Below are 57,157 nucleotides of genomic sequence, written 5' to 3'. Positions count from 1 at the left end.
ACGTCGTGAAGCGTGCGCGCATTTTAGCACGCACCGTTGATGAATATCAAGGTTGCAGGCTCAATTGAAAAAAGCCATGCGGGTCAGGTAGGTGTGACCGCCTTCGATCAGCATCAACGCGACCAGTACCAGCAAGGCCAGCGGCGGCACAATGATGGTGTAAATCAGCGTCAGCCGCTCCCATTTCAAGTGCATGAAGAATGCGACGATCAAGCCTGCTTTCAACATCATCAATAAAAGGATCAAGGTCCAGCGCAGATAGCTTTGCACGTGGAAGTAATCAACCAGATATGAAAACGTGCTGAGCACAAACAGCCAGCCCCAAATCTTGAAGTAGACGCCGATCGGGTGCTGGGCATGGACAGTATCGTTAGCCATGGCGCCTCCTACCACAGGTAAAACAGTGCAAAGATGAACACCCACACCAGGTCCACGAAGTGCCAGTACAACCCTGCAATCTCGACAATGTCGTACTTGCCGCCATGGTCATAGTGCCCCGTGGCCAGGCGCCGCGCCACGATCAGCAAATACATCACGCCGGCCGACACGTGCATGCCATGGAATCCCGTGATCATGAAAAAGCACGAGCCGAATTGCGCGGCGCCCATGGGGTTGGCCCACGGCCGCACGCCTTCATGGATTAGCTTGCTCCATTCAAATGCCTGCATGCAGACAAACAGTGCGCCAAACAGCGCCGTCACCACCATCAGCCGCGCTGCCACTTTGCGGTCGCCACGGTAGGCATAATTGACCGCCATCGCCATCGTGCCGCTGCTGGTGATCAGCACGAAGGTCATAATGGCAATCAAGATCAGCGGCAATGTATGGCCCGCAATGGTCAGCGCGAAGACCTCGCTGGGATTTGGCCACGCTTGCGTCGCGCCCAGCCGCACCGTCATGTAGCCAGTCAGGAAGCTGCCGAAAATGAATGTATCACTGAGCAGGAAGATCCACATCATCAACTTGCCCCATGGGACGCGGTACGCCTCTTTATCTCCCGACAAATCGCCCACCACGCTTTGCCAGCCGCCTTGTGTATTGGTTTGTGTATCCATGGCTCACCTCGATTGCGGCGGACGCAGCCCGACACTGTCACACACGGCCTGCACGACATCCGGCGTGACCCAAAACAGCAACGCAAACAGCACCAGCCACAAGCCCAGCAAGTAATGCCAGTACTGCGCACACAGCGCAATGGTGCCCGCCAGCCGGTAGCGCGCCAGCCCACCCATGGCCTCGCCCTGCACCAGCGCTCTCGCCGCCAGCGCGGCCGCCAGCAAGCCGCCCATCACGTGCAAGCCGTGCAAGCCCGTCAGCATGAAAAAGAAGCTATCAGCAGGATTGCCGTCGACGCGGTATTGCATATCCATCATGGCTTGCCATGACCACCACTGCGCACAAAGGAAAGCCACCGATAGCACGCACCCCGCAACACCGGCGCGCCGCCCGCCCGCATCGTGAGCGTGGCGCCGCGCCGTTTCCCACGCAATACAGGCGGCAGCCAGCAATCCTGTGCTGAGCCACAGTTGCCACGGTACGTAGCGCAACGGCTGCCAGTCCGCAGCCGCCATGCGCATCACATAGGCAACGCCAAACAGCAGGAACAGCGACGTGACCACACCAAGAAACACCCACAGCCCCGCGCGCCGCGCCGCATAAGTCGCGGCCGGCAACACCGCGCTACCGGCAGCATGGACAAGTGTATTCATGCGGGCTTCCCTTCGCTTAAACCGGGAACCACGGCTGGCCGCGCAGCGTGGCCATCACCGTCATCCGGTCCCGTCGTTTGCGGCAAATAATCCGTGCCCTCACCCGGATGCCCATAGTCATAGGCGCCGCGGTATACCACTGGCAATTCCGCTCCCCAGTTGCCATGCACGGGCGGCGTTTGCGGCGTGAACCATTCGAGGCTGGCTGCGCGCCACGGGTTTCCGCCGGCAGGCTGGCCACGGAAGGTGCTGTAGATAAAATTAAACACAAACACCAGTTGCGTCACGCCGACGATCAGTGCGGCCACAGTAATGAATTCATTCATCACTTGCGCGGAGGGTGGAATGAAACTGTAATTTTCATAGGCATAGTAGCGGCGCGGCATGCCTAGGATGCCCAGGTAGTGCATGGGGAAGAAAATCGCATAGGCGCCAATGAACGTGACCCAGAAATGCAGCTTGCCCAGCGCTTCGTTGAACATGCGTCCGCTCATTTTCGGGAACCAGTGATACAGCCCGCCAAACACGGCCAGCACAGGCGAGACGCCCATCACCATATGGAAGTGCGCAACGACAAAGTACGTATTCGATAAGGGAATATCGACGCTGACATTACCAAGGAATAAGCCCGTAACGCCGCCCAGCACGAACGTACTGATAAAGCCCAGCGCAAACAGCATGGGTACCGTCAAGTGGATATCGCCGCGCCACAGCGTCAATGTCCAGTTATAGACTTTCAGCGCCGTGGGCACGGCAATGATCAGCGTCGTCGTGGCAAAGAAGAACCCAAACCACGGATGCATGCCGCTGACATACATATGGTGCGCCCACACGACAAAACTCAGCCCGCCGATCATGACGATCGCCCACACCATCATGCGGTAGCCAAAGATGCACTTGCGCGCATGTACGCTGACGAGGTCGGAAATGATGCCAAACGCCGGCAGCGCCACGATATACACTTCCGGATGCCCGAAGAACCAGAACAAGTGCTGGAACAGCAGCGGACTGCCGCCCTTATGGGCGAGGTGCTGGCCCATTGACACGACAGCCGGCATGAAGAAGCTGGAACCCAGCGCCTTATCGAACAGCATCATGACGCCGCTGACAAACAGCGCGGGAAAAGCCAGCAGCGCAAGGATGGTGGCGATGAAAATACCCCACACCGTCAGCGGCATGCGCATCAGCGTCATGCCGCGCGTGCGGGCCTGCAAGATGGTCGTCACGTAATTGAGCCCGCCCATGGTGGCTGCCGCAATGAACACCACCAGTGAAATCAGCATGGCGACGATGCCCCAGTCGACGCCAGGCGTACCCGGCAAAATGGCCTGCGGCGGATACAGGGTCCAGCCGGCGCCGGTCGGCCCGCCCGGCACAAAGAAACTGCCCAGCAAAATCAGCACGGACGCCAGGTAAAACCAGTAGCTCAGCATATTCAGGAAGGGGAACACCATGTCCCGCGCGCCCACCATCAACGGAATCAGGTAATTGCCAAAACCGCCGAGGAACAAGGCGGTCAGCAGATACACGACCATGATCATGCCGTGCATGGTGATGAACTGGTAATAGCGCTGCGCATCGATGAATGCAAACTTGCCCGGATAGCCCAGCTGCAGGCGCATCAAGTCCGACAGTACCAGCGCCACCAGGCCGACAAAGACCGCTGTCACCGTATATTGGACGGCAATGACCTTATGGTCCTGGCTCCACACATATTTCGTGACCCAGCTTTGCGGCCCATGATCGTGGCCATGCGCGTGTTCGCGCTCTTGTCCGTCATCCGCCATCGCCGCCTCCCCTTACTTCAAGGTCTTGATGTAGCCCACCAGCGCCGCCAGCGCCGCGTCCGTCAGCGGCTGCTGCGGCATTACGGGCGGATAGCCCTTGACGATGCTGGCTTTAGGATCGGCAATCGATTGCTTCAGATAAGCATCGTCCGCCACCACCGTACTGCCGTTGTCCAGCGTTTCACGCCTGCCGTACAAGCCTTTCCACGAAGGCCCTACGCCCGGCGCACCATCGGTTGAGTGGCAGGCTGCGCAGCCCCGCGCCTGCGCCAGCAATTTGCCTTGCGCGCCCACGTCGGCGCCGGTATCACCGCCCGTACCGGCGACGCCAGTACCTGCTGCGGCCGCCCCGGCGGCGCCCGCCTTTTTCGCGGCAAACGTGGGCTGTGCCGCCAGCCATGCCGCATAGGCCGGCGCTTCATCGACAATGACCCAGCTGCGCATATTGGCGTGCCCCACGCCGCACAGCTGCGCGCACAGCACTTCAAATTTCCCGGTTTGGGTGGGCGTGAACCAGAATGACGTCACCATGCCCGGCACCATGTTCATGCGGGTGCGGAATTGCGGGACATAAAAGTCGTGCAGCACATCTTGCGACCGCAGCATGACTTTCACGGGGCGCCCTACGGGAATATGGATTTCCTGGCTGTCGACCAGTACGTCATCCTGCCCGTTCGGGTCTTGCTCGCTGAGGCCGAACGGATTTTCCGGACTGATGTGGCTGATGTCGGTTTTACCCAGCTTGCCATCGCGGCCCGGCAAGCGGTAATGCCACTGCCACTGCTGGCCCATGACTTCGAATTGCATGGCGTCGGCTGGTGCATTGATGAGTTTGGCGTACACGTCGAGGCCGGGCGCCAGCATGATGACGATGCCCAGGCTGGTGACGCCGATCAGCCACCATTCGAGTTTCTTGTTATGGCTTTCGCGCGATGCCCGCACGCCGTCGCGGTGGCGGAACCTGATGATGGCGTAAGCCACGAACAGGTTGATGATGATGAAGATGGCCGCCGTGATATACAGCGTCAGCATCAGCGCGTCATCCATTTGCTGCCAGTTCGATGCCAGCGGCGTCAGCCACCAGGGACTGGCGAAGTGGAACGCCACTGTGCCGATCACAATCAGGATCAATGCCAATGCAAGCGCCATATGCAGCCTCTTTGCAGCCCCTATGCTGCCCCGCCACTCAGTGCTCAACCATGATGCTTCGCTCTGACGGGAGTGCTACGTGGCGACGCGCAGCGGCGCCGCGCCTGTTATGGCAACTCCCCGGCCCTGCCTTACTTGTCCAGCTTCAACGGCTACGGATTTTCCATCTTGCGATATATGTAGGCGCTCGACATCCCAAAGATGGCATGGCCGATGGCAGTCGGCCAGCCGCGCAATTCGGCAAACCACGAGAATGCGCCCACCATGCCGTAGAAGTTCAGCACGTACAGCACCAGCCCGAACACGGCGCCCGTAAACAGCACCATCGGCGTGGACGAGTCCAGCTGGAATGGCGCAATAATGGCAGCCAGCATGATGCCGAAGGCGACGCCGAGAATGTAATGCACGGCCAGCGCGGCAATCACGACGCCGAGGCTGTAGCCGGTGGTTTGCAGCACATCCCAGCCCATGACCATGGCAGCGATCATGCGCGTGGCCAGCCACGGGTCGCCTTGCGCAGCGAAGGCGGTCCACGCCAATTCCAGGACCATCAGAATACCGCCGGCGCCAAAGCCGGCGACGGCAGCGGCGGCCCAGTCAGGCTGGCGCGCCACCCAGCGGTGCGAGTGTAGATGCAGTTCCATGACCGTCTCCCGGTATGTCCGGCAACTTCGAACGGCTGCCCTGGACCTCGTTCAGTTTAGGTCAGTTTCGTCAACATGCAATCGCAACAAGATTGACTGGCGCAATAGGGAAAGCGGGAACTTTTTAAGATTGCACAGACGAAAAAAAACCGCCCACGGCGGCTGATTTTCTATGGCGTCCCCACGGGGATTCGAACCCCGGTACTCACCGTGAAAGGGTGATGTCCTAGGCCTCTAGACGATGGGGACCTTGGAACTTCCGAAACAATGATTCTGCGCTGTTGGTGGAGGTAAGCGGGATCGAACCGCTGACCTCTTGCATGCCATGCAAGCGCTCTCCCAGCTGAGCTATACCCCCTCTGGCGCAGAACTGACGATTACCTGATATGTTGTTGCCCGGCCTGAAGGCCCGGCACGCAATCTATCGGATTTTGGCGTCCCCACGGGGATTCGAACCCCGGTACTCACCGTGAAAGGGTGATGTCCTAGGCCTCTAGACGATGGGGACCTTGAACTTTCCGGCACTACACAATTCCGCGCTGTTGGTGGAGGTAAGCGGGATCGAACCGCTGACCTCTTGCATGCCATGCAAGCGCTCTCCCAGCTGAGCTATACCCCCCGGGCGCAGAATTGAACTACTTTTACTGCCACTACAAAATCTTGGCGTCCCCACGGGGATTCGAACCCCGGTACTCACCGTGAAAGGGTGATGTCCTAGGCCTCTAGACGATGGGGACCCGGACGGTGCTGCACACTACTCATGCCTGCGCTGTTGGTGGAGGTAAGCGGGATCGAACCGCTGACCTCTTGCATGCCATGCAAGCGCTCTCCCAGCTGAGCTATACCCCCGCTGGCGCAGGCAAAATAAAAGCCGCCCAGGGCGACTTTGTTACCACTGATGCATTTTCAGGAAAAACCCGAACCACAACAACCGGTACAACAATGCCACTTTGGCGTCCCCACGGGGATTCGAACCCCGGTACTCACCGTGAAAGGGTGATGTCCTAGGCCTCTAGACGATGGGGACCCTGGAACAACTTATTTGCTACAACTACTGCAACTTTCTTCTCAAACTGGTGGAGGTAAGCGGGATCGAACCGCTGACCTCTTGCATGCCATGCAAGCGCTCTCCCAGCTGAGCTATACCCCCGTTTGCGAAGAAGACAGGAGTATAGCAGACGATCTGAAGAATGCAAATACCTGTATGCAATCTTGGAAAAAAATTACAGGAATTTTGCGATGCGGGCCGCCACAGTGTCGCGTCCAAACAATTGCAGCACAGCATCGATGGCCGGCGTCTGCAACTGGCCGCACACAAACAGGCGCAATGGCATTGCCAGCTGCGGCATTTTCAAGCCATGGGCCGCCAGCACTTCCTTGATCATGGCGGCAATGGCTTCCTTGCTCCATTCCACAGTGGCAATACGTTCAGCAAACGCGGCCAGCGCAGGCTTCACGGCATCCGTCACGTGCTGGGACAGCAGGGCTGCATCCGGCTGCGGTGCGCGGTAGAACAGCATGGCGGCGTCGGCCAGTTCATTGGTGGTGTTGGTACGGTCCTTCAACAGCGCCAATACCGGCGGCAATGCCGGTGCGCCGTCGAACACGGCGCCGGCCGCCAGCATGCGCGGCTTCACCAGTTCCGCCAGGCGCGTATTGTCGGCCTGCTTGATCCAGTGATTATTCAGCCATGCCAGCTTTTCATTGTTGAATTGCGCAGCCGATGGCGTCAGGCTTTCCAGGTTGAACCACTCGGCGAATTGTTCCATCGAGAAGATTTCATCGTCGCCGTGGCTCCAGCCCAGGCGCGCCAGGTAATTCAGCATGGCTTCAGGCAGGAAGCCCTGTGCCGGATATTCCATCACGGACACGGCGCCGTGGCGCTTCGACAGCTTTTGTCCATCCGGGCCCAGGATCATCGGCAAGTGCCCATATTCCGGCAATTTGGCGCCAATCGCGCGCAAGATATTGATCTGGCGCGGCGTATTGTTGACGTGGTCATCGCCGCGCAGCACGTGGGTGATTTGCATGTCCCAGTCATCGACTGCCACGCAGAAGTTATAGGTCGGCGTACCGTCCGGACGGGCAATCACCAGGTCGTCCAACTCTTTGTTGGCAATGGTGATGGTGCCTTTGACGACGTCATTCCACGTGACTTCGCCATCCAGCGGATTTTTGAAGCGCACGACCGGCTTGCGGCCGGCTGGCACCGGCGGCAGCACTTTGCCTTCTTCCGGGCGCCACGTGCCGTCATAGCGCGGCTTTTCACCGGCCGCCGTGGCGCGGTCGCGCATGGCCTGCACTTCTTCCGGCGACGAATAGCAGTGGTAAGCGGTACCCGCCTCCAGCATTTGCGCCACGACTTCGCGGTAGCGGTCCATGCGCTGCATCTGGTAGAACGGGCCTTCGTCATGGTCCAGGCCCAGCCATTTCATGCCATCCAAAATGGCTTGCACCGCTTCCGGCGTCGAACGCTCCACGTCCGTGTCTTCAATACGCAGCACAAAGGTGCCGCCGAAATGGCGTGCATAGGCCCAGGAATACAGCGCGGTGCGGGCGCCGCCCAGGTGCAGGAAGCCGGTCGGGCTGGGAGCGAAACGGGTACGGACTGGAGTGGTGGTCATGGAGTCAGTGCGAATAAGGTAAAACCGCTATTTTACCCGCACCGGCACGGGGCGGACTACCGCCCGCCCCTGCCCCAGCATTACTTGACGGTGATATTGATCGTCTTGCTCAGCGGCGCACCATATGACTGGTGCGCGCCGTTGGCGAATTGCATGGTCAGCTTGTACTGGCCTGGCGGCAACTTCAATTCCGCTTCCGTTTGGCCTTTGCCGAAGTGCATGTGCTTTTCATCGAATGGAATCGATTCACCGGCTTTCAGGCTGTCGCCGTTGATGATCAAGTGATGGTGGCCGGTCTTCTCGGACATGTCGCCGGCAGGTTTGACTTCCATGCCGGACACATTGAATTTGACTTTGAACGGGCTGGTAACGGTGGCGCCATCCGCCGGTTCGGCAAACGACACGGATTGCGCGGAGGCGCCGGCGGCTGTCAGCGCCAGGAAAGCTGCCATCAGGGTACGTTTCATGCTGTTTTCTCCTATGGAATTAACAAAACAGCATTATGCACGCAGTGGACCGCTTTGGATCAATCGTTTTTGATGACAATCGACGGGAATTTACTCGTCATGTCCTTGGCCTTTTCCGCCACCTTGATGGCAACCTTGCGGGCAATCTCTTTATAGATGGCAGCCGTCGCGCCATCCGGATCGGCCACCACAGTTGGCTTGCCGGAATCCGTCTGCTCGCGGATTGCCAGTTGCAGCGGCAGCGCGCCCAGGTAATCGACGCCGAAGTCGCCGCACATTTTCGCGCCGCCACCCTGGCCAAAGATATGTTCGTGGTGGCCGCAATTGCTGCAAATATGCAGGCTCATGTTTTCCACCACGCCAAGGATAGGTATGCCGACTTTCTCGAACATTTTCAAGCCCTTACGGGCATCGAGCAGCGCGATATCCTGCGGCGTCGTGACAATCACGGCGCCCGTGACCGGCACTTTTTGCGACAGGGTCAGCTGGATGTCGCCCGTGCCCGGCGGCATATCGACCACCAGGTAATCGAGGTCGCGCCAATTGGTTTGCTCCAGCAATTGCTGCAGCGCTTGCGTCACCATCGGGCCGCGCCATACCATTGGTTCATCCGGATCGATCAGGAAACCAATTGACGACACTTGCACGCCATGGTTTTCCAGCGGTTCCATGGTTTTGCCATCCTTGGTTTCCGGACGGCCGGACACGCCCAGCATCATCGGCTGCGACGGGCCATAAATGTCGGCATCCAACATACCGACCGACGCGCCTTCCGCCGCCAGCGCCAGCGCCAGGTTCACGGCGGTCGTGGATTTGCCCACGCCGCCCTTGCCGGACGCCACGGCAATGATGTTTTTCACGTTCGGCATCAGCTTCAAGCCGCGCTGCACCGAGTGCGAAATGATCTTGCTGTATACATTAGCGGACACCGTCGCCACGCCCGGCAGCGCCTGCACCGCGCCGGTGACCAATGCGCGAATGGAATCAAACTGGCTCTTGGCTGGATAGCCCAGCTCGATATCGAAAGAAACGTCGCCGCCCTCGACTTTCAGGTTGCGCACGCATTTGGAAGCGCAGAAATCCTTGCCGGTATTCGGGTCCACCACGTGGGACAGGGCTGCTTTGACGTCGTCGGTTGTAATGCTCATAAGTTCTCCGTAGAAGATGCGGAAGTCTAGCGCAAAATAGCCGGTGTATGGCCTTCCGGCTGCGCATCCGACCCTAGCACTGGTAAAATGGCCGTTTTTCCACCAATAAAGCGCATTACTATGACCCGCAAGCTGTTCGTCACTACTGCCCTGCCTTACGCAAACGCTGCCTTCCACATCGGCCACATGATGGAATATATCCAGGCCGACATCTGGGTCCGTTTCCAGCGAATGCAGCGCGAAGGCAATGGCTTGCGCGAAGTGCATTTTGTTGGCGCCGACGACACGCATGGCACGCCGATCATGATTGCCGCGGAGAAAGAAGGCATCACGCCGCAAGAATTCGTGGCGAAAATTGCCGCCGGGCGCGCGCAATACCTGGATGGCTTCCACATCGCCTTCGATAACTGGTATTCGACGGATTCGCCGGAAAACGTGGAATTGTCGCAAGGTATCTACCGCAAACTGCGCGATGCCGGCCTGATTCAAACCAAGACCGTGGACCGTTTCTATGACCCGGTCAAAGGCATGTTCCTGGCGGACCGCAACATCAAGGGCGAGTGCCCGAAATGCGGCGCCAAAGACCAGTATGGCGACAACTGCGAAGTGTGCGGCGCCGCGTACCAGCCGACCGAGCTGGTCAATCCGTTCTCCGTGTTCACCAATGCCACGCCGGTGTTGAAGCCGTCCGAACAGTACTTCTTTAAACTGTCCGACCCGCGCTGCTATACCTTCCTGCGCGACTGGCTGAATACGCCAGGCCGTTTGCAGCCTGAAATGGTCAATAAAGTGTCCGAATGGCTGGGCGAAGCGGGTGAAAAGCTGGCCGACTGGGACATTTCGCGCGATGCGCCCTACTTCGGCATCCCGATTCCCGATGCGCCGGGCAAATACTTCTACGTGTGGCTGGACGCGCCGGTCGGCTACCTGGCCAGCCTGAAGAATTACTGCGGCAAGAAAGGGATCGATTACGACGCGCTGCTGGCCGACCCTGGCACGGAGCAAATCCACTTCATCGGCAAAGATATCGTGTCGTTCCACCTGCTGTTCTGGCCGGCGATGCTGCAATTTGCCGGCCACCCGACCATTGAACGCATGAAAGTTGCCGTACACGGCCACTTGACCGTGAACAATGAAAAAATGTCGAAGTCGCGCGGCACCGGCATTTCGCCGCTGCGCTACCTGAACCTGGGCATGAACCCGGAATGGCTGCGCTATTACATCGCGTTCAAGCTGAATTCCCGCGTGGAAGACCTGGACTTCACGGGTGAAGATTTCGTCGCCCGCGTGAACTCGGACTTGATTGGCAAGTATGTCAACATTGCCAGCCGCTGCGCCGGCTTTATTGCGAAGAAATTCGACGGCAAACTGGCCGCCACCTTGTCCGACAACGCAATGGCCTGGATCAAGCGCGCGCTGACCACGGAAAATGGCGCCGAGCGCCAGGCCCATATCGCTGCCAACTTCGACCAGCGCGAATTCGGCAAAGCCTTGCGTGAGATCATGGAAGTGGCCGACATCATCAACCAGTACGTGGATGACAACAAGCCATGGGTGCTGGCCAAGGATGACACCAAGACGGCGGAACTGCACGACGTGTGCACGACGGCGCTGATTCTGTTCCGTCAATTGACCGTACTGCTGTCGCCGGTCTTGCCAGGTGTGGCAGCCAATGTAGCGAAATTCCTTAACGACGAGCGCTACACGTGGGCCGATACCGAATTGTCGACCGGCGCTGTCTATCAATCCATGCTGGGCCGCACCATCGGCGCCTATACGCACTTGATGACGCGCGTGGACGCAAAAATGATTGAAGACTTGTTTGACGCGCAAAACCAGATTGCAGCAAGCGGCAATGCTCCCGCCGTGAAAGCTGAAAAACCTGCTAAAGCGGAAAAACCGGCGCCATTGGCGCCGCTGGCGCCAAATGAAGGCATTGAACCACTGGACGCGGAAATTAAAATCGATGACTTCATGAAAATCGATTTGCGTATCGCAAAAATCGTCAATTGCGAACACGTGGAAGGCTCCGATAAATTGCTGCGTTTGACGCTGGATGCCGGTGAAAACCGCCATCGCAATGTCTTCTCCGGCATTAAATCGATGTACCAGCCAGAGGATTTGATTGGCAAATTAACGGTTTTGGTGGCCAACCTGGCGCCGCGTAAAATGAAATTCGGCATTTCCGAAGGCATGGTGATGGCGGCATCCAGCGCGGATGAAAGTAAAAACCCAGGTATTTACATCCTGAATCCGTGGCCAGGTGCGGAACCGGGCATGCGCATCCGTTAATTCATGATGAACATCGTTGTTCGGCAAGCCACGGATTCCGATGCGAAATTAATTGCCGAGCTCACGCGTGCTGCGTGGGCCGGTAAAGTCAGCGTCACTTCCAGTGGACACCGGGAAACCGCCGTTCGCGTTTCGCAGGATTTGCGGGACGGCGGCGGTTTTATTTTATTGGTCGATGATTTGCCGGTCGGCTCCATCCGCTGGCTGCCCCTGGAGGGCGAAACCGATGTATGGGAAATCTTGCGGATGGGTGTATTGCCAACGCACCGGGGCGCGAATATCTCGCAGCATTTAATTGAAGCCGTCATCCACCATGGGCTGGAAACCGGCATCAGCGAATTGCGCCTGGCAGTCCGCAGCGACCAGCCGGAATTAATCGGCTTTTATTCGGCGTTTGAATTTGAATTGGCGCCAGAGCTGGAATACACGCACGCCAATCCCCTGGAGCCTGCGCCATTTGTCATGCGGCGCATACTCCGCGATTAAGTTCCTTGTTACATCTGGAACATTACCGCCACTTTAGGCTTTAACGGATCAATCGGCTTATCATGGCAGCCCGCTGCCAATACCGCCACAGCGGCCAGCGCCCATATGAATTTGCGCATGGCATTCTCCTTCTCGGCTGCCCCAGCATAACAAACCCGGAAAAAACGCAGCGCACGCGTGGCGCTGTTTTTTTGCGGGTTTTATGCCATATTCTGGCTTGATTAAGCCAGTTATTGGCATAAAAAGCCCGCAAAGGCCCCTGATTAACCCGATCAGACGCGCCGCGACGACACGACAATGCCGCCGACTATCAATAAAAAGGCAGCGCCGTGATATAGGCGGGGTAACTCACCAAGGAAGGCCGACGACATCAGCGCGGCAAATAGCGGCGTCAAGTTACTGAAAAAGGCGGCGACGCTGGGACCAGCCCGCTGCACGCCGGCGCCCCAGCAGCGGAATGCAATTACTGCCGGGCCGATCGCCACATACATTAACGCGGCAAACAATGGCCAGCCCCAGTGAATTTGCTGCGGCGCCAGCAGCCATTCGCCGCCGGCAAATAATCCAGACCAGATAGCGCCAAATGCCACTTGCGCCAATAAAAAACTGGCCCAATTGGCGCGCAATTCCACTGGCTCGGTGGAGCGGGTCAATAGCCAGCTATACAACGACCACGCAATCGTCGCCAAAATCATGAACATATCGCCCGCAACCAGCCGCAATTCCAGCAAGTGGTTTAATTCACCGCGTGCCAATACCAGCACTACGCCGCTGATGGATAATATGGCCCCGCATATCTGGCGGCGTGAAATCCGGGCGCCAAAAAACATCCACCCAGTCAACATCATCCAGACCGGCATCCCTGCCGCCACCAAAGTCACATTAATCGGCGTAGAACTTTGCAATGCCAGGTATTGCAATGCGTTATACATGCCGATACCCAATAAACCCAGCAAAGCAAACCGGCGCCAATGGCGCCATAAACTACTATCCCGATGAAATATGGGGCCGGCCAATGGCAGCAAGATAACCAATGCGATAGCCCAGCGCAGGAAATTCAGCGTAATTGGCGGCACCAATTCGTGGACCATGCGGCCGACAATGGCATTACCGGCCCACAGCAGTGGCGCCAGCGTCAGGAATAATATCGTGGAGGGATTCATGCACAACGATTTTACGCAATTCAATAAATCTGTGCAGGCAGACAAAAAAATGGCGCCCCCGAAGAGGCGCCCAAGAAAGACAGGCTGAAGATTCCCGTCCTTGGAGAAAGTCAGTGTGTATCAATGAAAGGGCCAGCCGCATGCCGCACCACCAGCAATACTTAGGCGATTCTTTCCGATACCCGCGACCGAGATGAAGAATAAAGGACAGTACCGGCGGAATGATCAGCCTGTGCGTATAGCTGTGCTAGCGCGATTCATAGCTCAACGCCCTTTGTGGATTTGTGACAACGGCAGTTTCAGGCAATGAATCCATAAACTTGCAAACAGGAATGCCGGGCGTACAATGAACCGACAGATTGCCGTGTATACAACTTAATATTAAAAAGGGGATAACACATGCAACGCTTTTCTCGTACTGCCATCGCGGCCGCCATCCTGTCTTCACTCAGTTCCGCCGCCCTGGCCCAGGCCACGAATGTCCAACTGTATGGCCTGGTCGACATGTACGTGGCCCGTTCGCAAATGAGCGGCACGCCGTCGACTACCGTCGTCAACAGCGGTGGCATGACGACGTCGTACTGGGGCATCGGCGGTACGGAAAACCTGGGCGGTGGTAACTCGGCAGTGTTCGCCATTGAAGGTTTCATGCGCGCCGACACGGGCGAGGCAGGCCGTACGCCCGGCGAAGCCATGCTGACCCGGGCCGCCTACGTTGGTTTGAATGGCGACATGGGCCAGTTCAAGATCGGCCGTCTGCCGACGCCGTTGTTCCAGTTGTCCGGCAACTTGAACCCGTTCGGCTTTTCCACCCGCTTTTCGCCATTGATGACGCAGCTGTGGATTGCCGGCTATGGCGTAGCAGTCATGGGCGATTCCGGCTGGAATAATGCCGTGCATTACACGTCGCCAACCTTTGGCGGCGGCTTCAGCGTGGTGGGCCAGGTCAACCTGGGCGAGCGGAGCGGCACAGCGGTCGGCAACGACACGTCCGCCGTGCTGCGCTACAGCTCCGGGCCGCTGATGGTGGCGGTGGCCGCGCAGGAAGTGAAAAACGGCTTGAACCAATCCGCAGCCGCCCCCAGCCAGCGCACAGTTTTTGCCGGGGGATCCTATGACTTTACTGCCGCGAAAGTATTTGCCACCTACGACCGCAACAAGACTGAGTTGACGGGCCGCCGTACGCGCATGGCGCACGTGGGCGTGGCTGTACCGCAAGGCGCAGGTAAATGGATGGTGGGCTGGGCCCGCGCCAATGAGCGTACGAATGTCCGTGCCCCGTACCACCGCGATACCATCAGCGCCGGCTATGACTACAATTTGTCCGTGCGCACCGATATTTACGCGATGGGCGTCTACGACAAGATCAGCACGTCTGCCAGCGGCACCACGTACGCAACCGGCATCCGCCACAAGTTCTGAGTGACGCCTGTGCACTTTTAGATCGCGCTCCCCATATCCTTGCTTGCTGCATCGCGGTAAAATAACTGTTGGACATTTTTTCGCACTCTCACGATATGAAATTCTCTAAACAGTTCAGCATGTACGAGTCGGACCACACCAAGTTCATCAACTCGCTGCGTCAGCAAAAGCCAGGCCTGGAAGAGCGCCAGCGCCAGGGCCGTTCCCTGCTGTGGGACAAGGAACCGACCCCGCTGTCCGAACAGGAACGCATCAAGGCATCGACCGTTAAACAGCAGGCTTACGTTTACCAAAACAAGGTCTAAGCCGGACTGAAGCATGTCGCAGCACGGACAGGCGGACATGCCGTCGGGAGAAGGCGCTCCGGTCACGGATACGCCGGTGCAGGATGCGGACACGACACCGGCGGCCGGCAGCGCGGACAGCGCTGAGGCCGCCGAAGTCGTTGGGCATGCGCGCCTGTACGGCGAACCACTGCTGAAACTCCCCACCGACCTGTACATCCCGCCCGACGCGCTGGAAATCTTCCTGGAAGCATTCGAAGGCCCGCTGGACTTGCTGCTGTACCTGATCCGCAAGCAAAACTTCAACATCCTCGACATCCCGATGGCGCAAGTCACGCTGCAATATTTGCAGTACGTGGAGCAAATCCGCCTGTCGAACCTGGAACTGGCTGCCGAATACCTGTTAATGGCAGCCATGCTGATTGAAATTAAATCACGCATGCTGCTGCCGCAGCGGGCGCCGGAACTGGAAGCGGAATTTGACGATCCGCGCGCGGAACTGGTGCGGCGCTTGCTGGAATATGAACAAATCAAGCTGGCGGCATGGGATTTGAATGCACAGCCGCAAGTTGGCCGCGATTTTGTCCGCACGCAGGTGTATATCGAACAAAGCTTGCAACCGGTGTTTCCAAACGTGACGCCGGAAGATTTACAGGCGGCGTGGGCTGGCTTGCTGCGCAAGGCGCGGCTGGTGCAGCACCATAAGATCAGCCGCGAAGAATTGTCCGTGCGCGAGCACATGACCATTATCTTGCGCAAGCTGCAATCAGCCCGCTTCGTGGAATTCGCGGATTTGTTTGACGTGTCCGGCGGCCCGCCTGTCGTGGTCGTGAATTTTGTCGCCCTGCTGGAACTGGCAAAAGAAACCTTGATTGAAATTACCCAGGCCGAGCCGTTTGCGCCTATTTATGTACGGCTGGCATATTCGCCGGCCTGATCCCGAGAGCTCATTATGAAAATCATTTCCTCCATCGATGAATTGCGCGACCAGCTCAGCGGCCAGTTGCGCACGGCCTTCGTGCCAACCATGGGTAACCTGCACGAAGGCCACCTGTCGCTGATGCGCCTGGCGCGCAAGCACGGCGACCCGGTGGTGGCCTCGATCTTCGTCAACCGCTTGCAATTCGGCCCGAACGAAGACTTCGACAAATATCCGCGCACGTTCCAGGCGGACGTGGAAAAGCTGGAAAAAGAAGGCGTGTACGTGCTGTTTGCGCCAACCGAGAAAGATATGTATCCGGAACCGCAGGAATACCGCGTGACGCCGCCGGACGGCCTCGGTAATGCACTGGAAGGGGAATTCCGCCCTGGCTTCTTTACGGGCGTGTGCACGGTCGTTGCCAAGCTGTTCAACTGCGTGCAGCCGAAAGTCGCCGTGTTTGGCAAGAAGGATTACCAGCAGCTGATGATCGTCCGCAACATGGCGCGCCAGATGGGCATGCCGACCAATATCGTGGCAGCCGAAACGTACCGCGCGGAAGACGGGCTGGCGCTGTCGTCGCGCAATATGTATTTGTCGGAGACGGAACGGGCGGAAGCGCCGGCGCTGTTCCAAACCTTGAATTTCGTGGCGGAAGAAATGCGTGCGGGCCACCTGGATATCTTCCAGCTGGAACACAAAGCCATGGACGACCTGGCCAAGCGCGGCTGGAAACCGGATTACATTTCCATTCGTAAGCGCGCTGATTTGCAAGTGCCGTCAGCCGGCGACCTGGCGCAGGGTACACCGCTGGTGGTGCTGGCTGCGGCCAAGCTGGGTACGACGCGCTTGATCGATAACCTGGAAATCTGACCACCGGCAAGTCATTCCCGCGCAGGGCCCGGCGCCCCCGCAGGCATCCATGGGTAGCCAGCCTCGGACGCGCAGCATGGATCCCCGCCTTCGCGGGGATGACGATTCAGCGCTTACGACGTCGTCACCGACTGCGTCCACGCCAGCGCTTCCAGGTGCGCCTTATTGACTTCCGCCGGGCTCAAATTCAGCGTCGAAGCCAGCGACGCCACCAGATCGCTGTTCAACTCGCACGCCTCGGCCAGCGCCAGGTAAGGCCCATACTTGCCGGAGCGCGACATCAGCGCCGCCACCACGTCATCCGACAGCTGGATCCCCGCCAGCACTTCTTGCATCGGCATCCCCAGCAACCGGTCCAGCAGTGAAAACATGCCGGCCACGAAAATGTTTTCCGCGTCAGCCTTGCCCAGCGCTTTCAAGCCCAGCAATTCCGCCAGGCGGCCCCGCACCACGGCGGTTTCCAGCAAGACGGGCGAATAGCCATTGGTGCTGGCCGTGGCCAGCAGCAAGGTCAGCCAGCGGTATAGCGGTTCATAGCCCAGCATGGTGATGGCCTGGCGCAGCGACGTGATTTCCCGCCCTGCACCAAAGCCTGCGGAATTAATGTAGCGCATCAGCTGGTACGACAGCGCGGCATCGCGCCGCAACACGTCTTCCAGGTTTTTCACGTCGGCATTGGCGCTGACCATTTGCATCAATTGCATGATCAGCGTTTGCGCCGGATTCATGCCTTGCACGGAAGTGCCAGGACGGGGCGTCAAGTGCAGCTTGCCGACAAATGCATCGAGTCCCAGCGCCGCGCATGCATCGAAATCATTCCACGTGGCGACAGGACGCCCGATCATGCGCAAATTCGATGCCTTCAATGCCGCATAGGCGCGCGCCTGCGACGCCACGTCGGCGCCCGTGAATTTGACTTCGACAAAGGATGCGATCGTGCCCAGGCGCGAACCCACGCGCGCCAGGTCGGCATCGCGCAGCAAGATGCCGACGCCGCCGGCGCGCAAGCCTTGCACGGCCGCCAGCGTATCGGCATTGGCCAGCATGGGCGCGCGGATCGACAGCACCGTATGCTCAGGCGGCATGTTGTACAGCGCGTCGGTCGACAGCATTTCCGGCACGGCTTGCAGGAACAGCATTTTGTCCCGCAACAGCCAGCCCTGCCCGTCGTCATTGACTTCGCCAGCCACGAAGCCCACCAGGTCTTCCAGCTGCGCCCGCGTAGGCGGCGTGCTGCCTTGCTGTTGCCACGTCAATTCGTAGCCGACCACTTTCTGCGCCGGGTCCAGCAACGGCTCGCGAACAAGGAAATTGGTTTGATGCATAGTGTGGTCGCCTGAAAAAACTAAGGCCGGCGCAAGGCCAGCCCGGGTGATACTAAGGCGCAATGCCGGCGCGCGACCGCGCCCAAGGCATTGCACCGGCCGCAGCCATGACACAGAGGTGGCGCGCCTGTTGCGCCGCGTGTCCGCTCAGGCGCGCTGCGCCACGGCTGCTGCGCCATCCGCGACCTGTCAGGCGCCCAGCTTTTCGAAAATCTTGTTCAGCTTTTCATCCAGGGTGGCGGCAGTGAAAGGCTTCACCACATAACCGTTAGCGCCGGCCTGGGCCGCCGCAATGATGTTTTCTTTTTTGGCTTCTGCCGTCACCATCAGCACAGGCAGCTTGGCCAGCGCGGGATCGGCACGAATGTTTTGCAGCATGGTCAGGCCGTCCATGTTCGGCATGTTCCAGTCCGACACGACGAAATCGAACGGTTCCGCGCGCAGCTTCGCCAGCGCCATGACACCGTCTTCGGCTTCGTCCACATTGGCATAACCCAGTTCTTTCAACAGATTCCGGACAATGCGGCGCATCGTCGAAAAATCGTCAACAACTAAAAATTTCATCTTTGGATCAGCCATGAATTACTCCGTTGATTCTCTTACGCGGTTGTTAATAGTGTTTATAAGCACCACCTCTTTGTAGGATAGCATTTTCATTGCGTTAAGGCGAACAAAGTGGCGGTAAAACGTCACAGCTTACACTGATAAATACAGATATGTGGATGCCCGGCCTAAAGGCGCCTGCACCCAGTTGTTAAACGCGCAGTGCACGCGAGCCGTGCTTGGCCAGATAGCCCAGCACCATGCCCGGCAAGTCTTGCAATGCACCGACTTCATGCGTGCCACCCACTGCAATGGCTTCACGCGGCATACCAAACACAACGCAGCTGGCTTCATCTTGCGCGAAATTATACGCGCCGGCATTTTTCATCTCCAGCATGCCGGCCGCGCCATCTTTCCCCATGCCCGTCAAGATGACGCCCACGGCGTTCTTACCGGCAAACTGGGCGGCGGAACGGAACAGCACGTCCACCGACGGGCGGTGGCGGTTGACCGGTTCGCTCTGGTCAATCTTGGTCATGTAGTTGGCGCCGGAACGGGTCAGGGTCAAATGCGAATGGCCTGGCGCGATATACGCATGGCCCGGCAGCACGCGTTCATTGCCCTGCGATTCAATGACGGCAATCTTGCACAGCGAATCAAGCCGCTTGGCAAACGAACGGGTAAAGCCTTCCGGCATGTGCTGGGTAATCAAAATGCCCGGGCAATCAGACGGCATTTGCATGAGGAATTCGCGGATTGCTTCCGTCCCGCCGGTGGACGCGCCGACGATGATCAGTTTTTCAGAAGACATCAGCGGGTTGCGTAATTGCGGCAGCGGCGCCTGGCCTTCCGCACCGGCCTGCGGCAGCGTGCGGGCGCGCACGCGGGCACGCGATGCGGCACGGATTTTATCGGTAATCAGTTCGGCATATTCGCGCATGCCGGCCTGGATGGAGATTTTAGGCTTGGTAACGAAATCCACGGCGCCCAGTTCCAGCGCGCGCATCGTGATTTCCGAACCACGCTCCGTCAGCGACGACACCATCACGACCGGCATCGGGCGCAGGCGCATGAGTTTTTCCAGGAAATCGAGGCCATCCATTTTTGGCATTTCGACGTCCAACGTCAGCACATCCGGATTGGTTTGCTTGATCAGCTCGCGCGCGACCAACGGATCAGGCGCCACGCCCACCACTTCCATGTCGGACTGGCTATTGATAATTTCCGTCATGACGCTGCGGATCAGCGCGGAGTCGTCGACGATCAGGACTTTGATCTTCATGATGTTATATCTCTTCTAGTCATGCACCACCGGCACGTCAGGGTCAGAACAGCTCGACCTCGCCCGCCACTGGCTGTTTCTTGAGCCGGCTCGCATATTCGCTTTCGCGTTTGGCCAGCGTATCGTTATGGGTTTGCATCAATTTTTTCACCAGCACTTTGCCCGTGCGGGGAAAAAAATACACTTTGCGGGGATAAATATCGTTCAAGTCTTCCGCAACAATGCGGATCCGTTCATTTTTCAGGAAAGTCTGGACAAACGCGGCATTGCGCTCGCCCACGTTAATGGCGGTAAAACCTTTCAGCACTGCGCCGCCGCCAAATACCTTGGCTTCCATATTTTCCCGCTTGGCGCCGGCTTTCAGCAAATCATTGATGAGAATTTCCATCGCATAGCTGCCATAGCGTGCCGAAGCCGACACGGGACTGCCATCGCCGCCGCCATCGGGCAGCATGAAGTGGTTCATGCCGCCCAGGCCCGTCACGCGGTCACGGATGCACGCCGATACGCACGAACCGAGCACCGTGACAATCAGCATGTCTTTGTTGGTGAAGTAATACTCGCCCGGCAGGATCTTCGCTGCGTCGCAGTCAAACGTCCGGTCGTAATAGACGTTCGTGGCAAATTGTTCCAAGTCCATAGGTCCCCGCCTTCCTTTACGACGACACTCTCAGGCTTGCGCCGCGGCGATCGTCCAGCTCGTACACAGTTTTACCGCGCAATTTCAATTGATCGGACACATACAGGAAATTCTCCGAATGGCCGGCAAACAGCAGTGCGTCGGGCTTCATCAATGGGACAAAGCGCGACAGTATTTTACGCTGAGTCGCCTTATCGAAATAAATCATCACATTGCGGCAGAAAATCACGTCGAACGGACCTTGCACAGGCCACTGGTCCGCCAGCAAATTCAACTGCTTGAACGTGATCAGGTTGCGCAATTCAGGACGCACGCGCACGTAGCCTTCCTTGTCGCCCTTCCCTTTCAGGAAAAAGCGGCGCTGGCGCTCGGGCGACATCTTGTCCAGGCGGTCCAGCGTATAGACGCCGTTGGCGCCGTGGGCCAGCACATTGGTGTCGATGTCGGTGGCAACGATGGTGGCCGGCGGCGTCAACGTATTGAACGCTTCGCACAAGGTCATCGCGATGGAATACGGCTCTTCGCCGGTGGAACTGGCGGAACACCAGATCGTGATGTCGCGCTTGTTTTTGACGTGCTCCGCCAGCAAGGGGAAGTGGTGGGCTTCGCGGAAGAACGACGTCAGGTTGGTGGTCAGCGCATTGGTGAACGATTCCCACTCATCGCCCAGGCGGCCTGCTTCCAGGTCGTCCAGGTATTTAACAAACGAATTGATGCCGCAGGCGCGCAGGCGGCGCGCCAGACGGCTGTACACCATCTCTTGCTTACTGTCAGCCAGTGAAATACCGGCTTTTTTGTAAATCAGCGCGCGCACCCGCTCAAAATCGCGCGCGTTGAAATCAAACTCTTTGACGGTGTCTTTGGATTGCGGCATGTATCTACTTTCTCAAACGTGTCACCAGCGCGCCGCACGCATCGTCAAATGCGCGCGGCGCTTGCGCCGCCTGGTCCGGGACCGGGGTCAATCAGAACTCTTCCCACTCGCCATCTTGCGTATTGGCCGTCGCCAGTTTCTTGGGCGGCGCCTTCGGCGTGGCGGCACGTGGCACCACCGCGGTGCGGGTGACGGCCTTCGGTGCTGCTTTTGGCGCTGCAGCGCGCTGCGCCGTATAGGCGTCACCGGCCAGCTTGAAGATGGCGACGGCGGCAGCCAGGTTCTGCGCCTGTTCCTGCATGCTTTCCGCCGCTGCGGCAGCCTCTTCCACCAGCGCGGCATTTTGCTGCGTCATTTCATCCATCTGCGTGATGGCCTGGTTGACTTCTTCAATGCCGTTGCTTTGTTCCTGGGTTGCCGCTGTAATTTCACCCATGATGTCGGCCACCTGCTTGATCGACGTCACGATCAGGCCCATGGTCTGGCCGGCTTCATCGACGAGGCGCGAACCGGCATCGACTTTGTCCACGGAGTCGCCAATCAATTCCTTGATTTCCTTGGCGGCGGCAGCGGAACGCTGCGCCAGCGAACGCACCTCGGAGGCCACCACGGCAAAGCCGCGGCCCTGCTCCCCTGCGCGGGCCGCTTCCACGGCCGCATTCAGCGCCAGGATGTTGGTCTGGAACGCGATGCCATCGATGACGCCAATGATGTCCACCACTTTGGACGACGATTCCTTGATCGAGCCCATGGTTTCCACCACTTGCGATACCACGGTGCCGCCTTTTTCCGCCACCGACGACGCCGACACAGCCAGCTGGTTGGCCTGGCGCGCGTTATCGGCATTTTGCTTCACGGTGGACGTCAGCTGCTCCATCGACGACGCGGTTTCTTCCAGCGAGCTGGCCTGCGCTTCCGTGCGCGACGACAGGTCGGCATTGCCGGACGCGATTTCCTGCGATGCCACGGTGATGGTTTCCGTGGACGAGCGCACTTCGCTGACCGTGCGCACCAGGCTGTCGTTCATTTCGCGCAGCGCTTGCAGCAGTTCGCTGGTTTCATCCTTGCCTTCGACCGTCACTTGCGACGTCAGTTCGCCTCCGGCCACGCGCTTGGCCACTTCCACGGCGCCGTACAGCGGCCCCGTGATGGAGCGGGTAATGATCAGCGCCGCCACCACGCCCAGCGCGATGGCGATCGCGCCCAGGCCGAACAGGATCATCATCAGGCGGCTGTCGGCGGCAATCGAGCCTTCCAGCACGGCGGCCGACGCTTTTTGCTGCATGTCCACCAGCGTATTGAGCGCCGACAGGGTTTGCTGGTTCAGCGGATCGATACGGCTGGCGATGACTTTCGCGGCGCCTTCCGAGTTAAACGCCAGCACCTGGCCGATGGCTTCCTTGAACGCGGCGTCGACGTCCTTGTCCAGTGCTGCGATATCCGACAGCACCTTCTTTTCCGCGTCATTCAAGCCTAAGCTTTGCAGCTTGTCGCGCGCCGCGTCATAGCGTTTGCGCTGTTCCTTGACCTTGCCCTCTTCCTTCTGCATCAGGCTGACGTCCGATTGCAGGCCGATGTTGCGCATGGCAATACCGGTTTCCAGCATCGCGCTCTTCATCGCAGACGCTTGCAGGTTTTTTGCGTTGGCCGTTTCCAGGCCGCCCCGTAATTCCGATTTATTGCGGTAGTTCAGCACATTGGTCAACAAGACCATGGCAGCGAGAATCAGCAAGATGCTGCCGAAACCAATGCTCAACCTGGTGCCGATTTTAAAGTCGCGTAAATTCATCATCGTCTCCCTTCGTTGCTGTCTTTCAGGCGGCGCGTTCCCTTTTGGGTACAGCCCCGGCGCCATCCAGGGTTTCTGCGCGCATTCTTGTTTTAATACGCCCGCCATCGTTGCGGCAGGCTATCTTTTATTAATAAGGTTTTTTAAGCAGCCATCTGGTCGTTCAGCCCCATGTCCGGGCTGGACATCAGGCGGTCGATATCGACCAGGATCAGCATACGCTCATCGATGGTGCCCAGGCCGATGATGTATTCGGTCGAGAATGCGGTGCCCATTTCCGGCGGCGGCTTCACCTGGTCTTGCGTCAGGGTGGTGACGTCGGACACGGAATCGACCACCATGCCCACCACGCGGCCATTGATGTTGAGGATGATGACCACGGTGAACTGGTCATACACGGCCTCGCCCAGCTGGAACTTGATGCGCATGTCCACCACGGGAATGATGATGCCGCGCAGGTTGATGACACCCTTGATGAATTCCGGCGCGGAAGCAATGCGGGTCACCGCTTCATAGCCGCGGATTTCCTGCACCTTCAGGATATCGATCCCGTACTCTTCTTTACCCAGCTTAAACGCAAGGAATTCGCGGCCGGCGATATCCTCTGCGTTTGCTGCCAGATTTGCGTCTGCCATATGATTACCCTCTAGCTCTTATTGAGAAAAAATGGATTCGTCAGCCAACTGGCGGGACGAGCGGATCAATGCGGCCACATCAAGAATCAGCGAGACGCCGCCATCCCCCAGAATAGTGGCGCCTGAAATGCCCGCCACCTTGCGATAATTCGATTCGAGGTTTTTCACCACCACTTGCTGCTGGCCTACGAGTTCGTCGATGAACAGCGCCGCCTTGCGGCCATCGGTTTCCAGGATCACGATGATGCCTTCGCATGGATTCGTGAAGCGCGGCGTGATGTCGAACATCTGGTACAACGGAATCAGCGGCAGGTATTCGCCGCGCACCTTGATGACTTTGCCCTTGCCGGTGATTTCCTTGACGTCTTCCGGCACCGGCTGCAGCGATTCAATAACGAAGCCCAGCGGCAAGATGTAAATTTCATCGCCGACGCGGATCGTCATGCCATCCAAAATCGCCAGAGTCAATGGCAACGAAATGGAAATCGTCGTACCAAACCCTTTGGCGGAACGGATATCGACATTGCCGCCCATGGCAGTAATGTTGCGTTTGACGACATCCATGCCGACGCCGCGGCCCGACACGTCGGTAACAGTTTCCGCCGTCGAGAAGCCCGGCGCGAAAATCAATTGCCACACGTCGGCATCGGCCATGTTGTCCGATACGGGCAAGCCATTCTGGCGCGCCTTGGCGAGGATTTTTTCGCGGTTCAAGCCGCCGCCATCGTCCGCCACTTCAATGATGATGTTGCCGCCCTGGTGGCTGGCGGACAGCAGCAGGCGGCCCGCATCGCTCTTGCCGGCGGCGCGGCGCACGTCCGGCATTTCAATGCCGTGGTCGATACTGTTGCGCACCAGGTGCGTCAGCGGATCGACGATACGCTCGATCAAGCCCTTGTCCAGTTCCGTGGCGGCGCCATTGGTAATGAAGTCGACTTTCTTGCCCAGCTTGGCGGCCAGGTCGCGCACCATGCGCGGGAAGCGCGAAAACACGAAGTCCATCGGCATCATGCGGATCGACATCACGGCTTCCTGCAAGTCGCGCGTATTGCGCGTGAGCTGGCTCACTGAGGAGAGCAGGCGTTCATGCACCATCGGGTCCAGCGTATCGACGCGCTGTTCGATCATCGCTTGCGTGATCACCAGTTCGCCCACCAGGTTGATCAGCTGGTCGACTTTTTCAATCGACACGCGGATCGACGACGATTCGCCGCCACCGCTGGCGGCAGGCTTGTCGTCCTTCTTCGCGGCGGCTTTCTTGTCCGGTTCCGGCGTCGGCGCCGCGGTCGGCTCCTCCTTGATGCCGGCGCGCGCGCGGATGGTTTCTACCGGTTCGAAGAAGCCATATCCTTTGTTGTCGTCTGCCGCTTGCGCCGCATCGGCGCGGATCTGGTCCAGCGGCTGGAAGAAGCCATACCCAGGATCGCCCTGCTGCGCCGGCGCGGCCGGCGCAGCCGATGGTTCAACCGGGTCAAAGAAACCATAGCCTTGCGCTGCTTCGATGCGGTTGCGCTCCGCATGTTCACGGGCTTGCTGGGTCGGCGTCAGCGCCGGCAATTCCGTGATCTTCAAATCGTCCGGATTTAAAATGAACGAACAAATCGAAATGATGTCGTCCAGGCTTTCATGGGTGGTCACCACCAGTGCAGTGCGGCCGCCTTCAAGCGGCGTCGTCGATACCAGGCCCAGCAAGCCTACTTCCGCCGACAGCGCAGCCACTTCGCGCTGGTTCATTTGCGGCAATTCCAAACGGTAGCGGCGGCCATCGCTGTGATCGACCTTGTCATCGTCCGCCGCACTGTTGAAGGCGGGCGCCATGTGCGTCAAGTCCGCCACCACCACGTCTTGCGCCAGCGATTGCAGCATCATGCGCACGTTGCCCACGGCATCCTGGTCAACGGCTGCACCGCCACGGTGGCCATCGAGTTGCATTTTCAAGATGTCTTTGGCGGCCAGGAAGGCATCCACGTGCTCTGCCGTCAATGCCATCTCGCCCTTGCGGATACGGTCCAGCAGGGTTTCCAGCACGTGCGTGATTTCCGTCATGTCGTTCAGGCCGAACGTCCCCGCGCCCCCTTTCACGGAGTGGGCGGTACGGAAAATCGCATTCAAGTCTTCTTCCGTGGGCGCGGCAATGTCGACACCCAGCAGCAAGCGCTCCATTTCGGCCAGCAGTTCCTCGGCTTCATCAAAGAAGACCTGGTAGAACTGGCTAATGTCGATGGTCATGGCGCGACTCCATCAAGTACTGGATACATGGGAAGTCCTCAGCCGATGACTTTCTTGACTACCTCGATAAGACGCTGCGGATCAAATGGTTTGACCAGCCAGCCATTGGCGCCAGCCGCGCGGCCCTTGGCTTTCATCTCGTCGGACGATTCTGTGGTCAGCATCAGGATAGGCACCTTCTGGTAGCTTTGCAGTTCGCGCAAATGCTTGATCAATTGCAAACCATCCATGCGCGGCATGTTCTGGTCGGTCAACACCAGGTCTACCGTCGTGCCTTTGGCTTTTTCCAGACCGTCCTGGCCGTCAACCGCTTCCACCACCTGGTAACCGGCCGCCTTCAGGCTGAAGGCCACCATCTGTCGCAGCGAGCTGGAATCGTCAACTGCAAGAATTGTTTTCGCCATTTTGTTTTATCTCACTATCTGCTTCGTTATTCAATCAACCGTCAAAACAACTCGATGTCGCCGCTTTCCAGGTGCTTCTGGCTGACGGCCTTGCGCAGCACGCTGCGCAATTCGAGACTCTGGATGGCCAGCGCCATGCTGACCTTGCCGAGCAATTCGACGATTTCATCATTGTCGCTTTCCGGCACCATTTCCGCACCGTGGGCGCCCAGGGTACCAAGGAATTCGCGCAAGCCGGTCACGCGCTTCAACGTGCGGTCGATCAGCTGGCTCGTCATGTCCTGGAACTGCATGCTGGTGACAGCCGCATTCACATACTCGCCTACCTGCGACGACAGCGCGCCCAATTGTTCCTTTTGCTCGGCGCTGGGGGTAGCCCCTGCTAACAAGGCATCAATGGCGGCTTGCTGCGCGCTGACCGTCTCGTGGATGGCCATGAAGTTGCGCGACAATTTTTCAATCGCTTCTTCCAGCAGGAGGTTGGTCTGGATTAAATCCGTCTCCACTTCCGTCAAATGCCGGCGCCCATGGTCAGACACGCCGGACAGCAGGCGCTTCACATGGGAGCCAAGGATTTTTTTTCTCGTCATATCAGTCTCGTTTCAAAGCCTGCAGTGCGCATTTCGCCTGCGTTACTTCTTCGGTGCTGCGGTCCCGCCCGGGACGGCTGCCCTGGTCGCCTCGGTCTCGGTCCCTACATCCATTTTCTGCGAACCTTCTTTCAACAAGCCTTCTTCCGTCTTCTTGTTCATCACGATGATGCTGATGCGGCGGTTGATCGGATTGAATGGATCCTTGCGGTCCAGGTGGACCGCGGAGCCCAGCCCCACCACGCGCATGATCTTGTTTTCCTGCAGGCCGCCGGCAACCAGCGCACGGCGCGATGCATTGGCGCGGTCGGCCGACAATTCCCAGTTGCTGTAGCCGGCATCGGTAAAGTACGGCGTGGAATCGGTGTGGCCGGACAAGCCGATGCGGTTCGGCACTTCATTCAACACCACGCCGATTTCATGCAAGATATCCTTCGTATAAGGCTGCAAGGTGGCCGACGCCAGCGCAAACATCGGACGGTTCTGTTCATCGACGATCTGGATACGCAAGCCTTCCGCCGTGAAGTCCAGCAACAGCTGGTCCTTGTACTTCTTCAGCAGCGCATTGTTTTCAATCTTTTCTTCGATCTTTTCCTTCAGCATTTGCAGGCGCAAGGTTTCCTGGCGCTCCATTTCCGCTTTCGCGGCCGTCAGGTTGTACGATTTTTTCGTCACTGCCGGGTCATCGGCCTGCTTGACCTGGCCTTCCTTGCGCGTCAAATCCTTGCCGCCGCCGGGAATGACCGATGAGCTGTCGCCCGACCCGGAACCGCCCTGCATTGCGACTTTCAGCGGTGTTTTAAAGTATTCGGAAATCCCGTTCAAATCGCCCTTGGTGGTGGAGCCCAGCAGCCACATCAGCAGGAAAAACGCCATCATGGCAGTGACGAAGTCGGCATACGCAATTTTCCAGGCGCCGCCGTGATGGCCATGGCCGCCCTTTTTAATGCGTTTGACGATGATAGGCCGCATTCCTTCGTCAGCCATATCGATTCCTTAAAATTGCCATAGTGTAATGATACGCGAAGGCCCGGATTACTTGGACTTCGATTTCTTGATATGTTCCTCTAGTTCGGAGAAGGTCGGACGTTCCGTTGAATACAGCACTTTACGGCCGAACTCCACTGCCAGCGCCGGCGCATAGCCATTGAGGCTGGCCAGCAGCGTGACTTTCACGCACTGGAACATCTTGGTCGACTCTTCGAGCTTTTGCTCGTGCAGAGTGGCCAGCGGGCCAACGAAGCCATACGCTAGCAAAATACCGAGGAAGGTACCGACCAGTGCTTTTGCAATCAGCAAGCCCAGTTCGGACGGCGGGATCCCCACCGATTCCATCGTGTGCACCACGCCCATCACGCAAGCGACAATGCCGAATGCCGGCATGCCGTCGCCCAGCTTGGCCAGCGCACCGGCCGGCACCATGCCTTCGTGGTGGTGGGTTTCAATCTCGTTATCCATGAGGTTTTCAATCTGGAACGCATCCATATTCCCGGAAACCATCAAGCGCAGGTAATCGCTCATGAATTCGACGATATGGTGGTCTTCCAGCACCATCGGATACTTGGAAAACAGCGGGCTTTCGTTGGGCGAGTCAATATCGCCTTCAATCGACATCAAGCCTTCTTTCCTGACTTTGGACAGGATGTCGAACAACAGCGACATCAGCTCCATGTACAGTTCCTTCGTATAGCGGGAACCGGCAAACAGTTTGGGGATGGCTGCCGCCGTGGCCTTGATCGCCTTCATGTTATTGCCGACGAAGAAGGCCCCGATGGCGGCGCCGCCAATCTGCACTAATTCGACGGGTTGAAACAAGGATGCCAGGTGGCCGCCGGCATAAGCGAAGCCGCCGAACACGCACGCAAGGACGGTGAAATAGCCAATTAAAACAAACAAGAGAACACGCTCCGCAGAGTGAAAAATGGGTAAATTTACACGTGGAACTACAATAGCGTGAGACAGGGGGTACCGGCAAGCGAAAGCGGCTCAAAAACGCCAAACATAGAGTGCAGGACCGTGCTCTGTGGTAACTATGGTCTTGTTAGGAGGACAATCAGCAATTTCAAACTCATAACTGATTAACAAGCTTCCAGCATGCATTTCACGTGACGCCTTGGCCCACAATCCCGGCATCGCGGCGGGCGACAGGTAGGCAAACACCATGTCGTAACGGCTGAAATCCAGGGTTTCATAATCGCCACGAATGAAGCTGGCGCGGCTTCCCGAGAATTTGGCCCGCAGCCGCGAAACCAGCCATGGCAACGGGGCCAGCTCGATTCCCGTCACCTGCGCATCGGGGCGGACCCGCGCCAGGTGCAGCGCCATGCCGCCCACGCCGCTGCCGATATCGATCAGCCGCAAGCCCGCACGCCGGGGCAATTCCTGCTCCACGGCTTGCCACACGGCGGAACCCGAGTTATACAGGGGCACCTGGGTGCGGTACGTCGACCAGTACACCCCCAGCAGTACGGCAAACACAATTAAATACAGTACTGGCGGCAATTTCAGCGCCAGCGCCAGCAGTATGGCAATGGGAAACAGGAATTGAATCACGCGCCACCATGGCGCCATGCCCAGCTTCCACGTAAAGAACAGGGCGACGCAGCCCTGCACCAGCGCAAACACGGCAAACGTCACGGGAACGTGCGCGGTATCAAGCGCACTGAGCAGAAAATAAGACGTGGGGACCGCCGCAGCCTGGACCAGCGCGGCCTGGACCGCCGGAATGGAAAAGAAGCGGCCCCAGTTCAAGTGGCGCTCCGGCAAGGTGCGCGGTTCAGATTCACGCGGCTTGCGACTCCGATTCTTTTGCCTTCTTGGTCTTGCCAGCCCGCGACGGCATATGGCACAGGCCGCAAACGTAGCCGCCATTCAAATCCATGGCATCGACCACGAACTTGCCTTGGCACTTGTGGCAAGGCACCAGCTTCAGCATGTCGCTGTTGAAGAAGCGCACCAGCGTCCACGCGCGGGTCAGCGACAGCACCGGCTCTTCGCCCGGCGCCGGAGGCATTTGCTCCAGGTACAGCTGGTACGCCTTCATGACTGCCTGGATGCCAGTGGCGCCGGCATGGGTCACGAGGAAGTTATGAATATTAACAAACAGCGACGAATGGATATTCGGCTGCCACGTCAGGAACCAGTCGGTCGAGAACGGCAGCATGCCTTTCGGCGGCGACACGCCCTTCAATTCCTTGTACAGCTTGAGCAAGCGTTCACGGGACAGCGACACTTCCGTTTCCAGCAACTGCAGGCGGGCGCCCAGGTTGATCAGCTCGATGGCCAACTGGATTTCCTGCGCTTCGGATACGACGCTTTTCTTGCTCATGGCAATCTCCAGGATTTAAGCGATCTCTTCAACTGGCTGGCCGGCCATCAGGATGGCGGCATGCGATTGTGCCAGCGAGCGGTCTTTATTGTAATTGGTCAGCATGCCCAGGATGGCGCTGTCATCGAAGCGGAAGCGGGCCAGCATCATGTTGCCGCCTGCCAGTTTCAAGATTTGCGCATTGCTCATGCTTTCGATCAGGTCGGCGATGTCAGCCGAGATACCCAGGCGGAAGATCGCGGTGACTTTGTCAGCGCGGATCATTTGCTGCGCCAGCATCAGGTAGCTCAGGTTTGCATCGCGGATCTCAGCCATCATGTCGTTTGCAGTCATTTTCCATCTCCTCGGTTGGTTTCAACGCATTTGCGTTTCCGTTGAGATACATTCTGCTGGAGCAAGTTGATGCAGAGAAGTGGACAACTGCTGTATTTTGGGTCCGGCAATGACGGACACGCCCTGTCAGCCTTTGTCTGACAAAGGCAGGGCGATTAGTGCGCAACGCCAGTATTGGCGCGGGTTTGCGGGGTGTCGAACTTCAATCAAAATCCCGTTTTTAAAGCTGTAAACAACGATGGAAACTGACTCTTTTTCGCGACATCTAACCCGGTAACGGCAGGGTTTTGAGGAACTTTAGGGTTTTCTTCGATTTTTTTTAAAAAAATTCGAAATTTTTACATCCATGCTCCCGACACGCTTTTTCGCGTATCTAAAACTGGTAACGGCATGGGTTGAGGGAACTTTAGGGGCTTTTTTAAAAATTTTTGAAGAACATTCAAAGTTCTGCGTTTCTAAATAAATTCAAAATTTATGATGGCATTTCACGCAAATTCCAGCGTCATCCGTCGAAGGATTTTAAAAAATACCATCAGGAAGCCATCCCCTTCCCTGCCAAAAATTGCTAAACTTCAGCTTCCAATTAGATTAAACCTAAACTATTTCCCGTCATGACTACCCGTAACGACTGCCTTACCCGCGATGCGCATGATCCGCTCGCGGCCCTGCGCGACCAGTTCGATTTGCCGGCCGGCGTCATTTATTTGGATGGCAACTCGCTGGGCGCCCGCCCGAAAGCAGCGCTGGCCCGCGCCCAGCACGTGATCGGCCACGAATGGGGCAAGGACTTGATCCGCAGCTGGAATACGGCAGGCTGGTTCGATATGCCCAAACGCCTGGGCAACCGGCTGGCGCCCCTGATCGGTGCGCGCGACGGTGAAGTCGTTGTCACAGATACCACGTCGCTGAACTTGTTCAAGGCGCTGGCCGCCGCTATCCACCTGCAGGCGCAGCATCCGGAGCGTTCCGGCCGGCGGGTCATCATCACGGAACGGACGAATTTCCCGACCGATATCTATATGGCGCAGGGCTTGTCCAGCTGGCTGGATCGCGGCTATACCGTCAAGCTGGTCGACAGCGTGGAGGATATTCCTGCCGCGCTCGATGGCGACGCGGCAGTCTTGATGCTGACGCACGTGAATTACCGCACCGGTTACCAGCACGACATGGCGGCCTTGACCCGCCTGGCCCATGAGGCCGGCGCAGTCGCGATTTGGGACTTGGCGCACTCGGCCGGCGCCGTGCCTGTCGATTTGCATGCAGCGCATGCCGACTTTGCCGTGGGCTGCACGTATAAATACTTGAATGGCGGCCCGGGCGCGCCAGCGTTCATCTGGGTGCCGCAGCGCCATCAAGCTGCATTCACGCAACCGCTGTCCGGCTGGTGGGGCCATGCCGCACCGTTTGCCATGGCGCCGGACTTTGCACCAACGGAAGGCATCGGCCGCGCACTGTGCGGCACGCAGCCAGTCACGTCGCTGGCGCTGGTGGAGTGCGGGCTGGACGTGTTCGAGCAAACCAATATGGCGGCCATCCGCGCCAAATCACTGGCGCTGACCGACTTGTTCATTGAGCTGGTGGAATCGCGCTGTGCCGGCCACCCGCTGGGCCTGGTGACGCCGCGCGACCACGCGCGCCGTGGCAGCCAGGTCAGCTTTACGCACCCGCACGGTTTTGCCGTGATGGCAGCATTGATTGAGCGCGGCGTGATTGGCGATTACCGCGAACCGCACATCATGCGCTTCGGCTTTACGCCGCTGTACACCAGCTTTGCCGATGTGTGGGATGCCGTGGAAATCCTGAAAGAGATCCTCGACAATGGAAAATACGATATTGCCGCCGAACGCGGCGCAGTCACTTGAGGAAGCGCGATGACCGACAACACCAACAGCGGCTGCCCGTTCCACAGCACGGCCCCGGCCAGCAGCGACGCCCAGTGGCACGGCGCACAAATGGATTTCAGCAAATCCATGAGCTATGGCGATTACCTGGGGCTGGAACGCATCTTGACGGCGCAGCACCCGCTGTCGCCCGAGCACAATGAAATGCTGTTCATTGTGCAGCACCAGACCAGCGAACTATGGATGAAGCTGATGCTGCACGAAATGCATGCGGTGGTCGCCAACATCCAGGCCGACAATTTGCCGCCAGCGTTCAAAATGCTGGCGCGCGTGGCCCGCATCATGGATCAACTGGTGCATGCCTGGGACGTGCTGGCCACGATGACGCCGCCGGAGTACACGGCGATCCGCCCTTACCTGGGCGCCTCAAGCGGCTTCCAGTCGTTCCAGTACCGCGAAATCGAGTTCATCCTCGGCAACAAGAACCCGAACATGCTGGCTGTGCATGAAACCACGGCGGACAACCACACCCGCCTGCAAGCCGCCCTGCAATCGCCATCGATTTATGACGAAGCGATCCGCCTGCTGGCCCGCAATGGCTTCAACATCAGCCCGGAGCGCCTGAACCGCGACTGGTCGCAGCCGACTGTGGCGGACGAGTCCGTCAAGGAAGCGTGGCTGGAGGTGTACCGCGATCCGCAAAAACACTGGGCGCTGTATGAGCTGGCGGAAAAGCTGGTCGATATGGAAACCGCGTTCCGCTTTTGGCGCTTCCGCCATGTCACCACCGTCGAACGCATTATCGGCTTCAAAACCGGCACGGGCGGCACCGCCGGCGTGTCGTACCTGCGCAAGATGCTGGACGTGGTGCTGTTCCCGGAATTGTTTGCACTGCGCACGGCCCTGTAAGCGCTACCGCATTGATGGCAATCAATGCAAGATTTCAATATTTGCATTCTTTTTGATGCAGCCTATAGTGAATGGGCGTGAACTCCATCCACGAAAGGCTGTGTCAAATGAAAACATCAACCATTCCCGTGATGGCTGCCGCATTGCTGGCAGCCGGCAGCGCATCAGCCGCTCCCGCCTCCTACTACGCCAGCCTGACCGGTGCGGCGGAAGCCACACCCAACGATTCGCACGGCATCGGCAGCAGTGTCGTCACATTCGACCTGACGGCGCATGTGTTGACGGTCGACCTGTCCTTTGTCGGACTGGAGGGGCTGAGCACCGCATCGCACATCCACTGCTGCACAACGACACCCGGCACGGGCGCCGCCATCGTCGCGACGGAAACGCCCACGTTCACCAGCTTCCCCACTGGCGTCACCGGTGGTATTTATTCGATGATGTACAACACGCTGCTGCCAGGCAGCTGGAATCCCGCCTTTATCGCTGCCAATGGCGGCTCCGTTGCCAGTGCGGAAGCCGCTTTCAGCGCCGGGCTGGCAACCGGATCCGCTTACCTGAACATCCACTCGACGGAATACCCTGCCGGTGAAATCCGCGGCTTCCTGGCGCCGGTGCCGGAACCCGGACAGTGGGGAATGCTGCTGATGGGGTTGCCAGTGCTGCTGGCACTGGCGCGCCGGCGTCACTGAACCCCCCCTCCCCCGGGCGGCAGCGCCATGCTGCCGCCCGCACTCTGCATACTGTGGGTATCTCGCCGCACCCCATTGCAACTCGCCAAAATCCCGATATTCTTAGTGGAAATGACGCTGGCTTGCGCCTGACCGGGCGCCCATGCGGCAATCCAAGGAGAAGGCTGAGTGACAAAACGCGCCGCCGCACGTCAACACAAGTGGAAACAGTGGGGCAAGACGCTGTTGCTGGCAACACTGCTGCCGGCAGGACGTGCGCAAGCCGCCCCGGAAATCACCTGGTATTACTTTGACGTGCCGCCCCAATACATCACGGCGGGGCCGCAAAAAGAAAAAGGCTTCCTTGACCTGGCGCTGCGCAACCATATTATTGCCGCCATGCCGCAATACCGGCACAAGCTGGTGGAAGCGCCGTTCCAGCGGCTGGAACTGATGCTGAAATCGGACCCGAATACGTGCGTCATGGGATTGTTCAGGAAACCGGAACGGGAGCAATTCATGTGGTTTTCCCGGCCATTCCTTGCGCAATTCCCGCCCGGCATCCTGGTGCGGCAGTCCGCGCGCGAAAAAGTCGCACCTTACCTGAATGAGCGCGGCAAATTGTCGCTGCGCCGGCTGCTGGAGGCGGGTGAACTGAAAATTGGCGTCGGCGGCACGCGCAGTTATGGCGCCGTGATAGATGGCTTGCTGAAACCGCATCTGGGCGAGGCCAACATCTATATCAATTCCGCAGCCAACGCGGCCAGCGGCCTGGTGCAGATGGCCGCCATCGGCCGAGTCGACGCCGTGCCGGGTTTTCCTTATGAAGCGCAATACCTGGGCATGGACGTGGCCAAAGGCGGCAGTGCGCTGGCCTATTATCCGCTGGCCGAGCAGCCGGATTACCTGCTGGGGCATGCGGCCTGCGCCAAGTCAGAATTCGGCAAACAAGTGGTCAAGGACATCGATGACTTGCTGCAGCAAGCCAGCGTGCGCAATGCCATCGCAGACTATTACGCATCGTGGCTGGATGACGGTACGCGCAAACTGGAAAAAGAATTGCGCAAATACACGGCGTCGCCGGCCGCATCGTCCCCGTCACCGCCCCCATAAATGACAAGGCCGGAGCCCCGGCTCCGGCCTTGTCGGACAGCTGCAGCGCTCAGCCTTATTTGCCCAGCAGCATCTCGTTGATGCGCTTCACAAACGCAGCCGGATCACTGAGCGCACCGCCTTCGGCCAGCAGTGCCTGGTCGAACAGGATGTGCGACCAGTCCGCAAACTGGGCGCTTTCCGCGTTTTCATACTTCAAGCGCGTCACCAGCGGGTGGTTCGGGTTGATTTCCAGGATAGGCTTGGATTCCGGCGCTGCCTGGCCGGCCGCTTTCAGCATGCGCAGCAGGTTGCCCGACAGTTCGTGCTCGTCCGCCACCAGGCACGCTGGCGAATCGGTCAGGCGGAACGTCACGCGCACATCCTTGGCTTTATCGGCCAGCGCACCCTTCATTTTTTCAACCAGTTCCTTGTACGAGGTTTCCGTTTCCTCGTGTTCTTTCTTTTCGGCTTCGTCTTCCAGCTTGCCCAGGTCCAGGCCGCCCTTGGCAACGGACACCAGTTCCTTGCCATCGAACTCGGTCAGGAACGACAGCATCCATTCGTCGACACGGTCCGTCAGCAACAGCACTTCCACGCCTTTCTTGCGGAAGATTTCCAGGTGCGGGCTGTTTTTCGCCGCCTTGAACGATTCAGCCGTGACGTAGTAAATCTTGTCCTGGCCTTCTTTCATGCGCGCCACGTAATCGGCCAGCGCCACGTTTTGTTCTTCCGTGTCGCCGTGGGTGGAAGCGAAGCGCAGCAGCTTGGCCAGACGGTCCTTGTTGGCCGCATCTTCGCCGACACCCTCTTTCAGCACCTGGCCAAATTCCTTCCAGAAGGCCGCGTACTTATCCTTCTTGTCCTGCTCTTCCGCGTTGGCCAATTCTTCCAGCATGCCCAGCACGCGCTTGGTCGAGCCTTCGCGGATGGCTTTCACGTCGCGCGACTCTTGCAGGATTTCACGCGACACGTTCAGCGGCAGGTCGGCCGAATCAATCACGCCTTTGACGAAACGCAGGTAGGTCGGCATCAATTGCTCGGCGTCGTCCATGATGAACACGCGCTTGACGTACAGCTTGATGCCGCCGCGCTTGTTGCGGTCCCACAGGTCGAACGGCGCCTTGGCCGGGATATACAGCAGCTGCGTGTATTCGCTGCGGCCTTCCACGCGGTTGTGCGTGTAGGTCAGCGGCGCCGAAAAGTCGTGCGACACGTGCTTGTAGAATTCTTCGTACTGTTCCGGCGTGATGTCGGACTTGCTGCGCGCCCACAGCGCGCTGGCCTGGTTGACGGTTTCCAGCTCGTCCTTGACGACGGTTTCTTTCTTTTCCGCGTCCCACTCTTCCTTGTTCATCACGATCGGCAGCGAGATGTGGTCGGAGTATTTGCGGATGATGGATTTCAGCTTCCACGACGACAGCAATTCTTCTTCGCCATCGCGCAAGTGCAGGATGATGTCGGTGCCACGGTTCGGCTTGTCGATTTGCTCGACGGAGAAGTCGCCCTCGCCGGTCGATTCCCAGCGCACGCCGTCAGCCGCGCCTGCGCCCGCGCGGCGGGTTTCCACGGTAATTTTGTCGGCCACGATAAAGCCGGAATAGAAGCCCACGCCAAACTGGCCGATCAGCGCGGCATCGGCCTGCTGGTCGCCGGACAGCTTGCCAAAGAATTCCTTGGTGCCGGACTTCGCGATCGTGCCCAGGTGCGCAATGGCTTCATCGCGGCTCATACCGATGCCGTTGTCGGAAATGGTGATGGTTTTGGCTTCTTTATTGAAGCTGACCTTGATCTTCAGTTCAGTATCGTTGCCATACAGCGCGTCATTGTTGATGGCTTCGAAGCGCAATTTGTCGGCCGCGTCGGACGCGTTCGAAATCAGTTCGCGCAGGAAGATTTCCTTGTTCGAATACAAGGAGTGGATCATCAGTTGCAGCAGTTGTTTAACTTCTGCCTGGAATCCCATGGTTTGCTTGGTATCAGCCATTTTTACCTCAATAGTCTTATCGAATATGCCGGGGTGTTGCGAGAACTCCCGGCAGATAAGGCTGGCCCCGGCGATTTCAAGAGCTTCCAGGCAATTAATTTTCAGCCTGGCTTAAGCAAGGCTGCGGCGGCGTGCCGCCAGACCCACCAAACCCAGGCCGGCCAGCAGCATGGCGTAACCCGATGGTTCCGGCACCGGGTTCAGGATGGCCGCAACGCACGCGTTGTCGGCGCCACCGCAAACCGTGGCGCCGATCTGCCCCAAATCATTGATGGCATTGGCTTCGCGCACAGTCCAGCCGCTGGCGGGATCGAGCAGCTGGTCCAGCATGGTGACTTTGCCGCCCGTGTAAATGAAGCCCCGGTGGTTGGCAATGCCGACCACGGCGCCGGCCGCATTAATGTCCAACGCTTCGCTGCCTGCGCCGGCGCCCAGGTCCGCCATCACGCCGTTCTGGTAAATAAAAGCGGTGCTAAGCGCGGAGCCGGCCGTGGCGCTGCCGCCCACCACCACGTTGCTGTCGTTGACGGCGCGCGCCCAGCTGGACGCGCCGCCCAGCGTACCGAGCGCCACCATCTTTCCGCCCTGGTACAGGAAGGCGCCGGTTGCGCCATTGGCGAAGCCGGTATCGCCCACCACCGTGCCCTGCGTATTGATATCGGTTGCCTGGCTGCGCACACCCAGCGTCCCCAGGTCGGCCGGCACGCCATTGACCCAGGCAGTGGCATGCGTCACGGGGCTGCCGCTGCCGCCGTCGTATTCGGCATAGCCGACGACGACGCCGGCGTCATTGATGCTGCTGGCGCCGGACGCACCGTACCCCATCGGCTTTGACAGCGACGTGTATTGCTGAGTCGCGGCATCGAACAATTGCGCATCGTAGCCATAAGGGCCCGTGCCGCTGCGGTCGACGTTGGTCAGCGCCACCACGCCGTGGTTGTTCATGTGCCCGAGGAGATCGAGCCACAGATTGCTGCCGCGCCGCATCGGCACCAGTTCCCCCGCCGTGCCGTCGTAATACAAGGTCGGCAGCGGCCCGTGGCTATCGATGTCGCCCACCGCATCGCCCCGGTTGTTGATGGCGCGGATGGAACCGTAATACCACGTATCCAGGACCACGTTGACCTGGTAAGACGGCGCGGCCTGGGCCAGCGTGCTGCAAGCCAGCAAGCCGGCAGCAAGGAAAGTATGTGGAATACGCATATCAGCCTCCTGCTCTGGACAAAATCGCAGTGTAAGGCTGAAACCGCTCAAAAGATTGTTTTTTGAACTATCTTTTTATATTTACAATTTTGTGACAATGTGTGAACCGTGCTGTCACATTTATGCGCTACACTGCCGCGCCCGCCGTCTGCGCCGGCATGCGCATGTTGGGCGCCGCGCATTCGACCCGGTTACGCCCGCCCTGCTTGGCCGCATACAGCGCGGCGTCGGCGCGGCGCAGCACGCAATCAAATTCGGTGTCTTCCGGCAAGCGCACGGCCACGCCGATCGAAATCGTAATCGGCAGCATCAGCGCACCGGAAGTAAAGGGCGCGTCCGCCACGGCTTTGCGCAAGCGCTCGCCGGCCGCCAGCGCCGTGTCGCCCGACACGTCATCAAACAGCACGACGAATTCTTCGCCGCCCTGCCTCGCAGGCAACTCCTGTTCACGGCACGCCATTTCCAGTTTGGCCGCCACGTGCTTTAACGCGGCGTCGCCGACGTCATGGCCAAAGCGGTCGTTGATGGATTTGAAGTGGTCGATATCAATGACGCCCAGGCCAAAGCCCCGGTTCTGTCCGCGCGCCCGCTCGAAGCGCCGGGCGCCCGCGTCGGCCAGCGTGCGGCGGTTGGCCAGCCCTGTCAGGTAATCCGTCGATGCGGCGCGCTCCCACTGGCGGCGGATACGCTCGGAGCACATCAGCAAGAACGCCGTGGTGCCAATCACCGGCATGATGGACAGCACGACGGGCGACGCCATATTGATCCACAGGCTGCCATCGAGTCCGGAATAATCGTCCGGCATCCCCATCGTCAAGAACCAGCCGAGGCGGAATAGGATGGACACCAGCAGCGCGACAAACGTACCCGCCATCACCTGGCGGCTCCATGCACGGTCGCGGCGGCTTTGCTGCAGCAGCGTATAAATGCATACGCCCAGCAGCGCGACCCACACCAGCGACACCACAACCAGCCGTCCCAGCGGATTAGGCGAAACGTCGGCAAACCAGTACACGCCAAGTACGCCAACCGTCACGGGCGCCAGTTGCACCAGTGTGCGCGGCACGCCGTAAAACTGGCGCAGCGCGCCCCAGTAGCAAGTAAACCCGCCCATCACCAAGCCGTTGGCCAGCGGCAGGATAAAACTGTGCGGCAAAGAATCCTGCACCATGAACATCGTGCAGCCGCAAGCGTGCAGCAGCGTACCGATGCGCCACGACACGGCGCTGGGGCGCAAGCTGGGCGGAAAGTCCCGGTGCATCAGGCCCAGGACGCCGCCATTGGCCATCATCATCAATGCGCCGAGCAGGTAAACGGTTGCAGGTTCCATCCAGGGAATTCAAATTAGTGATGCAGGGAAACACCTATTTTACTACTAGTTTTGCAACGCCTTCTCCAAAAACCGCCACACGGCCGGTTCCTGCATCGCCGCAATATTCAACCGCATGCGCGATGACGGCAACTGGCTCGGCGAAAACAAACTGCCCGGCGCCAGCAGCAAATCCTGCGCCATTGCCTGTGCCGCCAATACATTGGTATCGCGGCCCGCATCAGCCCACACAAACATCCCGGCAACCGGCGTCGCATCGATCTTCAAGCCGATCCGCTCCATTTGCCGCACAGTCCGGCTGCGTAATTCATCCAGACGGCTGCATATCCGGTCCGTATGCTTGCGGAACGTGCCTTCCGACAAGACTTTATAAACGACCCGTTCGCCGATTTCACTGGTGGTCAGGGTTTGCAGCATCTTGCGGTCGGCCAGCCGCTGGGCCCGCTCGTGCGACGTGGCAATATAGCCGACCCGCAAATTGGCGGCCAGCGTCTTGGAAAACCCGCCCAGGTAAATCACGCGCCGCAGCTGGTCCATCGTGGCCAGCCGCGTGACCGGCTGGATGGCCGGGCCCGGATGTAAGTCGCAATAGATATCGTCTTCCACGACTATGAAGTCGTGTTCTTCCGCCAGGCGCAAAATCTGGAACGCTTTGGCGGCGGACAGCGACGTGGAACTGGGGTTGTGCAGCACGGAATTAATGACGTACAGCTTGGGTTGATGCAGCGCGGCCAGTTGCGCCAGCGCCTGCAAATCCGGCCCATCGGCAAGGCGGGGAATGCCGATCACGCGCGCGCCCAGCGCGGCAAACGAGCCAAACATCAGGAACCACGCGGGGTCGTCAACAAAGATGGTGTCGCCCGGCTGCGTGAATTCACGCGCCACCATGTCCAGCGCTTGCGTAACGCCGGCCGTGGTGACGATTTGTTCCGGCGCGGCGGCAATGTCCAGTGCGGCCAGCTTTTCCTGCAATTGCTGGCGCAACGGCAAGAAACCTTGCGGTACGCCGTAATTCACCAGCGTGCCCGGATGCTGCCGGCTGATGGCGCGCAGCGCATTGGCGATCCCAGCCCCATCGAGCCACTCGGACGGCAGCACGCCCGTGCCCGGCATTTGCTGGTAGGGCGCCTGGCGGAACATATTGCGGACCAGCCACGTGACATCCATCGCGGCCGTCCCCTGCTCTACTGCGGGATCCGGCGCACTGCGCACGACGGGCGCAGCTTTCTCGCGCACATAAAACCCGGCGCCGCGGCGCGACTCCAGGTAGCCGCGCGCCACCAGCCGGTCATAGCTGGCCACGACAGTAAACGGCGACACACGGTGCGCCTGCGCAAATGCGCGGATCGACGGCATGCGGGCGCCACTGCGCAGCACCTTGTCATCGATGCGGGCCGCGATGGAACGCACGATCTGGTCGGCCAGCGATTCACCGGATTCGCGCGACAGCAAGGCGACCAGCGGCATGGCCGGAGTTGGGGACTGTGTATTGGCCATCTTACCTATACAGTTCTATCAATTAAGTGCACAAGTGTATTGGCACTGTACTGGTTAATTCTTCTAGTATAGGTCCATTCCCGTTCCACTGAAAGCACGCCATGCATCCAACGATCGCCACCACTTCCCGACTTTCCGATGAAACCACCGGCATGCTGCTGGGCCTGGCGGGCGTGGCGATTTTCAGCATGACCTTGCCGTTCACCCGCATGGCGGTTGCCGGATTTGATCCCGCATTTGTCGCACTGGGCCGGGCGCTGGCCGCGGCCACGCTGGCGGCGCTGTGGCTTGCCTGGAACAGGGCGCCCTTGCCGCCGCGCGCCGCATGGAAACCGCTGGCGTGGGTGGCGCTGGGCTGTGTGGTCGGCTTCCCATGGCTGACGTCGATGGCAATGCGTTCGCTGCCCGCGTCGCATGGCGCCGTGCTGATCGGCATGCTGCCGCTGGCAACGGCTGCCTACGCCGCGCTGCGCGGCTATGAAAAACCGTCGCCGGCCTTCTGGCTGATGGCGGCCATCGGCACTGCGCTGGTGGCGGGCTTTGCGCTGCTGCAGTCGGGCGGAACGTTCCACCTGGCCGATCTGGCCGTGTTTGCCGCAGTGCTGCTGGGCGCAGCCGGTTATGCGGAAGGCGGCAAGCTGTCGAAAACCATGGGCGGTGAACGGGTGATCAGCTGGGCGCTGATCCTGTCGGTGCCGGTGGTGCTGCCGGCGGTGGCATGGCTGGTGTGGCGCGACGGGGCCGCCATTGCCGCCGCCGGCTGGAAACCATGGACCGGGTTTGCCTACATTTCCGTGTTTTCCATGTATATCGGCTTCTTTTTCTGGTACCGCGGCATGGCGCTGGGCGGCGTGGCGCGGGTGGGCCAGGTACAGTTGCTGCAACCGTTCTTAACCATGGCCGGCGCGGCATTAGTTTTAAGTGAAACCATCAGTTTGAGCAATATTCTGTTCGCTTTGGCGGTAATTTCCGTAGTTGCTACGGGACGGCGGACGCGGATACGGGCATAGAAAGACGTACAATAATGGCTTCCCAGATTTAACACTCCACAGGAATGACCATGTCTGTATACGAAAAACTCAAAGCGCTCGATATCACCCTGGCAGCCCCGGCCGCCCCTGTTGCTGCCTACGTGATGTATGTGCAGAGCGGTAACCTGGTGTACCTGTCCGGCCATATCGCCAAGAAACCGGATGGCACGGTCTGGGCCGGCCAGCTGGGCAAGAACATCAGCACGGAAGAAGGCGCGCAGGCTGCGCGCGGCGTGGCCATTGCCCTGATCGGCACGCTGCAAGCCGCTTGCGATGGCGACCTGACCCGCGTCAAGCGCATCGTCAAGCTGACCAGCCTGGTGAACTCGACGGCAGACTATACGGACCACCACCTGGTGACCAATGGCGCGTCCGAACTGATCGGTGAAGTATTCGGCGATGCGGGCAAACATGCCCGCGCCGCATTCGGCGTGGCGCAAATCCCGCTGGGCGCGTGCGTTGAAATTGAAATGATTGCTGAAGTAGCGTAAACATGCATTAGCAATGGCGGCGCTTATCCAGTGCCTCCACTAACGGCCGCCACAAGCAGCCTTACTACTAGAAGAGACAACAATGAAAATCGAAAACCCGAACCCCATCCAGTGGCGCTTTTCCGAACGCGCAACCCAGCTGCAAAGCTCGTTTATCCGCGAAATCTTGAAAATCACGCAGCAGCCGGAAATTATTTCGTTTGCCGGCGGCCTGCCCTCGCCTGCCACCTTCCCGGTCGACGTGATGAAAGAAGCGTTCGACAAAGTGCTGACCGATTCCGGCAAAGTCGCGCTGCAATACGGCCCGACTGACGGCTACCTGCCGCTGCGCCAGTGGATCGCCGACCGCCTGTCCGAAGGCGGCGCGAAGATCGTGCCGGAACAAGTGCTGATGGTGTCGGGTTCGCAGCAGGCGCTGGACTTGCTGGGCAAAGTACTGATCGATGAAGGCAGCAAAGTGCTGGTGGAAACGCCGTCGTACCTGGGCGCGCTGCAAGCGTTTTCCGTGTACCGTCCGGAATTCGTGTCGGTGCAAACCGACGACCACGGCCTGGTGCCGGAATCGCTGGACAACGTCGCGCAAGGCGCCCGCCTGTTGTACGCGCTGCCGAACTTCCAGAACCCGACCGGCCGCACGCTGTCGTTGGAACGCCGCCAGCAACTGGTGGAAACTTGCGCCCGCCTGGGCTTGCCGCTGATCGAAGATGATCCATACGGCGCACTGAGCTACAAAGGCGCACCGCTGCCGAAGATGGTGGCCATGAACCCGGACGGCGTCATCTACATGGGCTCGTTCTCGAAAGTGCTGACGCCAGGTATCCGCCTGGGCTACGTGGTTGCGCCGCTGGGCCTGATCCGCCGCCTGGAACTGGCAAAACAGGCATCCGACCTGCACACGTCGCAGCTGACGCAAATGGTGGTGCACCATGTCGTCAAAGATGGCTTCCTGGACCAGCACATCCCGACCATCCGCCAGCTGTACGGCGACCAGTGCCAAGTCATGCTCGACGCCATGGACCAGCACTTCCCGCAAGCCGTGACGTGGACCCGTCCGGAAGGCGGCATGTTCATCTGGGTGACCTTGCCGAAGCACATAGACGCGATGGCGCTGCTGGACGAAGCCATCAAGCACAAAGTCGCGTTCGTGCCGGGTTCGCCGTTCTATGCGAATTCGCCGGAAACCCATACGCTGCGCCTGTCGTTCGTCACGGTGCCGCCAGAGCGTATCCGCGCCGGCATTGAAATCCTGGGCAAGCTGATCGCGTCCAAACTGTAATTTGCTGCCGGGATGCCTTGAGCATCGATTGCATACAATCTCGTTGCCAAATTGCAACGAGATTGTTTTGCCATTCGGCACAACTAACAGCAATTCCCGTATTTTTACCAGCAACATCGCCGGTATTCCGGGCAGTTGCCATTGCCGGTATTTGCAGCGATGCTGCAGGGAATGTTTTTTTGCAAATTGGGTTAGCTAGGCGGTATGATTTAGACAGACAGTCACTTCACCGAGCGAGACTCAATGATTACTGGCAGTACAAGTTACGTGCCGCGGCGTGAAGCCGCAATCCTGATTGTCGACGATGCGCCGGCCAATCTCAGTGTGCTGCGCAAGCTGATGGTGGAACAGGGTTATCAAACCTATATCGCCACCTCGGGAGAACGGGCCGTACAGATTGCGAAACGGGTCTATCCCGACCTCATCCTGCTGGATGTGGTGATGCCTGGTATCGACGGGCTGGAAACATGCCGGCAGTTGAAATCGAACGCGCTGACGCAGCATATCCCTGTCATCTTCATGAGCGCCCGCAACGAGACGGAAGACGTGGTCGCGGGCTTTGAAACGGGCGGCGCCGACTACATCGGCAAGCCGCTGCGCATGGCTGAAGTGTGCGCCCGTGTGCGCGCCCAGCTGCAAATCCGCAACCGCTCGGAAACGCAGCAAGAACAGGCGGAACGGCTGCGCACGATCGTCAACAGCATGGCTGAAGGCTTGCTGATCATCGAGCCGAACGGACGTGTGCAATTCACCAATCCCGCCTGCGACGCCTACCTGGGCTACGAGGAAGGGGAACTGGCGGGGCAAAGCCTGAGCGACTTGCTCAACCCGCTGGTGGCGCAGGAATACCTCGATTACTTTACCCGCTACGCCGCCGACCCGGAAACCGCGCACAGCCACGGCACGCGCGAAGTCATCATCCGCCACAAGCAAGGCACGTCGGTCTGCATGGATTTGACCTTGACGCCGATGTATTCGCGCCAGCCGCTGTTTATCGGGCTGCTGCATGACATCACGCACCACAAGATGTCGGAAGATGCGCTGCACCGCGCAGCCATGGTCGATTCGCTGACGAAAATTGCCAACCGGCGCCACTTCGATACGTTCCTGGAAAAAGAATGGCAACGCGCCATCCGCAGCGGTGCGCCGCTGTCGCTGGTGGTGCTCGACGTCGACCACTTCAAGCTGTACAACGACAGCCTGGGCCATGCCGCAGGCGACATTTGCCTGCAACAAGTGGCGCAGGCCATCAATGCGCACGCGCTGCGCGCCACCGACCTGGCGGCACGCTATGGCGGCGAAGAATTCGTGCTGCTGTTTGCAGAAACCGATGCCGATGCCGCGTTTGCACTGGCCGAATCCATCCGCAACCACGTGGAAGCGCTGCAATTGCCACATCCCCGCTCGATCACGTCGCCGTGGATCACGGTCAGCGTGGGCGTCGCGACCATTCATCCGCACCAGATGGAAAACGTGGAAGCGCTGTTTGTTGCAGCCGACCGCGCCATGTATGTGGCCAAGGAAAATGGCCGCAACCAGGTACGCTCCAGCCGCGCCAGCCCTGCTGCGGCAGGCACAGTGGATATCTCCGCACTGGCCAGCCACTGATGCGCAGCTTGTTAACAAATTCTGTGGACAAGCTTGTTAACAAGCGCCCTTCGCGGCGTTCAACCCCCTGTTTTTAAAAGAAAAACTTATTCTGATTAATTTTTAATCAGATGAACTTATACACAGCCCCGCGAGTCCCATAACAGCTTGCCAACCTTGAGAATTGTTAACAGTTTCTGTGGACAAGGTTGTTAAGAAGCCGGAACACCCTGCCTTAAGCTATTGTTTTTAAACAACAAAGTTTTCCTGATTAATTTCCGTGCAGTGTACAGTTATGCACAGCCGCGTCATCAGCAGCGCTCCGGGTAACCGGTAATATCGGCAATTTCCGCATACATCGGCTGCAGGCGCTTGTACATCTTCAGGTACACGCGCTGGTACAGCTGTTCGTAGATGCGGCTGGCGTCGGGATTCGGCAGGAATACGCGCCCCTTGCGCGTCATGGCGCGGATGGCCGTACCAAAGTCCGCGTGCAGCCCCAGGCCCGCCGCCACGGCAATGGCTGCACCCAGGCCCGACGTTTCATACACGTGGGCGCGCGCCGCCGGCAAGCCAAAGATATCGGCCGACAACTGCATGGCCGCATCGCTTTGCGAACCGCCGCCGGCAATGCGCAATTCCGTGATCGGCACGCCGCCCCGCTTTTCAATCCGCTCTTTCCCTTCGCGCAGCGCATACGCGAGGCCCTCCAGGATCGCACGGTACATGTGCGCCCGCGTATGGACGTCGCCGAAGCCGATCATCGCGCCCTTCGCTTCCGGTCCCGGCACTTTGATGCCAGGACTCCAGTAAGGCTGCAGCATCAAGCCCATCGAGCCTGGCGGCACGGCATTGACGAGGCGGTCGAACAGCGCTTCCGGCGGCTCGCCCGTCTCCATCGATACGGCCTGTTCACGGTCGCCAAACTGTTCCTTGAACCAGTTGACCATCCAGAAGCCGCGGAAGATCTGCACTTCCGTGCTGTACGCGCCGGGTATCGCAGCCGGATAAGGCGGGATGAAGGGCGTGACTTCGATGTATTTCGTGTTGGTGGTGTTGATGGTGGCCGTGGTGCCGTAACTGAGGCAGCCGACGTGCGGCTCCAGGCAGCCGGCGCCGATCACTTCGCACGCTTTATCGGCCGCTGCCGCCACCAGCGGCGTACCTTCCATGATGCCGGTGGCCAGCGCTGCTTCCGCCGTCACGGCGCCAATCACCGTGCCCGGCTTCACGAGTTCCGGCAGCATGTCTGGCCGCACGGCCAGCGCCTGCCACTTCCAGTCGCGCGCACCCGCCCACTGGTGGCGCTTGTAGTCAAACGGCATGTACGCCACCTGCGACCCGGTGGAATCGGCCATGCGGCCACTGAGCTTGAAATTCAAATAGCCCGACAGCAGCAGCACTTTATGCGTGGCGTTCCAGATCTCCGGCTGGTGTGCTTTAATCCAGTTCAGTTCCGCTTCGCGGCGGAAGTAATTGATGGTGCCCTCCACGCCCGCGAGCTTGAACGCCGCCTTCCACAGCGGGCCGATCGGCGGCACGTCGTCCGTGCGGCGCTGGTCCAGCCACGTAATCGCCGGACGCAGCGGTTTGCCATCCTTGCCGACATTGATGACGGTGCCGCGCTGCGTGGTCACCGCCACGCCTTTTACGTGCGCCCGCGTTTCCGGATGCGCCGCCCACAGCCGCTGGCACGCGACACCGGCGGCGCGCCAATAGCCATCCGCATCATGCTCGGCCCAGCCGGGATAATCCGAGTAATACGCCTGCAAATGCACCTGGGTTTTGGCAATCAGGTTGCCCGCCAGGTCAAACAGCAGCGCGCGTACGCTCTGGGTGCCATTGTCGATGGAAAGGAGGTAAGGACCGGACATGCTGTGTCTCTTGAAGTGTTTCAGTGATGATACGGTGCATTACTAGGGAATGCTGTAATGCTTGCGCCACAGGGCCAGATACGCGGCCTGTTCGGCGTCCCAGCGCGCATCGCTCCAGCCCAGCTCTGGCTGGCAAATGGCGCGCACGCGCGGCAAGATGGCTTCGCCGCCGCCACGCAGCTGCAAGCCAATCCGCAAGCGGCGCAGCAGCAAGTCATCGAGCCGCTGCACGGATTCATGGCGCGCGGCCCAGCGCAATTGCGCCCAAATGCTGGCCGTACCGGGAATTTCCGCCAGTTCGCCTTCCTGCGCACAGGCGACCACGTCGCCCGCCAGCGCGCCATAGCGGCCCGGCAAGCGTTCGCCCTGCCCGGCCGGCAAGCCTGCCACGTGCGGCAGCCGCATTGGCGCGGCAAACACAGGCCGCGCTTCCAGGCTGGCTTTCCACTGCGGCAGCAATGGCGCCGCCTTGCGCAACGCATCCAGTGCAATCACGCGGAACGTCGTCAGCTTGCCGCCGGTGACCGTCAACAAGCCGTCTTCCAGCCACAGCGCATGTTCGCGGGTTTCTTTTGACGGGTCGGCCTGGCCGCTATCGATGACAGGACGCACGCCCGCATACGTGGCGACGATATCCGTTTCATTGAGGTTTTGTTGCGGGAACTGGCTGCGCAAGGCCGCCATCAAATATTCCACTTCAGCGCGCGTAATGGCCGCTTCAAACGACAAGTCGTCGCGGTGGTCGACATCGGTTGTCCCCACCAGGGTCACGCCCTCCCACGGGAACGCAAACACGGGACGCCCATCAACCGGGTGCATCAGGCTGACGGCCTGCGCCAGTGGCAGGCGCCAGTGCGGCAGCACCAGGTGGCTGCCCCGCAATGGCCGCAAACGTTGGCCGTGAACTGCACCGGGCTTGTGGCCCGGTGCAGCTACGCCATCACGCAGCGGATTGCTGTGTTCTTTTGCAGGATGGGCCGCAGACGGCGCGCGCAGGCGGTCGGCCCACGCGCCCGTGGCGCTGATGACCACCCTGGCGTTGACAGCATACTGTGCCCCGCTCAATTCATCGCGCACGGTTGCGCCCTTGACGGCCGCGCCATCGCGCAGCAAGCTTTGCACGGACATGTAATTGACCGCCACGCCACCTTCCGCCTGCGCTTCCTGCAGCACGCGCATGACGAGGCGCGCATCATCCGTCTTCGCATCCGTATAGCACATGCCGCCCCGCAAACCTTCGCCATCGATATTCGGCGCCAGGCCCAGGAATGCGTCGCGGTCCACATAATGGCGCTGGCGCGAGCGCTTCCCCGCCATCAAGTCATACAGCGCCAGCCCGATCAAAAATGCCGTGCGTCCCGGCTTGCGGCCCGGGTAATCGCCGAACGCGAAGCTTTGCGGCACCACGAGGCCCGCCGCGTCGCGCAGCAGCGCTTCGCGTTCCTGCACGGATTCGCGCGTCAAGCCGAATTTGCCTTCCTTCAGGTAGCGCAAGCCGCCATGCACGAGCTTTGACGAGCGGCTCGACGTGCCCCACGCGAAATCGCGCTGCTCCACCAGCAGTGCGGACAGCCCGCGCCGCGCCGCTTCCAGCAAAATGCCGGCGCCTGTGATGCCGCCGCCAATGACCAGCACATCCCACTGGCGTCCCACGGTTTCCGCCAGCGCGGCGCGGCCGCCCGGCTGCCACAGTGACGACGATCCCGGCTGCGCCGCCGCGCCATACGACGAATGCCAGTTCACGCTGCCATCCCGCGTGCCTGGGCCGATGCCACTGCCGGCTGGGCATCCGGCAGCAGTTTGCCCGGGTTCATGACGCCTTGCGGATCAAAATGGCGGAAGATCGCGGCCATCGCAGCGATGCCCGCCGCACCTTTTTCCGCCGCCAGGTAGGGCGCGTGGTCGCTGCCCACGCCGTGCTGGTGGCTGATGGTGCCGCCGCAATCGACGATGGCCTGGCTGACGGCGCCCTTCAATGTGCGCCAGCGCGCCATGTCTTCGTCAAAATTGCCTGCAAGGCGGTACACGAACGTCGTGTAGACGCTGGCGCCCTGCGCATACAGGTGCGACAGGTGCGTGTACGTGTGCACCATTTCGCCATGGGTGGCCAGCGCCTGTTTCGCTGCCGCTTCCACCGCCTGCATGGTCGACTCCACGCGCGGCCAGTCCACGGCGGTTTCCACCGTATCGATGACGTAGCCATGTTCCCATGCCGCGTTGCGCAGGTAGACATTGCGGAAGCGGTTTTGCTTCCACTTGTCGCCCATCTTGCAGCCGATGTGCACGCCGCCGCGCTTGCGCGCCAGCTTCAATGCCTGCGCCATTGCGGCGCGGGCTTGCGGCTTGCCGCCGCTGGTCCCTAACATCAGCATGCACTTGCCTTCGCCGCAGCCGCGCAGCGACAAATACGCTTCCAGCGCGCCGATCAGTTTCTTGTGGCCGGCCAGCGCCAGCATGGTTTGCGTTTCCACGCCATTGGACAGGCGCAGCATCGACAAGCCCAGCTTGGCCTGCGCCAGTTCGCGCACGGCGGTTTCCGCGCTTTTCCAGTCCGGATAAAACACGGCGTGGAATGCTTCATATTCCGGCGCCGGCGTCACGCGCACGGTCGCTTCCGTCAGGATGCCCATGCGGCCTTCGGAGCCCAGCACGATTTCGCGCAAATCCGTGCCGGCGGCCGATGCCGGGAACGTCTGGATTTCCAGGCGGCCGGACGGCGTTTCCATCACGCCGCCGGCAAACAGCTGCTCGATGCGGCCATAGCGCAGCGATTGCTGGCCGGACGAGCGCGTGACGATCCAGCCGCCCAGGGTCGAGTATTCAAACGATTGCGGGAAGTGGCCCAGCGTATAGCCATGGGCGCGCAACTGCGCTTCCAGGTCGGGGCCGAACACGCCCGCGCCGAAGGTGGCCAGCTGCGATTCGCGGTCCAGGTGGTGCAAACGGCACATGCGGGTGGTGCTGACCGACAGCACGGGCTGCGCGCTGTCTTCCACCGTCAGGTGGCCGGCTACGCTGGTGCCGCCGCCGTGCGGAATCAGCGCCACGCGGTAGCGCTGCGCATAGTGCAGCAATTCGCGCACGTCGTCCGCGCTTTCCGGAAACGCCACGCCGTCCGGCGCCATGCCGATGCGGCCATAGCGCAGCTTCAGCCAGTCCGGCAAACTTTGGCCCAGCGCGTGGCGCACGCGCACTGCGGCGCCGGTGTCGATCAGGCGGTGCGGCGGCAGCCGCGATGGCGCCACCGCGGCGCAAGCCTGTTCAAAGCTGGCGTCGTCGCCGGCATCCCGGCTGCGGCTGCCGCCTATGCGTTGCGCCAGGAACGCCAGCGCATCCGGCGCCAGCGCAAAATGAATCGTATCGTCACCCCAGCCATTCCAACGTCGCATCGTATTCTCTCCACATGACTTGCTATACTGGCGCTCCTTGCCAGAAGATAGACAGCAGCTTAGATTCATTTGCTCCGTGGGTATTGCGCATTCATGACAACCGCCTTGTTCGATTATGCCAGCGCCGGCCGGGTGGCTGGCGCTTATCTGCAACCGCTGCTGGAAGCGGCCGGCGCCCGTGGCGTGCCCGCGCGCGACCTGGAACTGGCTGCCGGCCTGCCCGCGGGCAGCCTGGACCCGCTGCCGGAAATCCTGCCGGCCGGCGATTATGTGCGCCTGCTCGACATCGCCGCCACCCTGGCCGACGACCACCATTTCGGCCTGCACGTGGGCGAACGGGTCAAACTGGGCACCTATAGCGTGTATGGGCTGGTGCTGCTCAGTTGCCGCGATTTCGGCCATGCGCTGGAACAGACGCAGCGCTACGAACAGCTGGCGCACGACCTGGGCCGCTCGGCGCTGGAAGTCGATGGCGCCATCGCGCGCTATACGTGGCACAGCCGCTATTCAAAACAGGCGCGCCACCTGGCCGACAGCGTGTTTGCCGGCATCCGCGTGTTCGGCGACTGGCTGGCCGGCATGCCGCTGCCGCCCGCCGAACTGGCGCTGATGCACGATGGCGGCGATCCCGCGCTGCACGGCGAATATGTGCGGGTATTCGGCGCCCTGCCCCATTTCAACGCGCCCGCCAATGTGGCGGCGTTCGATGCGCAATTGCTGTCGTGGCCGGTGCCAAATGCGGACCCGCTGCTGTATCCGGTGCTGCAGCAGCATGCGGAACAGCTATTGAAACAGCGGGCGCAGCTTGACGCCGGCATTGCCGGGCAAGTGCGGGCGTCCATCGTGCGCGGCCTGGCGCAAGGCCAGGTGCGGCTGGCGCCCGTGGCGGAAGAGCTGGGTTTGTCGCCCCGCACGCTGCAGCGCAAGCTGGCCGACGCGGGCATGAATTTCCAGCAAGTGCTGGACCAGACCCGCTATGCGCTGGCGCAGGATTATTTGCGCCAGCCGGGACTGTCGCTGGTGGATATTGCGTTCCTGCTGGGGTATCAAGAGCAAAGCGCGTTCAATCACGCATTCAGGGACTGGGCCGGCATCAACCCCGGCGCGTGGCGCGAAGCGAATACCTGACCTTACGTTTCACGGCCCTTTTCCCGAATAAATGGGCCCAGGCACGCTTCCATACTGCGCTGCAAGCACATTAAAAACATATTCCCCGACGGGTGGAACAGGATAAAGCTCGACACGGAATGCCCGACTTCGGAAACCTGTCCCGTGCAATCATGCTTGCCATTGTCTTTGATGATTTTATCGAGCGCCTTGTAAAAGCCGTTTTCATCGGGCTGGTCGTCGATATCGAATTCTGTTTCCACCACTTCCGACGCGCTGGTGATGAGCGCCGTACCATCCTGGCGCATGCGGTAGATTTCGTGGCAAGAACCGTCGGGCAACACGAAACGCCAGGTGCCGACGATCGGGTGGTCGGCCCGGACCGGGGAAGCCGCCACGCTGGCTGCAGCGCATGCCAAGGTACACGCGAGGGCGCACGCCAGCGCGCATTGCGTCCCAATACGGGTAATGACGTTCATGGCAGACCTCCCGTGATGCACTTCCAGTCAGTATAGACCTGTCTGCAATATCGCACGCGGTTTGACGAAAGTCTGTGCGTTGGCTTACTTTTCCGCCGCCGCTTTCATGCTGGCCAAGCCTTTTTCGAAATCCGGGCCAATCATCTTGTCCATCGACACGAACACGCCCATCAGCTTGGTCATGAACGAGCTGGGGCCGGACATGGTCCAGACAACTTTGGTGCCGTCGCCTTCCGGCTGCAGCGCAAAGACCGTCGTGTTTTGCGAAGCGATCGGCTTCAGGAAATCCAGCTTGATATCAACTTTCGACGGCGCCTGCGCCCCCGTGATTTCCATGCGCCCCGCGCCGACGGCATCGTTGCCGTCCCAGCTATAGACCGCCCCCGCGCCGCTGGCCGGGCCCGTAAACGTGCGCTTCATGTTCGGGTCCAGTCCTTCCCATGGCGACCATTTACCCCACTCATGGAAATCACTGATCAGCGGATAGATTTTCTCGGCCGGCGCCTTGATGGCAATGCTGCGCGACACGGCAAATGAATTAGGCTGGAGCAGCGCCAGTCCCAGAATAATGACAACGACGGCAACAATGCCGATAGCGATTTTTTTCAACATACGTATCCCCTGCGAATTATTATTTTGACGACATCGCGTGCCAGCCTTGCAGGCCGGGCATCCACAGATCAGTAGGCGCTTGCCGAATTCGCAAGGCTAGCAGTTTTTTACCACTATGCAATCATTTGCCGGCGCTAAAACCCTGCTGGTGTTGCATAAAAGCCTTAGTCCTGGCGCGGGTGCAGCAACAGCGGCAAGCTGCTTGGCGTCATCGTGAACGTGAAACGCTCTTCCACTTCCGGCGCTCCCGGCTTCACGGACAGTGTGAAATTGCGCATGATCATGGCCATCACCATCTTGATTTCCGCCATCGCCAGGTAGCGTCCAGGGCAAAAACGGGGGCCGCCGCCAAACGGGAACAGCTTGCGGCCCGGATCGCTCGCGGATTCGGCCCCGCTGTCATCGAGCCAGCGCATGGGATCGAACTGGCCGGGGCGCTCGAAGTCATTGCTGCGTTCGGCCGCATGGCGCAGCATCAGGAAAATAATCGTGCCGGCCGGCGTGGCAACGCCATCCACCACGGTATCGGCATTCGGTTCCGCCGCCATGAACGGCGCCACGGGTTTGACGCGCATGGCTTCGCGCGTGGCGGCATCCGTATAAATAAAACTGTCCAGCAGGCGGAAGTCGCGCACCACGGTGCCGGCGCCCATCAGGCGCACCGCTTCTTCGCCTGCCTTGACGGCTGTTTGCGGGTTTTGCGACAGCAAGTGCAGCAGCCACGCAATGGTATTGGACGTCGTATCTTCACCGGCAAACACCATGGTGATGGCATTGCCGATGACTTCCGCATCGGTAAAACCGGAATCCGGTTCATCGCGCGCCGCCACCAGCGCTTCCAGCATATTCGACGGGCGGGTGCGCAAGGCCGGATCCTGCTCCAGCCGGGCCCGCGTCTGGGCAATGAAGCCGGTAATGGCGTCATGGATGCGCTGGTGCGCGGCATCGGCTTCGCGGTCAACTTTCATCTTGAACAAACGCCAGTAGGCAAACGGCGACGTCAGGCGCCGCGCCACCATATTGAACAGGAATTCAATATCGCGCTGCAGTGGATTGTCTTCGTGTTCCAGCGTGTTGATGTCCTGTCCCATGGCCAGGCCGATCGTCACGTCCAGTGTGTACGCTTTCAAGTCGCGCAGCACGTCCACGCCGCGCCCGGCCGCCAGCGCCTTGTTCCAGCGGGCCAGCAATCGCTCCGTCATCATGATGAGGTTGGGGAAATAGCGGTGCACGACTTCCGGCGTCAGCGCGCGCATGCCCAGCTTGCGCTGGCGGCGCCACTCTTCGCCCTCGGCGGTAAATAAACCCCGGGTACCGGCTTCTTCCAGCATGCGCGCAGTGCGCGACGAGCGGCGGAACGCAACCGGCCGGTCGCGCAGGATATTGGCGATCACATCACGGTCGGACACCACGACAAAGGTGCGCTTGGCCACGCGGAATTTATACGTGCCGTTGTATTCGCGCGCCCATTTTTCCAAGGTGCGGTGGAATTGCTTCGGCTCGATCTGGCGGGCATTGCCGAGGATCGGGATGCCTTTCGGCCCCGGCAGCTCCGCGATCGACCGTACCGGCGCCCCAGCATCTCCCGGCTGCGCGCCCGCCTGTGCAGCCTGCCCAGCCATCATGTCTTCAGGCATCTCCGTCTCCATCAATATTTTGTTATATTTTACGCCACCTTTTTGGAAAGGAAATAACCATGCTGTCTCATGTCTATGTGGGCGTAACGGATTTCGAACGGGCTTACGCGTTTTATGCGCCGCTGATGGCCAGCCTGGGGCTGCCGCAGAAATTCAAGGATGATGGCCGGCCATGGGCGGCGTGGATGCCGGCCGATGCACCGCGCCCCCTGTTCATTGTGGGGGCGCCGTATGCGGGCGATGCATCGTGCGGCAATGGGCAAATGCTGGCGCTGCAGGCGCCGTCGCGGCAGGCGGTCGATGCAGCGTATGCGGCAGCGCTGGCGCATGGTGGCGCCAGCGAAGGGGAGCCGGGATTGCGGCCGGAATATCACGCGAATTATTACGGCGCGTATTTCCGCGATCCCGATGGCAACAAGCTATGCGTGGTATGCCACGCCGCCGTTTAAGCGCAGTTTGAGTTCAGTTCGATGCCTGCTTTGCTTCCGGGTACAGCACCATCTGCACGTAATTATCGAAGTCGAAGTAGCGTTTCGCCGCAGCCTGCACGTCAGCCGGCGTCACGGCAGCGGCGCGCTGCTCAAACGTGAGGATGGTGGCCGGATCAAGCCCGTTGGCATACGCGCCATCGAGGTGGCTCAGCCAGTAACCGTTTTCACGCAGTGCGCGGCGGTTATTGACGGACCAGTTTTCCTTGACCTTGGCCAGGTCCGCCGCTTCCGGTCCCTGCTGCTGGATGGTGCGGACCAGGCCCAGCATGGCGTCCGCCACCTTGTCCGTGTTTTCCGGCGCGCATGGCAGCGTGATGGATACCGAGTAATGGCCATATGGCATTTTGTTCAGCGACGCGCCCACGTGGCCGCTATAGATCAGCCCCAGCTTTTCACGCAGCACTTCATTGACCTTGATGTTCAGGATTTCCGCCAGCGCGCTCTGGTTCAATGCGGCGGCTTCCGAATACGGCGCTTCGCCAGTGAACGTCAACGTCACCATGCTCTTGTTTTCCGCGCCCTTGTATACGTTTTTCTTCACGACGCCTTTCACGGGGCGCACGCCGTTATCCTTGTAGGCGACCGGCGCATCCGTCACGGGCAGGCTGCCCAGGTAAGCCGCCACCAGCGGCTTCATGGCGGCCAGGTCAAAGCTGCCCACGACGACGAACGTGAAATCGCGCGCACTGGCAAAGCGTTCGCGGTAAATCGCCATCGCGCGGTCCAGCTGGATGTGGTCGAAATCTTCCACGCGGGCCGGACGGGCCACGCGCGGGTCATTGTTGTACAGCGTGGCAATCGATGCGTCGGAGAACACGACGTCCGGGTTCGACATCGCATTGCGGGCCAGGTCGCGCTGCTTGCCGATAAACGATTGGTACAGCGCTTCATCGCGGCGCGGCTGCGTGAACGCCAGGTGCGCCAGCTGCAGCATGGTTTCCACGTCGGCACTGCCGGAACCGCCGCGCAAGCCTTCACCCAATGCGCCCACCCACGACGAAGACGACACGGTTTTCCCGGCCAGCATTTTCTGCAAATCGACCGGTGCGAATTTCACGCCCATCGACGACACGATGTTGCTGGCATAGCGGGCATTGAATAAATCGTCGCCGCCATACAGCGACTGGCCGCCCGGACGGAATCCCGCCATCAGCACCTGGTCATTTTTAAAGTCCGTCGGCTTCAGCACCACCCGGACGCCATTCGACAAACGCCATTCCGTCGTACCCAGCGCCTTGTCCACGGTTTCCGCAACAATGGCGCCCGGCTTCGGCAATTGCTCCATCAGCTTCGTGGCCAGCACTTTTTCTTCGCGCTTGGCGACTTTCTGTTCTTCCGCCGCGTTGGCCATTGCCAGCAACGCCGCTTCCGCCGGCGCAGGCGGCTCCGCCTTGTCGTTGCCCTGGTAGACCACAAGCTTTTGCTCGTGTGACGGCAGCATGTTCGCCGCCAGCGCATTGACCTGGTCCAAGGTCACGGCAGGAACCAGTTCCTGCGCATAGGCATAAATATCGGCAATGGCCGGGTCGACATCCTTTTGCGTGATGAATGCCTTCACCAGACTATGTACGTGCCCTGCCGAATCGGTCTTGTCACGCTCCTGGTAAGCGCGCTCAATTGCGCGCATGAACATTTTCTTGGTGCGCTCCAGCTCCTGCTCGCTGAAACCAAAGCGGCGCGCCCGCTCCACTTCCTGCACCAGCGCATCAATCGC

Annotated in this window: 51 protein-coding genes, 9 tRNA genes and 2 pseudogenes (2 of these 62 only partly in view); 16 read left to right on the top strand and 46 right to left on the bottom strand. The window is 59.7% G+C overall.

Annotated features, from left to right (window positions below):
- From GM668_RS09665 to apbC, 18 genes are all read right to left on the bottom strand, one after another.
- Positions 1 to 2: transfer RNA gene (locus tag GM668_RS09665), tRNA-Glu, on the bottom strand (it extends 74 nt beyond the left edge of the window).
- Between the two features lie 58 nt (positions 3 to 60).
- Positions 61 to 378: a cytochrome C oxidase subunit IV family protein gene (locus GM668_RS09660; protein WP_155438722.1), complete on the bottom strand. Its 318-nt coding sequence runs from the start codon at positions 376 to 378 to the stop codon at positions 61 to 63.
- An 8-nt stretch (positions 379 to 386) separates the two neighbouring features.
- Positions 387 to 1,055 carry a heme-copper oxidase subunit III family protein gene (locus GM668_RS09655; RefSeq protein ID WP_155438721.1) on the bottom strand — a complete coding sequence of 223 codons (669 nt, stop codon included), beginning with the start codon at positions 1,053 to 1,055 and terminating at the stop codon, positions 387 to 389.
- A 3-nt stretch (positions 1,056 to 1,058) separates the two neighbouring features.
- A complete protein-coding gene (locus GM668_RS09650; RefSeq protein ID WP_155438720.1) occupies positions 1,059 to 1,709 on the bottom strand; it encodes a cytochrome c oxidase subunit 3 family protein in 651 nt (216 codons plus the stop codon).
- The gene (locus GM668_RS09645) at positions 1,706 to 3,496 is read right to left on the bottom strand and encodes a cytochrome c oxidase subunit I (protein WP_155438719.1); all 1,791 of its coding nucleotides are present in this window, start codon (positions 3,494 to 3,496) and stop codon (positions 1,706 to 1,708) included. The genes GM668_RS09650 and GM668_RS09645 overlap by 4 nt, the downstream gene beginning before the upstream one ends.
- Before the next feature lie 12 nt (positions 3,497 to 3,508).
- Entirely contained in the window at positions 3,509 to 4,645 is a 1,137-nt protein-coding gene (locus GM668_RS09640; protein WP_155438718.1) for a cytochrome c oxidase subunit II, read from the bottom strand.
- 152 nt (positions 4,646 to 4,797) lie between these two features.
- Complete coding sequence (locus GM668_RS09635) at positions 4,798 to 5,289, bottom strand: hypothetical protein (RefSeq protein ID WP_155438717.1); 492 nt, start codon at positions 5,287 to 5,289, stop codon at positions 4,798 to 4,800.
- 173 nt (positions 5,290 to 5,462) lie between these two features.
- Positions 5,463 to 5,538, bottom strand: a tRNA-Glu gene (locus tag GM668_RS09630).
- Positions 5,539 to 5,571: 33 nt separating this feature from the next.
- Positions 5,572 to 5,647, bottom strand: a tRNA-Ala gene (locus GM668_RS09625).
- 74 nt (positions 5,648 to 5,721) lie between these two features.
- Positions 5,722 to 5,797, bottom strand: a tRNA-Glu gene (locus tag GM668_RS09620).
- Between the two features lie 35 nt (positions 5,798 to 5,832).
- Positions 5,833 to 5,908, bottom strand: a tRNA-Ala gene (locus GM668_RS09615).
- 42 nt (positions 5,909 to 5,950) lie between these two features.
- Positions 5,951 to 6,026 (bottom strand) — tRNA-Glu (locus tag GM668_RS09610).
- A gap of 36 nt (positions 6,027 to 6,062) precedes the next feature.
- Positions 6,063 to 6,138, bottom strand: a tRNA-Ala gene (locus GM668_RS09605).
- 102 nt (positions 6,139 to 6,240) lie between these two features.
- Positions 6,241 to 6,316 (bottom strand) — tRNA-Glu (locus tag GM668_RS09600).
- 47 nt (positions 6,317 to 6,363) lie between these two features.
- Positions 6,364 to 6,439 (bottom strand) — tRNA-Ala (locus GM668_RS09595).
- Positions 6,440 to 6,512: 73 nt separating this feature from the next.
- On the bottom strand, positions 6,513 to 7,913 hold the full coding sequence (gene gltX, locus GM668_RS09590) for a glutamate--tRNA ligase (protein WP_155438716.1): 1,401 nt from the start codon (positions 7,911 to 7,913) through the stop codon (positions 6,513 to 6,515).
- Positions 7,914 to 7,993: 80 nt separating this feature from the next.
- The gene (locus GM668_RS09585; RefSeq protein ID WP_155438715.1) at positions 7,994 to 8,380 is read right to left on the bottom strand and encodes a DUF4399 domain-containing protein; all 387 of its coding nucleotides are present in this window, start codon (positions 8,378 to 8,380) and stop codon (positions 7,994 to 7,996) included.
- A 59-nt stretch (positions 8,381 to 8,439) separates the two neighbouring features.
- On the bottom strand, positions 8,440 to 9,528 hold the full coding sequence (gene apbC / locus GM668_RS09580) for an iron-sulfur cluster carrier protein ApbC (RefSeq protein ID WP_155438714.1): 1,089 nt from the start codon (positions 9,526 to 9,528) through the stop codon (positions 8,440 to 8,442).
- A gap of 120 nt (positions 9,529 to 9,648) precedes the next feature.
- Here apbC and metG point away from each other — a divergent pair, with 120 nt between their 5' ends.
- Positions 9,649 to 11,820: a methionine--tRNA ligase gene (gene metG, locus GM668_RS09575; protein ID WP_155438713.1), complete on the top strand. Its 2,172-nt coding sequence runs from the start codon at positions 9,649 to 9,651 to the stop codon at positions 11,818 to 11,820.
- A gap of 6 nt (positions 11,821 to 11,826) precedes the next feature.
- Positions 11,827 to 12,306 carry a GNAT family N-acetyltransferase gene (locus tag GM668_RS09570; RefSeq protein WP_155438826.1) on the top strand — a complete coding sequence of 160 codons (480 nt, stop codon included), beginning with the start codon at positions 11,827 to 11,829 and terminating at the stop codon, positions 12,304 to 12,306.
- Between the two features lie 272 nt (positions 12,307 to 12,578).
- Here GM668_RS09570 and GM668_RS09565 read toward each other — a convergent pair whose 3' ends face one another.
- Positions 12,579 to 13,469: a DMT family transporter gene (locus GM668_RS09565; RefSeq protein ID WP_155438712.1), complete on the bottom strand. Its 891-nt coding sequence runs from the start codon at positions 13,467 to 13,469 to the stop codon at positions 12,579 to 12,581.
- 399 nt (positions 13,470 to 13,868) lie between these two features.
- Between GM668_RS09565 and GM668_RS09560 the strand changes: the two genes are divergently transcribed.
- From GM668_RS09560 to panC, 4 genes are all read left to right on the top strand, one after another.
- The gene (locus tag GM668_RS09560; RefSeq protein WP_155438711.1) at positions 13,869 to 14,891 is read left to right on the top strand and encodes a porin; all 1,023 of its coding nucleotides are present in this window, start codon (positions 13,869 to 13,871) and stop codon (positions 14,889 to 14,891) included.
- 95 nt (positions 14,892 to 14,986) lie between these two features.
- The gene (locus GM668_RS09555) at positions 14,987 to 15,196 is read left to right on the top strand and encodes a DUF3460 family protein (RefSeq protein ID WP_155438710.1); all 210 of its coding nucleotides are present in this window, start codon (positions 14,987 to 14,989) and stop codon (positions 15,194 to 15,196) included.
- 76 nt (positions 15,197 to 15,272) lie between these two features.
- Positions 15,273 to 16,112, top strand: a complete 840-nt coding sequence (locus GM668_RS09550; protein WP_371868677.1) for a segregation and condensation protein A — start codon at positions 15,273 to 15,275, stop codon at positions 16,110 to 16,112.
- Between the two features lie 15 nt (positions 16,113 to 16,127).
- A complete protein-coding gene (gene panC, locus GM668_RS09545; protein ID WP_155438709.1) occupies positions 16,128 to 16,967 on the top strand; it encodes a pantoate--beta-alanine ligase in 840 nt (279 codons plus the stop codon).
- Between the two features lie 113 nt (positions 16,968 to 17,080).
- Here panC and GM668_RS09540 read toward each other — a convergent pair whose 3' ends face one another.
- The 15 genes from GM668_RS09540 to flhD all read right to left on the bottom strand — a co-directional run bounded on the left by GM668_RS09540 (position 17,081) and on the right by flhD (position 30,939).
- Entirely contained in the window at positions 17,081 to 18,292 is a 1,212-nt protein-coding gene (locus tag GM668_RS09540; protein WP_155438708.1) for an EAL and HDOD domain-containing protein, read from the bottom strand.
- Between the two features lie 189 nt (positions 18,293 to 18,481).
- Positions 18,482 to 18,871 carry a chemotaxis response regulator CheY gene (gene cheY / locus GM668_RS09535; RefSeq protein WP_154372866.1) on the bottom strand — a complete coding sequence of 130 codons (390 nt, stop codon included), beginning with the start codon at positions 18,869 to 18,871 and terminating at the stop codon, positions 18,482 to 18,484.
- 175 nt (positions 18,872 to 19,046) lie between these two features.
- Entirely contained in the window at positions 19,047 to 20,117 is a 1,071-nt protein-coding gene (locus GM668_RS09530; protein WP_155438707.1) for a protein-glutamate methylesterase/protein-glutamine glutaminase, read from the bottom strand.
- A 43-nt stretch (positions 20,118 to 20,160) separates the two neighbouring features.
- Entirely contained in the window at positions 20,161 to 20,757 is a 597-nt protein-coding gene (gene cheD / locus GM668_RS09525) for a chemoreceptor glutamine deamidase CheD (protein ID WP_155438706.1), read from the bottom strand.
- A gap of 16 nt (positions 20,758 to 20,773) precedes the next feature.
- Complete coding sequence (locus GM668_RS09520) at positions 20,774 to 21,631, bottom strand: CheR family methyltransferase (protein ID WP_155438705.1); 858 nt, start codon at positions 21,629 to 21,631, stop codon at positions 20,774 to 20,776.
- Between the two features lie 91 nt (positions 21,632 to 21,722).
- A complete protein-coding gene (locus tag GM668_RS09515) occupies positions 21,723 to 23,420 on the bottom strand; it encodes a methyl-accepting chemotaxis protein (protein WP_155438824.1) in 1,698 nt (565 codons plus the stop codon).
- Positions 23,421 to 23,563: 143 nt separating this feature from the next.
- Entirely contained in the window at positions 23,564 to 24,055 is a 492-nt protein-coding gene (locus tag GM668_RS09510) for a chemotaxis protein CheW (protein WP_155438704.1), read from the bottom strand.
- 18 nt (positions 24,056 to 24,073) lie between these two features.
- Positions 24,074 to 26,284: a chemotaxis protein CheA gene (cheA, locus tag GM668_RS09505; protein WP_155438703.1), complete on the bottom strand. Its 2,211-nt coding sequence runs from the start codon at positions 26,282 to 26,284 to the stop codon at positions 24,074 to 24,076.
- 38 nt (positions 26,285 to 26,322) lie between these two features.
- The gene (locus tag GM668_RS09500) at positions 26,323 to 26,688 is read right to left on the bottom strand and encodes a response regulator (protein WP_155438702.1); all 366 of its coding nucleotides are present in this window, start codon (positions 26,686 to 26,688) and stop codon (positions 26,323 to 26,325) included.
- A 41-nt stretch (positions 26,689 to 26,729) separates the two neighbouring features.
- Positions 26,730 to 27,278: a chemotaxis protein gene (locus tag GM668_RS09495; protein ID WP_155438701.1), complete on the bottom strand. Its 549-nt coding sequence runs from the start codon at positions 27,276 to 27,278 to the stop codon at positions 26,730 to 26,732.
- A 42-nt stretch (positions 27,279 to 27,320) separates the two neighbouring features.
- Positions 27,321 to 28,265 carry a flagellar motor protein MotB gene (gene motB, locus GM668_RS09490; RefSeq protein WP_155438700.1) on the bottom strand — a complete coding sequence of 315 codons (945 nt, stop codon included), beginning with the start codon at positions 28,263 to 28,265 and terminating at the stop codon, positions 27,321 to 27,323.
- Between the two features lie 48 nt (positions 28,266 to 28,313).
- Positions 28,314 to 29,174 carry a flagellar motor stator protein MotA gene (gene motA, locus GM668_RS09485; RefSeq protein WP_155438699.1) on the bottom strand — a complete coding sequence of 287 codons (861 nt, stop codon included), beginning with the start codon at positions 29,172 to 29,174 and terminating at the stop codon, positions 28,314 to 28,316.
- Positions 29,175 to 29,264: 90 nt separating this feature from the next.
- Positions 29,265 to 30,029, bottom strand: coding sequence for a class I SAM-dependent methyltransferase (locus tag GM668_RS09480; protein ID WP_229499104.1), 765 nt, complete (start codon positions 30,027 to 30,029; stop codon positions 29,265 to 29,267).
- Between the two features lie 31 nt (positions 30,030 to 30,060).
- Entirely contained in the window at positions 30,061 to 30,606 is a 546-nt protein-coding gene (flhC, locus tag GM668_RS09475; protein WP_155438697.1) for a flagellar transcriptional regulator FlhC, read from the bottom strand.
- 15 nt (positions 30,607 to 30,621) lie between these two features.
- Positions 30,622 to 30,939 (bottom strand): flagellar transcriptional regulator FlhD, encoded by a 318-nt coding sequence (gene flhD / locus GM668_RS09470; protein WP_155438696.1) that lies wholly within the window; start codon positions 30,937 to 30,939, stop codon positions 30,622 to 30,624.
- A 611-nt stretch (positions 30,940 to 31,550) separates the two neighbouring features.
- On the opposite strand from flhD, the gene kynU reads away from it, so the two are divergent.
- From kynU to GM668_RS09450, 4 genes are all read left to right on the top strand, one after another.
- Positions 31,551 to 32,801 carry a kynureninase gene (gene kynU / locus GM668_RS09465; RefSeq protein ID WP_155438695.1) on the top strand — a complete coding sequence of 417 codons (1,251 nt, stop codon included), beginning with the start codon at positions 31,551 to 31,553 and terminating at the stop codon, positions 32,799 to 32,801.
- A gap of 9 nt (positions 32,802 to 32,810) precedes the next feature.
- Positions 32,811 to 33,689 (top strand): tryptophan 2,3-dioxygenase, encoded by an 879-nt coding sequence (gene kynA / locus GM668_RS09460; RefSeq protein ID WP_155438694.1) that lies wholly within the window; start codon positions 32,811 to 32,813, stop codon positions 33,687 to 33,689.
- 107 nt (positions 33,690 to 33,796) lie between these two features.
- Positions 33,797 to 34,381 (top strand): CHRD domain-containing protein, encoded by a 585-nt coding sequence (locus GM668_RS09455; protein ID WP_155438693.1) that lies wholly within the window; start codon positions 33,797 to 33,799, stop codon positions 34,379 to 34,381.
- A gap of 168 nt (positions 34,382 to 34,549) precedes the next feature.
- Positions 34,550 to 35,473 carry a TIGR02285 family protein gene (locus tag GM668_RS09450; protein WP_155438692.1) on the top strand — a complete coding sequence of 308 codons (924 nt, stop codon included), beginning with the start codon at positions 34,550 to 34,552 and terminating at the stop codon, positions 35,471 to 35,473.
- A gap of 55 nt (positions 35,474 to 35,528) precedes the next feature.
- Here GM668_RS09450 and htpG read toward each other — a convergent pair whose 3' ends face one another.
- The 5 genes and pseudogenes from htpG to GM668_RS09430 form a co-directional block, all read right to left on the bottom strand.
- The gene (gene htpG / locus GM668_RS09445) at positions 35,529 to 37,439 is read right to left on the bottom strand and encodes a molecular chaperone HtpG (protein WP_155438691.1); all 1,911 of its coding nucleotides are present in this window, start codon (positions 37,437 to 37,439) and stop codon (positions 35,529 to 35,531) included.
- A 111-nt stretch (positions 37,440 to 37,550) separates the two neighbouring features.
- Positions 37,551 to 37,637, bottom strand: a pseudogene (locus GM668_RS31905) (PEPxxWA-CTERM sorting domain-containing protein); the annotation flags it as partial.
- Positions 37,638 to 37,880: 243 nt separating this feature from the next.
- Positions 37,881 to 38,264: pseudogene (locus GM668_RS31900) on the bottom strand (HAF repeat-containing protein); the annotation flags it as partial.
- A 505-nt stretch (positions 38,265 to 38,769) separates the two neighbouring features.
- The gene (locus GM668_RS09435) at positions 38,770 to 39,972 is read right to left on the bottom strand and encodes a GGDEF domain-containing protein (RefSeq protein WP_155438689.1); all 1,203 of its coding nucleotides are present in this window, start codon (positions 39,970 to 39,972) and stop codon (positions 38,770 to 38,772) included.
- Between the two features lie 45 nt (positions 39,973 to 40,017).
- The gene (locus tag GM668_RS09430) at positions 40,018 to 41,469 is read right to left on the bottom strand and encodes an aminotransferase-like domain-containing protein (protein ID WP_155438688.1); all 1,452 of its coding nucleotides are present in this window, start codon (positions 41,467 to 41,469) and stop codon (positions 40,018 to 40,020) included.
- Positions 41,470 to 41,570: 101 nt separating this feature from the next.
- On the opposite strand from GM668_RS09430, the gene GM668_RS09425 reads away from it, so the two are divergent.
- The 4 genes from GM668_RS09425 (at position 41,571) to GM668_RS09410 (ending at position 45,875) form a co-directional block, all read left to right on the top strand.
- A complete protein-coding gene (locus GM668_RS09425) occupies positions 41,571 to 42,479 on the top strand; it encodes a DMT family transporter (RefSeq protein WP_229499102.1) in 909 nt (302 codons plus the stop codon).
- A 50-nt stretch (positions 42,480 to 42,529) separates the two neighbouring features.
- Positions 42,530 to 42,991 (top strand): RidA family protein, encoded by a 462-nt coding sequence (locus GM668_RS09420; RefSeq protein WP_155438687.1) that lies wholly within the window; start codon positions 42,530 to 42,532, stop codon positions 42,989 to 42,991.
- Between the two features lie 82 nt (positions 42,992 to 43,073).
- Entirely contained in the window at positions 43,074 to 44,267 is a 1,194-nt protein-coding gene (locus GM668_RS09415) for an aminotransferase-like domain-containing protein (protein WP_155438686.1), read from the top strand.
- A 243-nt stretch (positions 44,268 to 44,510) separates the two neighbouring features.
- On the top strand, positions 44,511 to 45,875 hold the full coding sequence (locus tag GM668_RS09410) for a diguanylate cyclase (RefSeq protein WP_155438685.1): 1,365 nt from the start codon (positions 44,511 to 44,513) through the stop codon (positions 45,873 to 45,875).
- Between the two features lie 290 nt (positions 45,876 to 46,165).
- On the opposite strand, the gene GM668_RS09405 is transcribed toward GM668_RS09410, so the two are convergent.
- From GM668_RS09405 to GM668_RS09395, 3 genes are read right to left on the bottom strand one after another with little or no spacing between them, the layout of a single operon-like run.
- On the bottom strand, positions 46,166 to 47,728 hold the full coding sequence (locus GM668_RS09405) for an FGGY-family carbohydrate kinase (RefSeq protein ID WP_155438684.1): 1,563 nt from the start codon (positions 47,726 to 47,728) through the stop codon (positions 46,166 to 46,168).
- Positions 47,729 to 47,770: 42 nt separating this feature from the next.
- Positions 47,771 to 49,471: a glycerol-3-phosphate dehydrogenase/oxidase gene (locus tag GM668_RS09400; protein WP_371868669.1), complete on the bottom strand. Its 1,701-nt coding sequence runs from the start codon at positions 49,469 to 49,471 to the stop codon at positions 47,771 to 47,773.
- The gene (locus tag GM668_RS09395; protein ID WP_155438683.1) at positions 49,468 to 51,117 is read right to left on the bottom strand and encodes an FAD-binding oxidoreductase; all 1,650 of its coding nucleotides are present in this window, start codon (positions 51,115 to 51,117) and stop codon (positions 49,468 to 49,470) included. The genes GM668_RS09400 and GM668_RS09395 overlap by 4 nt, the downstream gene beginning before the upstream one ends.
- 93 nt (positions 51,118 to 51,210) lie before the next feature.
- Here GM668_RS09395 and GM668_RS09390 point away from each other — a divergent pair, with 93 nt between their 5' ends.
- Positions 51,211 to 52,245 (top strand): AraC family transcriptional regulator, encoded by a 1,035-nt coding sequence (locus tag GM668_RS09390; protein WP_155438682.1) that lies wholly within the window; start codon positions 51,211 to 51,213, stop codon positions 52,243 to 52,245.
- A 2-nt stretch (positions 52,246 to 52,247) separates the two neighbouring features.
- Here GM668_RS09390 and GM668_RS09385 read toward each other — a convergent pair whose 3' ends face one another.
- The 3 genes from GM668_RS09385 to GM668_RS09375 form a co-directional block, all read right to left on the bottom strand.
- A complete protein-coding gene (locus GM668_RS09385; RefSeq protein WP_229499100.1) occupies positions 52,248 to 52,703 on the bottom strand; it encodes a hypothetical protein in 456 nt (151 codons plus the stop codon).
- Between the two features lie 84 nt (positions 52,704 to 52,787).
- Positions 52,788 to 53,315, bottom strand: coding sequence for an SRPBCC family protein (locus tag GM668_RS09380; RefSeq protein WP_155438681.1), 528 nt, complete (start codon positions 53,313 to 53,315; stop codon positions 52,788 to 52,790).
- A 164-nt stretch (positions 53,316 to 53,479) separates the two neighbouring features.
- Entirely contained in the window at positions 53,480 to 54,952 is a 1,473-nt protein-coding gene (locus tag GM668_RS09375; protein WP_229499098.1) for a cytochrome P450, read from the bottom strand.
- A 59-nt stretch (positions 54,953 to 55,011) separates the two neighbouring features.
- Between GM668_RS09375 and GM668_RS09370 the strand changes: the two genes are divergently transcribed.
- Entirely contained in the window at positions 55,012 to 55,401 is a 390-nt protein-coding gene (locus GM668_RS09370; protein WP_155438680.1) for a VOC family protein, read from the top strand.
- Between the two features lie 13 nt (positions 55,402 to 55,414).
- On the opposite strand, the gene GM668_RS09365 is transcribed toward GM668_RS09370, so the two are convergent.
- Positions 55,415 to 57,157, bottom strand: the 3' portion of a protein-coding gene (locus GM668_RS09365) for a M16 family metallopeptidase (protein ID WP_155438679.1). 1,086 nt of this gene lie beyond the right edge of the window; only the last 1,743 of its 2,829 coding nucleotides appear in the window; the start codon falls outside the window, past its right edge — the gene reads right to left on this strand; it ends in the stop codon at positions 55,415 to 55,417.

Origin of the sequence: Pseudoduganella ginsengisoli, assembly GCF_009720865.1 — a bacterium.
Classification (GTDB): domain Bacteria; phylum Pseudomonadota; class Gammaproteobacteria; order Burkholderiales; family Burkholderiaceae_D; genus Rugamonas; species Rugamonas ginsengisoli.
The sequence above is the reverse complement of the archived record's forward strand: the minus strand, read 5'-3'. Positions and strand labels throughout refer to the sequence as shown.

Bases quoted from the DNA above. Each gene is read 5' to 3' on its own strand.
- GM668_RS09660 (WP_155438722.1), bottom strand. From the start codon at position 378: ATGGCTAACGATACTGTCCATGCCCAGCACCCGATCGGCGTCTACTTC.
- GM668_RS09655 (WP_155438721.1), bottom strand. From the start codon at position 1,055: ATGGATACACAAACCAATACACAAGGCGGCTGGCAAAGCGTGGTGGGC.
- GM668_RS09650 (WP_155438720.1), bottom strand. From the start codon at position 1,709: ATGAATACACTTGTCCATGCTGCCGGTAGCGCGGTGTTGCCGGCCGCG.
- GM668_RS09645 (WP_155438719.1), bottom strand. From the start codon at position 3,496: ATGGCGGATGACGGACAAGAGCGCGAACACGCGCATGGCCACGATCAT.
- GM668_RS09640 (WP_155438718.1), bottom strand. From the start codon at position 4,645: ATGGCGCTTGCATTGGCATTGATCCTGATTGTGATCGGCACAGTGGCG.
- GM668_RS09635 (WP_155438717.1), bottom strand. From the start codon at position 5,289: ATGGAACTGCATCTACACTCGCACCGCTGGGTGGCGCGCCAGCCTGAC.
- gltX (WP_155438716.1), bottom strand. From the start codon at position 7,913: ATGACCACCACTCCAGTCCGTACCCGTTTCGCTCCCAGCCCGACCGGC.
- GM668_RS09585 (WP_155438715.1), bottom strand. From the start codon at position 8,380: ATGAAACGTACCCTGATGGCAGCTTTCCTGGCGCTGACAGCCGCCGGC.
- apbC (WP_155438714.1), bottom strand. From the start codon at position 9,528: ATGAGCATTACAACCGACGACGTCAAAGCAGCCCTGTCCCACGTGGTG.
- metG (WP_155438713.1), top strand. From the start codon at position 9,649: ATGACCCGCAAGCTGTTCGTCACTACTGCCCTGCCTTACGCAAACGCT.
- GM668_RS09570 (WP_155438826.1), top strand. From the start codon at position 11,827: ATGAACATCGTTGTTCGGCAAGCCACGGATTCCGATGCGAAATTAATT.
- GM668_RS09565 (WP_155438712.1), bottom strand. From the start codon at position 13,469: ATGAATCCCTCCACGATATTATTCCTGACGCTGGCGCCACTGCTGTGG.
- GM668_RS09560 (WP_155438711.1), top strand. From the start codon at position 13,869: ATGCAACGCTTTTCTCGTACTGCCATCGCGGCCGCCATCCTGTCTTCA.
- GM668_RS09555 (WP_155438710.1), top strand. From the start codon at position 14,987: ATGAAATTCTCTAAACAGTTCAGCATGTACGAGTCGGACCACACCAAG.
- panC (WP_155438709.1), top strand. From the start codon at position 16,128: ATGAAAATCATTTCCTCCATCGATGAATTGCGCGACCAGCTCAGCGGC.
- GM668_RS09540 (WP_155438708.1), bottom strand. From the start codon at position 18,292: ATGCATCAAACCAATTTCCTTGTTCGCGAGCCGTTGCTGGACCCGGCG.
- cheY (WP_154372866.1), bottom strand. From the start codon at position 18,871: ATGGCTGATCCAAAGATGAAATTTTTAGTTGTTGACGATTTTTCGACG.
- GM668_RS09530 (WP_155438707.1), bottom strand. From the start codon at position 20,117: ATGAAGATCAAAGTCCTGATCGTCGACGACTCCGCGCTGATCCGCAGC.
- cheD (WP_155438706.1), bottom strand. From the start codon at position 20,757: ATGGACTTGGAACAATTTGCCACGAACGTCTATTACGACCGGACGTTT.
- GM668_RS09520 (WP_155438705.1), bottom strand. From the start codon at position 21,631: ATGCCGCAATCCAAAGACACCGTCAAAGAGTTTGATTTCAACGCGCGC.
- GM668_RS09515 (WP_155438824.1), bottom strand. From the start codon at position 23,420: ATGAATTTACGCGACTTTAAAATCGGCACCAGGTTGAGCATTGGTTTC.
- GM668_RS09510 (WP_155438704.1), bottom strand. From the start codon at position 24,055: ATGGCAGACGCAAATCTGGCAGCAAACGCAGAGGATATCGCCGGCCGC.
- cheA (WP_155438703.1), bottom strand. From the start codon at position 26,284: ATGACCATCGACATTAGCCAGTTCTACCAGGTCTTCTTTGATGAAGCC.
- GM668_RS09500 (WP_155438702.1), bottom strand. From the start codon at position 26,688: ATGGCGAAAACAATTCTTGCAGTTGACGATTCCAGCTCGCTGCGACAG.
- GM668_RS09495 (WP_155438701.1), bottom strand. From the start codon at position 27,278: ATGACGAGAAAAAAAATCCTTGGCTCCCATGTGAAGCGCCTGCTGTCC.
- motB (WP_155438700.1), bottom strand. From the start codon at position 28,265: ATGGCTGACGAAGGAATGCGGCCTATCATCGTCAAACGCATTAAAAAG.
- flhC (WP_155438697.1), bottom strand. From the start codon at position 30,606: ATGAGCAAGAAAAGCGTCGTATCCGAAGCGCAGGAAATCCAGTTGGCC.
- flhD (WP_155438696.1), bottom strand. From the start codon at position 30,939: ATGACTGCAAACGACATGATGGCTGAGATCCGCGATGCAAACCTGAGC.
- kynU (WP_155438695.1), top strand. From the start codon at position 31,551: ATGACTACCCGTAACGACTGCCTTACCCGCGATGCGCATGATCCGCTC.
- kynA (WP_155438694.1), top strand. From the start codon at position 32,811: ATGACCGACAACACCAACAGCGGCTGCCCGTTCCACAGCACGGCCCCG.
- GM668_RS09455 (WP_155438693.1), top strand. From the start codon at position 33,797: ATGAAAACATCAACCATTCCCGTGATGGCTGCCGCATTGCTGGCAGCC.
- htpG (WP_155438691.1), bottom strand. From the start codon at position 37,439: ATGGCTGATACCAAGCAAACCATGGGATTCCAGGCAGAAGTTAAACAA.
- GM668_RS09435 (WP_155438689.1), bottom strand. From the start codon at position 39,972: ATGGAACCTGCAACCGTTTACCTGCTCGGCGCATTGATGATGATGGCC.
- GM668_RS09430 (WP_155438688.1), bottom strand. From the start codon at position 41,469: ATGGCCAATACACAGTCCCCAACTCCGGCCATGCCGCTGGTCGCCTTG.
- GM668_RS09425 (WP_229499102.1), top strand. From the start codon at position 41,571: ATGCATCCAACGATCGCCACCACTTCCCGACTTTCCGATGAAACCACC.
- GM668_RS09420 (WP_155438687.1), top strand. From the start codon at position 42,530: ATGTCTGTATACGAAAAACTCAAAGCGCTCGATATCACCCTGGCAGCC.
- GM668_RS09415 (WP_155438686.1), top strand. From the start codon at position 43,074: ATGAAAATCGAAAACCCGAACCCCATCCAGTGGCGCTTTTCCGAACGC.
- GM668_RS09410 (WP_155438685.1), top strand. From the start codon at position 44,511: ATGATTACTGGCAGTACAAGTTACGTGCCGCGGCGTGAAGCCGCAATC.
- GM668_RS09405 (WP_155438684.1), bottom strand. From the start codon at position 47,728: ATGTCCGGTCCTTACCTCCTTTCCATCGACAATGGCACCCAGAGCGTA.
- GM668_RS09395 (WP_155438683.1), bottom strand. From the start codon at position 51,117: ATGCGACGTTGGAATGGCTGGGGTGACGATACGATTCATTTTGCGCTG.
- GM668_RS09390 (WP_155438682.1), top strand. From the start codon at position 51,211: ATGACAACCGCCTTGTTCGATTATGCCAGCGCCGGCCGGGTGGCTGGC.
- GM668_RS09385 (WP_229499100.1), bottom strand. From the start codon at position 52,703: ATGAACGTCATTACCCGTATTGGGACGCAATGCGCGCTGGCGTGCGCC.
- GM668_RS09380 (WP_155438681.1), bottom strand. From the start codon at position 53,315: ATGTTGAAAAAAATCGCTATCGGCATTGTTGCCGTCGTTGTCATTATT.
- GM668_RS09375 (WP_229499098.1), bottom strand. From the start codon at position 54,952: ATGCCTGAAGACATGATGGCTGGGCAGGCTGCACAGGCGGGCGCGCAG.
- GM668_RS09370 (WP_155438680.1), top strand. From the start codon at position 55,012: ATGCTGTCTCATGTCTATGTGGGCGTAACGGATTTCGAACGGGCTTAC.